This window comes from Pseudomonas sp. NPDC090752, from assembly GCF_055584805.1.
The window spans coordinates 399,387-451,738 of record NZ_JBVJLI010000003.1; the positions used below are offsets into that span (position 1 = coordinate 399,387).

General features: G+C 62.8%; 49 protein-coding genes (1 of these 49 only partly in view). 30 read left to right on the plus strand and 19 right to left on the minus strand.

Going from position 1 to position 52,352, the window contains the following annotated elements:
• The 7 genes from prfB to ACZ6YA_RS07040 form a co-directional block, all read left to right on the plus strand.
• Positions 1-960, plus strand: a protein-coding gene (gene prfB / locus ACZ6YA_RS07010) for a peptide chain release factor 2 (RefSeq protein ID WP_465896405.1); it begins 136 nt to the left of the window's first position. Within the gene, positions 1-960 belong to an annotated coding region that runs on past the window's edge; the region does not span the whole gene.
• A gap of 93 nt (positions 961-1,053) precedes the next feature.
• Entirely contained in the window at positions 1,054-2,556 is a 1,503-nt protein-coding gene (gene lysS / locus ACZ6YA_RS07015; protein WP_465896406.1) for a lysine--tRNA ligase, read from the plus strand.
• A gap of 208 nt (positions 2,557-2,764) precedes the next feature.
• Positions 2,765-3,469, plus strand: a complete 705-nt coding sequence (locus ACZ6YA_RS07020; protein ID WP_465896407.1) for a TetR/AcrR family transcriptional regulator — start codon at positions 2,765-2,767, stop codon at positions 3,467-3,469.
• Positions 3,470-3,498: 29 nt separating this feature from the next.
• The gene (locus ACZ6YA_RS07025) at positions 3,499-4,047 is read left to right on the plus strand and encodes a hypothetical protein (RefSeq protein WP_465896408.1); all 549 of its coding nucleotides are present in this window, start codon (positions 3,499-3,501) and stop codon (positions 4,045-4,047) included.
• A 122-nt stretch (positions 4,048-4,169) separates the two neighbouring features.
• The gene (locus ACZ6YA_RS07030) at positions 4,170-5,447 is read left to right on the plus strand and encodes a flavohemoglobin expression-modulating QEGLA motif protein (protein WP_400802968.1); all 1,278 of its coding nucleotides are present in this window, start codon (positions 4,170-4,172) and stop codon (positions 5,445-5,447) included.
• The gene (locus tag ACZ6YA_RS07035; RefSeq protein WP_465896409.1) at positions 5,419-6,342 is read left to right on the plus strand and encodes an alpha/beta hydrolase; all 924 of its coding nucleotides are present in this window, start codon (positions 5,419-5,421) and stop codon (positions 6,340-6,342) included. Before ACZ6YA_RS07030 ends, ACZ6YA_RS07035 begins: the two co-directional genes overlap by 29 nt.
• On the plus strand, positions 6,339-6,665 hold the full coding sequence (locus ACZ6YA_RS07040; protein ID WP_125857655.1) for a hypothetical protein: 327 nt from the start codon (positions 6,339-6,341) through the stop codon (positions 6,663-6,665). Before ACZ6YA_RS07035 ends, ACZ6YA_RS07040 begins: the two co-directional genes overlap by 4 nt.
• Positions 6,666-6,824: 159 nt before the next feature.
• Here ACZ6YA_RS07040 and lptF read toward each other — a convergent pair whose 3' ends face one another.
• The 3 genes from lptF to ACZ6YA_RS07055 form a co-directional block, all read right to left on the minus strand.
• The gene (gene lptF / locus ACZ6YA_RS07045) at positions 6,825-7,616 is read right to left on the minus strand and encodes a lipotoxin F family OmpA-related lipoprotein LptF (protein WP_403130707.1); all 792 of its coding nucleotides are present in this window, start codon (positions 7,614-7,616) and stop codon (positions 6,825-6,827) included.
• Between the two features lie 50 nt (positions 7,617-7,666).
• On the minus strand, positions 7,667-8,080 hold the full coding sequence (locus ACZ6YA_RS07050) for a DUF4398 domain-containing protein (protein WP_400802979.1): 414 nt from the start codon (positions 8,078-8,080) through the stop codon (positions 7,667-7,669).
• A 267-nt stretch (positions 8,081-8,347) separates the two neighbouring features.
• Positions 8,348-8,692 (minus strand): pilin assembly protein, encoded by a 345-nt coding sequence (locus ACZ6YA_RS07055; RefSeq protein WP_465896410.1) that lies wholly within the window; start codon positions 8,690-8,692, stop codon positions 8,348-8,350.
• 169 nt (positions 8,693-8,861) lie between these two features.
• On the opposite strand from ACZ6YA_RS07055, the gene ppc reads away from it, so the two are divergent.
• From ppc to ACZ6YA_RS07090, 7 genes are all read left to right on the plus strand, one after another.
• Positions 8,862-11,489, plus strand: a complete 2,628-nt coding sequence (ppc, locus tag ACZ6YA_RS07060; protein WP_465896411.1) for a phosphoenolpyruvate carboxylase — start codon at positions 8,862-8,864, stop codon at positions 11,487-11,489.
• 257 nt (positions 11,490-11,746) lie between these two features.
• Positions 11,747-12,397: an adenylate kinase gene (gene adk / locus ACZ6YA_RS07065; RefSeq protein ID WP_234227330.1), complete on the plus strand. Its 651-nt coding sequence runs from the start codon at positions 11,747-11,749 to the stop codon at positions 12,395-12,397.
• An 87-nt stretch (positions 12,398-12,484) separates the two neighbouring features.
• Positions 12,485-13,159, plus strand: coding sequence for a tRNA (adenosine(37)-N6)-threonylcarbamoyltransferase complex dimerization subunit type 1 TsaB (gene tsaB / locus ACZ6YA_RS07070; RefSeq protein ID WP_465896412.1), 675 nt, complete (start codon positions 12,485-12,487; stop codon positions 13,157-13,159).
• A 129-nt stretch (positions 13,160-13,288) separates the two neighbouring features.
• On the plus strand, positions 13,289-13,576 hold the full coding sequence (locus ACZ6YA_RS07075) for a hypothetical protein (RefSeq protein ID WP_465896413.1): 288 nt from the start codon (positions 13,289-13,291) through the stop codon (positions 13,574-13,576).
• Between the two features lie 3 nt (positions 13,577-13,579).
• Positions 13,580-14,449, plus strand: a complete 870-nt coding sequence (locus ACZ6YA_RS07080) for a DUF72 domain-containing protein (protein WP_465896414.1) — start codon at positions 13,580-13,582, stop codon at positions 14,447-14,449.
• 30 nt (positions 14,450-14,479) lie between these two features.
• Complete coding sequence (locus ACZ6YA_RS07085) at positions 14,480-15,310, plus strand: isocitrate lyase/PEP mutase family protein (RefSeq protein ID WP_465896415.1); 831 nt, start codon at positions 14,480-14,482, stop codon at positions 15,308-15,310.
• 6 nt (positions 15,311-15,316) lie between these two features.
• Entirely contained in the window at positions 15,317-16,003 is a 687-nt protein-coding gene (locus ACZ6YA_RS07090; RefSeq protein ID WP_465896416.1) for an extensin-like domain-containing protein, read from the plus strand.
• A 2-nt stretch (positions 16,004-16,005) separates the two neighbouring features.
• Here ACZ6YA_RS07090 and ACZ6YA_RS07095 read toward each other — a convergent pair whose 3' ends face one another.
• Complete coding sequence (locus ACZ6YA_RS07095) at positions 16,006-16,626, minus strand: energy transducer TonB (RefSeq protein WP_465896417.1); 621 nt, start codon at positions 16,624-16,626, stop codon at positions 16,006-16,008.
• A gap of 107 nt (positions 16,627-16,733) precedes the next feature.
• Between ACZ6YA_RS07095 and ACZ6YA_RS07100 the strand changes: the two genes are divergently transcribed.
• Complete coding sequence (locus tag ACZ6YA_RS07100) at positions 16,734-17,516, plus strand: class I SAM-dependent methyltransferase (RefSeq protein ID WP_465896418.1); 783 nt, start codon at positions 16,734-16,736, stop codon at positions 17,514-17,516.
• A 114-nt stretch (positions 17,517-17,630) separates the two neighbouring features.
• On the opposite strand, the gene ACZ6YA_RS07105 is transcribed toward ACZ6YA_RS07100, so the two are convergent.
• The gene (locus ACZ6YA_RS07105; protein ID WP_465896459.1) at positions 17,631-18,272 is read right to left on the minus strand and encodes a TetR/AcrR family transcriptional regulator; all 642 of its coding nucleotides are present in this window, start codon (positions 18,270-18,272) and stop codon (positions 17,631-17,633) included.
• Positions 18,273-18,441: 169 nt separating this feature from the next.
• Here ACZ6YA_RS07105 and ACZ6YA_RS07110 point away from each other — a divergent pair, with 169 nt between their 5' ends.
• Together ACZ6YA_RS07110 and ACZ6YA_RS07115 are read left to right on the plus strand one after the other, a co-directional pair.
• On the plus strand, positions 18,442-19,542 hold the full coding sequence (locus tag ACZ6YA_RS07110) for an efflux RND transporter periplasmic adaptor subunit (RefSeq protein WP_465896419.1): 1,101 nt from the start codon (positions 18,442-18,444) through the stop codon (positions 19,540-19,542).
• A gap of 6 nt (positions 19,543-19,548) precedes the next feature.
• Positions 19,549-22,614 carry an efflux RND transporter permease subunit gene (locus ACZ6YA_RS07115; protein WP_465896420.1) on the plus strand — a complete coding sequence of 1,022 codons (3,066 nt, stop codon included), beginning with the start codon at positions 19,549-19,551 and terminating at the stop codon, positions 22,612-22,614.
• A gap of 36 nt (positions 22,615-22,650) precedes the next feature.
• Here ACZ6YA_RS07115 and ACZ6YA_RS07120 read toward each other — a convergent pair whose 3' ends face one another.
• From ACZ6YA_RS07120 to plsB, 3 genes are all read right to left on the minus strand, one after another.
• The gene (locus ACZ6YA_RS07120) at positions 22,651-23,340 is read right to left on the minus strand and encodes a DUF4197 domain-containing protein (protein ID WP_465896421.1); all 690 of its coding nucleotides are present in this window, start codon (positions 23,338-23,340) and stop codon (positions 22,651-22,653) included.
• Positions 23,341-23,373: 33 nt separating this feature from the next.
• A complete protein-coding gene (locus ACZ6YA_RS07125; protein WP_465896422.1) occupies positions 23,374-23,772 on the minus strand; it encodes a YbaY family lipoprotein in 399 nt (132 codons plus the stop codon).
• Positions 23,773-23,847: 75 nt separating this feature from the next.
• Positions 23,848-26,334, minus strand: a complete 2,487-nt coding sequence (plsB, locus tag ACZ6YA_RS07130; RefSeq protein WP_465896423.1) for a glycerol-3-phosphate 1-O-acyltransferase PlsB — start codon at positions 26,332-26,334, stop codon at positions 23,848-23,850.
• A 231-nt stretch (positions 26,335-26,565) separates the two neighbouring features.
• Here plsB and ACZ6YA_RS07135 point away from each other — a divergent pair, with 231 nt between their 5' ends.
• Complete coding sequence (locus ACZ6YA_RS07135; RefSeq protein ID WP_465896424.1) at positions 26,566-26,775, plus strand: cold-shock protein; 210 nt, start codon at positions 26,566-26,568, stop codon at positions 26,773-26,775.
• Positions 26,776-26,840: 65 nt separating this feature from the next.
• On the opposite strand, the gene ACZ6YA_RS07140 is transcribed toward ACZ6YA_RS07135, so the two are convergent.
• The 4 genes from ACZ6YA_RS07140 to ACZ6YA_RS07155 form a co-directional block, all read right to left on the minus strand.
• On the minus strand, positions 26,841-27,218 hold the full coding sequence (locus ACZ6YA_RS07140) for a hypothetical protein (protein WP_465896425.1): 378 nt from the start codon (positions 27,216-27,218) through the stop codon (positions 26,841-26,843).
• A 17-nt stretch (positions 27,219-27,235) separates the two neighbouring features.
• Positions 27,236-28,048, minus strand: coding sequence for a putative RNA methyltransferase (locus tag ACZ6YA_RS07145; protein ID WP_465896426.1), 813 nt, complete (start codon positions 28,046-28,048; stop codon positions 27,236-27,238).
• Positions 28,048-29,199 carry a succinyl-diaminopimelate desuccinylase gene (dapE, locus tag ACZ6YA_RS07150; RefSeq protein WP_465896427.1) on the minus strand — a complete coding sequence of 384 codons (1,152 nt, stop codon included), beginning with the start codon at positions 29,197-29,199 and terminating at the stop codon, positions 28,048-28,050. Before dapE ends, ACZ6YA_RS07145 begins: the two co-directional genes overlap by 1 nt.
• Before the next feature lie 85 nt (positions 29,200-29,284).
• The gene (locus ACZ6YA_RS07155) at positions 29,285-31,876 is read right to left on the minus strand and encodes a glycosyltransferase (protein ID WP_465896428.1); all 2,592 of its coding nucleotides are present in this window, start codon (positions 31,874-31,876) and stop codon (positions 29,285-29,287) included.
• Between the two features lie 118 nt (positions 31,877-31,994).
• Between ACZ6YA_RS07155 and tcdA the strand changes: the two genes are divergently transcribed.
• Positions 31,995-32,804 (plus strand): tRNA cyclic N6-threonylcarbamoyladenosine(37) synthase TcdA, encoded by an 810-nt coding sequence (gene tcdA, locus ACZ6YA_RS07160; protein ID WP_465896429.1) that lies wholly within the window; start codon positions 31,995-31,997, stop codon positions 32,802-32,804.
• A 119-nt stretch (positions 32,805-32,923) separates the two neighbouring features.
• On the opposite strand, the gene ACZ6YA_RS07165 is transcribed toward tcdA, so the two are convergent.
• The 4 genes from ACZ6YA_RS07165 to ACZ6YA_RS07180 all read right to left on the minus strand — a co-directional run bounded on the left by ACZ6YA_RS07165 (position 32,924) and on the right by ACZ6YA_RS07180 (position 36,032).
• Positions 32,924-33,334, minus strand: coding sequence for a SufE family protein (locus ACZ6YA_RS07165; RefSeq protein ID WP_465896430.1), 411 nt, complete (start codon positions 33,332-33,334; stop codon positions 32,924-32,926).
• A complete protein-coding gene (locus ACZ6YA_RS07170; RefSeq protein ID WP_465896431.1) occupies positions 33,331-34,536 on the minus strand; it encodes a cysteine desulfurase in 1,206 nt (401 codons plus the stop codon). The genes ACZ6YA_RS07165 and ACZ6YA_RS07170 overlap by 4 nt, the downstream gene beginning before the upstream one ends.
• An 82-nt stretch (positions 34,537-34,618) precedes the next feature.
• Positions 34,619-35,653, minus strand: a complete 1,035-nt coding sequence (gene dapD / locus ACZ6YA_RS07175; RefSeq protein WP_465896432.1) for a 2,3,4,5-tetrahydropyridine-2,6-dicarboxylate N-succinyltransferase — start codon at positions 35,651-35,653, stop codon at positions 34,619-34,621.
• A 31-nt stretch (positions 35,654-35,684) separates the two neighbouring features.
• Complete coding sequence (locus tag ACZ6YA_RS07180) at positions 35,685-36,032, minus strand: ArsC family reductase (RefSeq protein WP_181318750.1); 348 nt, start codon at positions 36,030-36,032, stop codon at positions 35,685-35,687.
• Positions 36,033-36,277: 245 nt separating this feature from the next.
• Between ACZ6YA_RS07180 and ACZ6YA_RS07185 the strand changes: the two genes are divergently transcribed.
• The gene (locus ACZ6YA_RS07185) at positions 36,278-37,243 is read left to right on the plus strand and encodes an FkbM family methyltransferase (protein WP_465896433.1); all 966 of its coding nucleotides are present in this window, start codon (positions 36,278-36,280) and stop codon (positions 37,241-37,243) included.
• Positions 37,244-37,498: 255 nt separating this feature from the next.
• A complete protein-coding gene (locus ACZ6YA_RS07190; RefSeq protein WP_465896434.1) occupies positions 37,499-39,145 on the plus strand; it encodes a Na+/H+ antiporter in 1,647 nt (548 codons plus the stop codon).
• A 61-nt stretch (positions 39,146-39,206) separates the two neighbouring features.
• On the opposite strand, the gene dapC is transcribed toward ACZ6YA_RS07190, so the two are convergent.
• From dapC to map, 3 genes are read right to left on the minus strand one after another with little or no spacing between them, the layout of a single operon-like run.
• On the minus strand, positions 39,207-40,403 hold the full coding sequence (dapC, locus tag ACZ6YA_RS07195) for a succinyldiaminopimelate transaminase (RefSeq protein ID WP_465896435.1): 1,197 nt from the start codon (positions 40,401-40,403) through the stop codon (positions 39,207-39,209).
• A gap of 30 nt (positions 40,404-40,433) precedes the next feature.
• Positions 40,434-43,136 (minus strand): [protein-PII] uridylyltransferase, encoded by a 2,703-nt coding sequence (locus ACZ6YA_RS07200; protein ID WP_465896436.1) that lies wholly within the window; start codon positions 43,134-43,136, stop codon positions 40,434-40,436.
• A gap of 36 nt (positions 43,137-43,172) precedes the next feature.
• Positions 43,173-43,955, minus strand: a complete 783-nt coding sequence (gene map, locus ACZ6YA_RS07205; protein ID WP_465896437.1) for a type I methionyl aminopeptidase — start codon at positions 43,953-43,955, stop codon at positions 43,173-43,175.
• 344 nt (positions 43,956-44,299) lie between these two features.
• Between map and rpsB the strand changes: the two genes are divergently transcribed.
• The 9 genes from rpsB to ACZ6YA_RS07250 all read left to right on the plus strand — a co-directional run.
• Positions 44,300-45,037: a 30S ribosomal protein S2 gene (gene rpsB / locus ACZ6YA_RS07210; RefSeq protein ID WP_027595792.1), complete on the plus strand. Its 738-nt coding sequence runs from the start codon at positions 44,300-44,302 to the stop codon at positions 45,035-45,037.
• A gap of 185 nt (positions 45,038-45,222) precedes the next feature.
• Positions 45,223-46,086, plus strand: a complete 864-nt coding sequence (gene tsf / locus ACZ6YA_RS07215; RefSeq protein ID WP_465896438.1) for a translation elongation factor Ts — start codon at positions 45,223-45,225, stop codon at positions 46,084-46,086.
• Positions 46,087-46,263: 177 nt separating this feature from the next.
• On the plus strand, positions 46,264-47,007 hold the full coding sequence (pyrH, locus tag ACZ6YA_RS07220) for a UMP kinase (RefSeq protein ID WP_200140814.1): 744 nt from the start codon (positions 46,264-46,266) through the stop codon (positions 47,005-47,007).
• Positions 47,004-47,561: a ribosome recycling factor gene (gene frr, locus ACZ6YA_RS07225; RefSeq protein ID WP_465896439.1), complete on the plus strand. Its 558-nt coding sequence runs from the start codon at positions 47,004-47,006 to the stop codon at positions 47,559-47,561. The genes pyrH and frr overlap by 4 nt, the downstream gene beginning before the upstream one ends.
• Before the next feature lie 15 nt (positions 47,562-47,576).
• On the plus strand, positions 47,577-48,332 hold the full coding sequence (gene uppS, locus ACZ6YA_RS07230) for a polyprenyl diphosphate synthase (RefSeq protein WP_465896440.1): 756 nt from the start codon (positions 47,577-47,579) through the stop codon (positions 48,330-48,332).
• Positions 48,332-49,147: a phosphatidate cytidylyltransferase gene (locus ACZ6YA_RS07235; protein ID WP_465896441.1), complete on the plus strand. Its 816-nt coding sequence runs from the start codon at positions 48,332-48,334 to the stop codon at positions 49,145-49,147. Before uppS ends, ACZ6YA_RS07235 begins: the two co-directional genes overlap by 1 nt.
• Entirely contained in the window at positions 49,144-50,334 is a 1,191-nt protein-coding gene (gene ispC / locus ACZ6YA_RS07240) for a 1-deoxy-D-xylulose-5-phosphate reductoisomerase (protein WP_465896442.1), read from the plus strand. The genes ACZ6YA_RS07235 and ispC overlap by 4 nt, the downstream gene beginning before the upstream one ends.
• 61 nt (positions 50,335-50,395) lie before the next feature.
• On the plus strand, positions 50,396-51,748 hold the full coding sequence (gene rseP, locus ACZ6YA_RS07245) for an RIP metalloprotease RseP (protein WP_465896443.1): 1,353 nt from the start codon (positions 50,396-50,398) through the stop codon (positions 51,746-51,748).
• A 71-nt stretch (positions 51,749-51,819) separates the two neighbouring features.
• Positions 51,820-52,352, plus strand: a 533-nt coding sequence (locus ACZ6YA_RS07250; protein ID WP_465896444.1) for a POTRA domain-containing protein, incomplete at its 3' end; no start/stop codon positions are given.

The following is a 52,352-nucleotide window of genomic DNA, read 5'->3' on the forward strand; positions in this document are numbered from 1 at the left end:
TGGAACAAACCCGAGTATGCCCAGGCCCTGGGCCGCGAGCGTGCCATGCTGGTGCAGGTCGTCGAGACCCTGGACAAGATGTCCGGCGGCCTGGGCGACTGCAAGGACCTGCTCGACATGGCCGTCGAGGAGGATGACGAAGGCGCCGTGAGCGACGTCGTAGCCGAGCTGGAAGGCCTGGAAGAAAAACTGGCCCAGCTTGAGTTCCGTCGCATGTTCAGCGGCGAGATGGACCCGAACAACGCCTACCTGGACATCCAGGCCGGCTCCGGCGGTACCGAAGCACAGGACTGGGCCAACATCCTGCTGCGCATGTACCTGCGCTGGGCCGACAAGCGCGGTTTCGACGCCACCATCATCGAGCTGTCCGAAGGCGAAGTCGCCGGCATCAAGGGCGCCACCGTGCACATCAAGGGCGAGTACGCCTTTGGTTGGCTGCGTACCGAAATCGGCGTGCACCGCCTGGTGCGCAAGAGCCCGTTCGACTCTGGCGCCCGCCGCCACACCTCCTTCTCGGCAGTGTTCGTGTCGCCTGAGATCGACGACAAGGTCGAGATCGATATCAATCCGTCCGACCTGCGCATCGACACCTACCGCTCCTCCGGTGCCGGTGGCCAGCACGTCAACACCACCGACTCCGCGGTGCGTATCACCCACGTGCCGACCAACACCGTGGTGGCTTGCCAGAACGAACGCTCGCAGCACGCCAACAAGGACACCGCCATGAAAATGCTGCGGGCCAAGTTGTACGAGCTGGAAATGCAAAAGCGCAACGCCGCTTCCCAGGCGCTGGAAGACAGCAAGTCGGACATCGGCTGGGGCCACCAGATCCGCTCCTACGTGCTGGACGACTCGCGTATCAAGGACCTGCGTACCGGCGTCGAGCGCAGCGACTGCAACAAGGTGCTGGACGGCGACATCGACCAGTACCTGGAAGCGAGCCTCAAGCAGGGGCTGTAAGCCGCACACCACCGCCGCGATGCCTGGCCGCCTGCCGGCATCGCGTGCCCTGCCCGAAAAGGGCAACGAATACCTGATGGAAAGAATGACGACATGAGCGACCTCAAGACCGAATCGCAAGACCTGCAACAGGAAGAAAACACCCTGATCGCCCTGCGCAAGGAAAAGCTTGCCGCCGAGCGCGAGAAGGGTCAGGCCTTCCCCAACGACTTCCGCCGCGACAGCTACTGCAACGACCTGCAGAAACAGTACGCGGACAAGACCAAGGAAGAGCTGGAAGCAGCAGCGATCCCGGTCAAGGTCGCCGGTCGCATCATGCTCAACCGTGGCTCGTTCATGGTTATCCAGGACATGACCGGGCGCATCCAGGTCTACGTCAACCGCAAGACCCTGCCGGAAGAAACCCTGGCGGCGGTCAAGACCTGGGACCTGGGCGACATCATCGCCGCCGAAGGCACCCTGGCCCGTTCCGGCAAGGGCGACCTGTACGTTGAAATGACCAACGTGCGCCTGCTGACCAAGTCGCTGCGCCCACTGCCGGACAAGCACCATGGCCTGACCGACACCGAGCAGCGGTACCGCCAGCGCTACGTCGACCTGATGGTCAACGAAGAAACCCGCCACACCTTCCGTGTGCGTTCGCAGGTGATCTCGCACATCCGCAAGTTCCTCATCGAGCGCGACTTCCTCGAAGTCGAAACGCCGATGCTGCAGACCATCCCCGGCGGTGCTGCGGCCAAGCCGTTCGAAACCCACCACAACGCCCTGGACATGGCCATGTTCCTGCGCATTGCTCCGGAGCTGTACCTCAAGCGGCTCGTTGTGGGTGGCTTCGAGAAAGTCTTCGAGATCAACCGCAACTTCCGTAACGAAGGCGTTTCGACCCGGCACAATCCCGAGTTCACCATGCTCGAGTTCTACCAGGCCTACGCCGATTACAAAGACAACATGGACCTCACCGAAGAGCTGTTCCGCGAGCTGGCGCAGCTGGTACTGGGCAGCACCGACGTGCCGTACGGCGACAAGGTATTCCACTTCGGCGAGCCGTTCGTGCGCCTGTCGGTGTTCGACTCGATCCTCAAGTACAACCCCGAGCTGACTGCCGCCGACCTGCAGGACGTCGACAAGGCTCGCGCCATTGCCAAGCAAGCCGGTGCCAAGGTGCTCGGCCATGAAGGCCTGGGCAAATTGCAGGTGATGATTTTCGAAGAGCTGGTGGAGCACAAGCTGGAGCAGCCGCACTTCATCACCGAGTACCCGTTCGAAGTCTCGCCGCTGGCCCGTCGCAACGACGACAACCCGGCCGTGACCGACCGCTTCGAGCTGTTCATCGGTGGCCGCGAGATCGCCAACGCCTACTCCGAGCTCAATGATGCCGAAGACCAGGCCGAGCGCTTCCTGGCCCAGGTGGCCGAGAAGGACGCCGGTGACGACGAAGCCATGCACTACGATGCCGACTTCGTCCGCGCCCTGGAGTACGGCATGCCGCCGACTGCCGGTGAAGGGATTGGCATCGACCGACTGGTGATGCTGCTGACCAACTCGCCGTCGATTCGCGACGTGATCCTGTTCCCGCACATGCGTCCACAGGCCTGAGTGAATTGAACAAGCCGCCTTACGAGGCGGCTTTTTCTTGCCTGTACACTCGTATTGGCTTTACTGGCCTCTTCGCGGGGCAAGCCCGCTCCCACAGGTACACCACAGTTTTTGAACGCTGTGATGTACCTGTGGGAGCGGGCTTGCCCCGCGAAGAGGCCGGCACTGACGAAGCACTTTTCATGAGGTAATCAAAGTGACCCCCGCCATGCCTCACCAAGGCGCCGCCGGCATCGCCACCGCCGTCGCCGAAAGCGTGCAATACCAGGGTCGCAAGACCGCCCGCCAAGGCAGCGAACAACGCCGCCAGCTGATCCTCGACGCCGCCATGCGCATCGTCGTGCGTGATGGCGTACGCGGCGTGCGCCACCGCGCAGTGGCTGCCGAGGCCGGAGTGCCTCTTTCGGCCACCACCTACTACTTCAAGGATATCGAGGACCTGCTCACCGATACCTTCGCCCAGTACGTCGAGCGCAGCGCCGCCTACATGGCCAAACTCTGGGCCAACACCGAAGTGGTGCTGCGCCAGCTGCTCGCCCAGGGTGATGGCAGCGTGGAATCGCGGGCGCGCCTGGCCGACGAAGTGGCGCGCATGACCGCTGACTATGTTTCCCGGCAGTTATCGAATCGCCGCGACTTCCTGATGGCCGAGCAGGCCTTCCGCCAGGAAGCGTTGCTCTGTCCGCGACTGGCCGAATTGGTACGCGCCCATGAACAGATTCTGCTGCACGGCACCCGCCAGTTGTTGCAGGTAGTCGGTTCGCAGCAGCCGGAACAGGACGCCCAGATGTTGACGGCGATTATCGAGCAGATGGAATATCAGGGCCTGCTCAAGGATGCCGATGCGCAAGCCGATGGGCAGATGCTCGCTATGCTTAGCCGTTACCTGCATTTGGTGCTGGCATCGGCCTGAGCTGAGAACGAACCTTCAAGGAGAACCTGATGAAAGCCTGGCGTGTGGTGTTGTTGACGTTGTCATTCCTGCTGCTGGGCGGTTGTCTGGTGACCTTCCATGAGCCGCTGCCGAGCAACCAGGCGGCGCCCAAGGCCCTGCTCGGCAAGTGGAGCAGCAAGGATGCCTGGGGCGAGCCGCTGAAGCTTGCGATCAGCCGCAGTGGCGCCGATGCCTACAAGGCCGTGGCCACGGCCAAGGGCAAGAAGCCTGAAGAGTACGTGTTTACCGTGTCGCGCCACGGCAACCGTTGGTACCTTTCGGCCGGCGTGCCCAAACGCCTGGGCGGCAATTTCCTGATTGGCGGCTTCGACATCGTCGATGGCAAGGAGCTGGTGCTCTACAACCTCGACGTCGAGCAGGTGCAACAGGCGGTCGAGAAGAAGGAGCTGAGCGGGCACAGCACTGAAGTGCCGGAAGACAATGGTGAGGGCGTGCTGATCGACAGCCCGTCGGCGCGGGTGCTGGCCTACCTGGATGACCCGGCCAACTCCGACCTGTTCGTCGAGGTGGCGCGCTTCCAGCGTTCCGGCAAATGACCATGTCGGCCTCTTCGCGGGGCAAGCCCGCTCCCACAGGTACACCGCAGGGCTAAAGAGCTGAGGTGTACCTGTGGGAGCGGGCTTGCCCCGCGAAGAGGCCCTCAAGCAAGGAGTCCCCGGTGGACGAGTACCAGCAGACCATACGCACGCTGTCCGACCGCATCGTCGCGGCGCAGACCCCAATCCGCGTGCTCGACGCGGTGAAGTGGGACGACAGCATCCGCCAAGGCTTTCTCAAGGCCAAGGGCAAGGAGCCCCCTGCGGTCGACCGCGCCTATTACCAGTCGCGCCCATTGTCGTTCGACTCCAGCGCGGTCAAGGCCGAGTTCCAGAGCATCGAGCGTGACATCACCCGTCAACTGGGCCAGTTCAACCCGGTCGGGCAGATCATGCGACGGATGTGCAAGGAGTACCGCATGGTGGTGCGCATGCTCGAAGCGCGCGGCACCGAAGACTTCGGGCTGATCTCCCAGGAACTGTACGGCGCAGCGTCCGATGCCTTCCACGCCGGTGACCCGACCCTGGCCGACCTTGGCCTGATGCTGTCGGATTACCTGAACAATATCGATGGCCGCGGCGACCTCAAGGACGAGCCGAAAAACCTCACCGCCAAGGAGGCCGTAGACATCCTCCAGCGCCGCTTGAACAAAGTGTTCGGCGAGGCCGAGGAAACCATCCGCGTTTTCGAGTCCGACGGTATCGTCGCAGACGCGGCGGCGGGCGCCGACTACATCAAGGTGCGCGCCGATGCCATGTTCAACAGCCGCGATGTGCGCGCGCTGGAGGTGCATGAAGGGCTGGTACATGTGGGCACCACGCTCAACGGCCTCAACCAGCCGATCTGCACCTTCCTGGCCAAGGGGCCGCCCTCGTCGACGGTGACCCAGGAAGGCCTGGCGATCCTCATGGAGGTGATCGCTTTCGCCTCTTACCCGAGTCGCCTGCGCAAGCTCACCAACCGCACCCGCGCCATCCACATGGTCGAAGAGGGTGCCGATTTCCTGCAGGTGTTCGAGTTCTTCCGCGCCCAGGGCTTCGAAATGGCGCAGAGCTACAGCAATGCCAGCCGGGTGTTCCGTGGCTCGGTGCCCAATGGCCTGCCGTTTACCAAGGACTTGTCCTACCTCAAGGGCTTCATCATGGTTTACAACTACATTCAGTTGGCCGTGAAGAAGGGCAAGCTCGAACAGATTCCGTTGCTGTTCTGTGGCAAGACCACTCTGGAAGACATGCGTACCTTGCGTCAGTTGGTCGAAGAGGGCCTGGTGGAACCGCCTAAATACCTTCCGGAGCAGTTCCGCGACCTCAACGCACTGTCGGCCTGGATGTGCTTCTCCAACTTCCTCAACCACCTGAGCCTCGATCGTATTGAAGCCGATTACGCGAACATTCTCTGAGCGCTGCCGTTGGCTGGCACTGGGCTTGATGTTGCTGGGGCTTGGCGGGTGCAGCAGCTTGCTGTTCTACCCGGAGCCGGGCCAACCGTTCACGCCGGAGCGAGCCAAACTGCAATACCGCGATGTCACCCTCACCAGCGCAGACGGCATCCGCCTGCATGGCTGGTGGCTGCCAGCCAAGGCGGGTATGGCGGTCAAGGGCACAGTGCTGCACTTGCATGGCAACGGCGGCAACCTGGCCGGGCACCTTGGCGGCAGCTACTGGCTGCCGGAGCAGGGCTATCAAGTGCTGATGATCGACTACCGGGGCTATGGCCTGTCCGAGGGCAAGCCCGGTTTGCCGGAGGTCTACGAAGACATCGCGGCCGCCATGGCGTGGCTCGACCAGGCCCCTGAGGTCAAGGGAAAACCCTTGGTGTTGCTGGGGCAAAGCCTTGGCGGGGCGATGGCCATCCACTATCTGGCGGACCACCCCGAGCAGCGCCAGCGTTTCAGTGCCCTGGTGTTCGATGGCGTGCCGGCCAGCTACCGCGAGGTCGGGCGTTTCGCCTTGAGCACTTCATGGATGACCTGGCCGTTGCAGGTGCCGTTGTCCTGGCTAGTGCCTGACGGCGACAGCGCGATTCGTTCGGTCGAGCGCTTGAACAGCCCGCCGAAGCTGTTCTTCCACAGTATCGACGACAACCTGGTGCCGATGAACAACGGTATCCGCCTGTACCAGCACGCACCGCCTCCGCGGGTGCTGCAACTGACTCGTGGCGGCCATGTGCAGACTTTCGCCGACCCGGTGTGGCGCCAGGTGATGCTGCGTTTCCTCGATGACCCCAACCGCTTCAACGGCCTGCGCCGGCTGGCTGAAATACCCAACTACCCTGACGAGAAGAACAAGCAATGAGTGAAGAACGCAACGCCATCCCGCTGATCCTGACCGGTGTCGGCAGCATCATCGTGACGGTGGGGGCTCTCTGGTATTACGGCTACCTGCATTTCGCGAAACCGGAGGATGCGCTGCTGCTGCAGGACTTCACCATGCTCAAGACCATTCCGGGTGAGGATTACAAGGTTTCCCTGGACCCTGCGCCGCAGGTGGCGCAGTGCCTGGATGGCGTGCTGGTGTTGTTCGACACCCAGCAGAAGGGGCTGACCGGGGTGCTGGTGGACAACCGCAAGCGCGCGGTGCGCTGCATGGGCGAGGAGACGCCGCAGCAGGTGCAGTGAGCAGAGACTTCCTTTGGCTGTACCGGCCTCTTCGCGGGGCAAGCCCGCTCCCACAGGTACCCCAACTTGTGGGAGCGGGCTTGCCCCGCGAAGAGGCCAGAACTGACAAACAAAAAAACCCCGCCATTACGGCGGGGTTCTTGTTCCAGTCAATGAGCCTTACTGACTAACCTGGCTCACCGAACGCGGCGCCACCGGCTGGTTGTCGTTGGAGATGGTCACCTCCACCCGGCGGTTCTGCGCGCGACCCGAGTTGCTGGAGTTCTCAGCCACCGGGTACTCCTTGCCATAACCCTGGGCAACGATACGCGCCGGGTCAACGCCAGCGCGGACCAGCGCCATGCGCACGGCACCGGCGCGGCGCTCGGACAGGGTCTGGTTGTAGTTGGCCGAGCCAACGCTGTCGGTATAGCCCTCGACGATCACCTTGCGCTCAGGGTTTTCCTGAAGGAACTGGGCCAGCTTGGTGACGTTGGGCAAGGCGCTGCTCTTGAGCTCGGCCTTGTTGAAGTCGAACAGAACGTCGCCGAAGGTCACCAGCGTTCCGCGGTCAGTCTGCTTGGCGTTGAGGCTGTCCTGCAGCTTGGCGATCTGCGCGTCGCGGGCATCCAGTTTGGCCTGGGCGCGATTGGCAGCCGCGTTTTTCAGCTCGGCTTCGGCGGTGCGCAGGGCAATGGTCTGCTTGGCCACTTCGACGCGCTGGTTGGTCAGGTACGCCAACTGGTCGACCTGCTTGCTGTCTTCACGCTCCATGTAGGCCTTGTCGGCCTTGTTCAGCCAGTCCTGGGCGTCCTTGGTCTCAAGGGCCGCGACCTTGCTCGCCTGCGGATCGCTCTGCAGCGCGGAGAAGTTGGTGCGGGCCGACTCCAGGTTGGCATTCGGGTCGTGCGAGCAGGCAGCGAGACCGACGCTCAGGGCCAGCAGGGCGGGAATCATGACGTAGTTGCGCATAGTGTTCATCCTTTGATCGAGTGCGAAGGCTAAGGCGGGCAGGGCAAGGCTCACTGAGCGCTGCGCAGGCCTTCCTCACGTACGTCCTGAACGCCCTGACGGGCATCCTGCACGGCCTTCTGGGCCTTGGCCGCCTGGGCCTTACGTTCGGCGAGGCGAGCGTCCCATTCGGCCTGTTGGGCCAGGCGCTTGGCGTCGTCGTACTTTTTATCGTGCATGGCGATTTCGGCCTGCTTGAACTTGTCCTGCGCCGCTTTCATTTCAACGGCGGCAAACTCGGTGCCGCCAGCGCTGACGGCGGAATTCACGGCGGACTGGGTGACGGCGTATTGCTCGGTGGGCGGGTTGCCCGCACAGCCGGCCAGGACCAGGCTACTGCCCAGGGCCAGCGCGGCCAGCTTGAACCCGCGCAGGTGAGTGGATGTGAGTTTCGAAGTGCGGGTCTTCATGGTGGTCAGTTCCATTGGATCACTCCTGATAACGACGATGTCCGTAGCAGTCCATCGCTCAATCCCTGGCATCGCCTCGCGTTACAGCTCAACGGTGCACCACGGCAGGTGTGCAGGGTTTTAGCGTGATGGCTATTGGCTCGGACTCTGGCGTTTTTTCAATAGTTCAGAAAAAAATGCCAAGTATTTCTGACTGATTGGTCAGTGGTTATCGTGTGGAACTTCCACGCAATGACGCGGTATTCCGGGCTGGCATGCAGCCCGGAACAGGAGGGCAAGGTGTCAGTTGCCAGTGTCGTCGCCGACGTGGCTGAGGGTCTGCAGGTGGCGCCGCGACAGGCTCAGAAAGCGCGGGGTAGAGCCGATGTCTTCGTACAGTGGGTCACCTTCCTCATCCGTGGAAATGACCTTGTGGCCCTGCACGTAAGGGAAGCTGGCCCCCAGCTCTTCAAGCGCCGCTGCGACCAGTTCGCCGAGCAGTTCCTCGGCGGTGCGCTTGGGGTACATGTCGATAAGCGCCGCCAGGCGCGCCTCGGACTCGAGGTCCAGGTGCAAGGTGTGGCCGGTCGGGCTCAGGGTGCCGGCGGCGTTCTGTTCCCAGTGCTGGGCGAGTTCGCGGATTTTCATGATGACCTCTGTCAACGCCTCGGAAGGCTGCATTGCATCGGACTGCAGTGATCTAACTTTAGTTTGCTTTGCCCTTCGCGGCTTGCCATCGCGTGCTGGCTGTGGGCACTCTTGGGCCAGTGCTGTTTCCTGGAGAGTGCGCGGGCGAGCCGCGCCGGAGAGAGGGCCAATGACCGATATCGATGTGCGCTTGCGTGAAGATGTCCATGTGTTGGGGGAGTTGCTCGGCGATACCATTCGCCAGCAGCACGGCGAGGCGTTCCTGCAGAAGATCGAGGACATCCGCCACAGCGCCAAGGCCGACCGCCGCAGTGCCGGCGAGCAGTTGAGCTCGACCCTGGCGGACCTCGCCGAGGAAGACCTGCTGCCGGTGGCGCGGGCGTTCAACCAGTTCCTCAACCTGGCAAACATGGCAGAGCAGTATCAGCTGATCCGCCGTCGCGATGACGAGCAGCCAGAACCCTTGGAGGCCCGGGTGTTGCCCGAATTGCTGGTTCGCCTGAAGCAGGCCGGGCACAAGGACGAGGCGCTGGCCCGGCAATTGGCCAAGCTCGATATCCAGCTGGTACTCACGGCGCACCCGACCGAGGTGGCACGCCGCACGCTGATCCAGAAGTACGATGCCATTGCCGGCCAGCTGGCCGCCCAGGACCATCGCGACCTGACGCCTGCAGAACGACAGGCCGTGCGCGAGCGCTTGCGCCGTCTGATCGCTGAAGCCTGGCACACCGAAGAAATCCGCCGCACCCGGCCAACGCCGGTTGACGAAGCCAAGTGGGGCTTCGCCGTGATCGAACATTCCCTCTGGCACGCCATCCCCAGTCACCTGCGCAAGGTCGACAAGGCGTTGTTCGAGGCCACTGGCCTGCACCTGCCACTGGAAGCCGCGCCGATTCGCTTCGCCTCGTGGATGGGCGGTGACCGTGACGGCAATCCCAATGTCACGGCTGCTGTGACCCGTGAAGTGCTGCTGCTGGCGCGCTGGATGGCCGCCGACCTGTTCCTGCGTGATATCGATGCGTTGGCTGCGGAGCTGTCCATGCAGCAGGCCAGCAGCGCCGTGCGCGAACGAGTGGGCGAGAGCGCCGAGCCCTACCGTGCCGTACTCAAGCAATTGCGTGACCGCTTGCGGGCGACGCGCAGCTGGGCCCAGGCATCGCTGGCCAGTACCCAGCCTGCCAGCGCCGAAGTGCTGGTGGAGAACCGTGATCTCATCGCCCCGCTGGAGCTGTGCTATCAGTCCCTGCATGAATGCGGCATGGGGGTGATTGCCGATGGCCCGCTGCTCGACACCTTGCGCCGTGCAGTGACCTTCGGCCTGTTCCTCGGGCGCCTGGACGTTCGCCAGGATGCCGCCCGGCACTGCGACGCGTTGGCGGAGATTACTGATTACCTTGGCCTTGGCAGCTATGCCGAGTGGGACGAAGACAAACGCATCGAATTCCTCCAGGCCGAACTGAAAAACCGTCGGCCATTGCTGCCGGGGCACTTCAAACCCCAGGCCGACACCGCCGAAGTGCTCGCCACCTGCCGTGAGGTCGCCGCAGCGCCAGGGGCATCGCTGGGTTCCTATGTCATCTCCATGGCTGGCGCTGCGTCCGACGTGCTGGCAGTACAGCTGCTGCTCAAGGAAGCTGGCCTTACCCGACCCATGCGTGTGGTGCCTTTGTTCGAGACCCTGGCCGACCTGGATAATGCCGGGCCGGTGATGGAGCGGCTGCTGGGCCTGCCGGGCTATCGCTCGGGCTTGCGCGGGCCGCAGGAAGTGATGATCGGCTACTCCGACTCGGCCAAGGACGCCGGCACCACGGCGGCGGCCTGGGCCCAGTATCGCGCGCAGGAAAACCTGGTGCGCATCTGCCATGAACATCAGGTCGAACTGCTGCTGTTCCATGGCCGCGGTGGTACTGTCGGCCGAGGCGGTGGCCCGGCCCACGCGGCGATCCTGTCGCAGCCCCCCGGCTCGGTGGCAGGGCGTTTCCGTACTACCGAGCAGGGCGAGATGATCCGCTTCAAATTCGGTTTGCCGGGCATCGCCGAGCAAAACCTCAACCTTTACCTTGCGGCAGTGCTGGAGGCCACCTTGCTGCCACCGCCGCCACCGGAGCCAGCCTGGCGTGCGTTGATGGACCAGCTGGCCGCCGATGGCGTCAAGGCCTACCGCAACGTGGTGCGGGAAAACCCCGATTTCGTCGAGTACTTCCGCCAGTCCACTCCCGAGCAGGAACTGGGGCGCCTGCCGTTGGGCAGCCGTCCGGCCAAGCGTCGCGCTGGGGGCATTGAAAGCCTGCGGGCGATCCCGTGGATCTTCGGCTGGACTCAGACGCGCCTGATGCTGCCAGCCTGGCTGGGGTGGGAAACCGCCCTCGGTAATGCCCTGGCGCGCGGTCAGGGCGAGCTGCTGGCGCGGATGCGCGAGCAGTGGCCGTTCTTCCGCACCCGCATCGACATGCTGGAGATGGTCCTGGCCAAGGCCGATGCGCAAATCTCCGAGGCCTACGACGAACGTCTGGTGCAACCGCATCTGCTTCCTTTAGGTGCGCACCTGCGCGACCTATTGTCGCAGTCGTGCCAGGTGGTACTGGGCCTGACCGGGCAGCCGGTGCTACTGGCGCACAGCCCGGAAACCCTGGAATTCATCAGCCTGCGCAACACCTACCTGGACCCGCTGCATCGTCTCCAGGCCGAGCTGCTGGCGCGTTCGCGCAGCCGCGAAGCCGCTCTGGACAGCCCATTGGAGCAGGCATTGCTGGTGACCGTGGCAGGCATTGCCGCAGGACTGCGAAACACCGGCTGAAGCCAGGCCACGCTGCCCGCGCCCAGGGGCAGCGAGTTGGCCAGGGCAGGGTAGGGAGGGTGGTTGCGCCGGGCGCAACTACCTCCAGCCAAGGTTACCAATGGCACATTCCTGTAACTTTGGGGCGCTTGTCTGGCTGACGGGCGCTGTGTATCTTGAGCAGCCTTCTGACCGATTTATGGTCATACCCGATTTTCCGGACTTGGCCCAGGTTGCCGAATCCATTGAATTTCATAAAAAAATTTGAGGAGCACGAGATGCGCGTAATTCTGCTGGGAGCTCCCGGGGCCGGTAAAGGTACTCAGGCAAAGTTCATCACCGAGAAGTTCGGTATTCCACAGATCTCCACCGGTGACATGCTGCGTGCCGCTGTCAAAGCCGGCACCCCACTGGGCCTGGAGCTCAAGAAAGTCATGGATGCCGGCCAGCTGGTATCCGACGAGCTGATCATCAGCCTGGTCAAGGAACGCATCGCCCAACCAGACTGCGCCAACGGTTGCCTGTTCGACGGTTTCCCACGCACCATCCCGCAGGCTGAAGCCATGGTCACTGCCGGTGTCGATATCGATGCTGTGGTCGAGATCGCCGTCGACGACGAAGAGATCGTTGGCCGCATGGCGGGCCGCCGCGTGCACCTGGCCTCGGGCCGCACCTACCACATTCAGTACAACCCGCCGAAAGTGGAAGGCAAAGACGACGTTACCGGCGAAGACTTGATCCAGCGCGACGACGACAAGGAAGAAACCGTGCGTCATCGCCTGTCGGTCTATCACACCCAGACCAAGCCGCTGGTGGACTTCTACCAGAAGCTGTCGGCCGCCAACGCTGGCAAACCGAAGTACAGCCACATCGAAGGCGTAGGTTCGGTAGATGCCATCACCGCCAAGGTGCTGGCAGCCCTGAGCTGATCCATCACCGTGTGTCACAACGGCCCGCTTGCGGGCCGTTGTCGTTTATACTGCCGCTCTTTTCACTTGCTCCTGGATACCCGTTCGATGACCACCCTGCTGGCCCTGGATACCGCCACCGAAGCCTGTTCCGTCGCGCTGCTGCATGATGGCAAGGTAACCAGCCATTACGAGGTGATCCCACGCATGCACGCGCAGAAGCTGCTGCCGATGATCAAGCAGTTGCTGGGCGATTCCGGCGTCGCCCTCAATGCCCTCGATGCCATCGCCTTCGGCCGTGGCCCGGGTGCCTTCACCGGTGTACGAATTGCCATTGGCGTGGTGCAAGGCTTGGCGTTCGCTCTGGAGCGCCCGGTGCTGCCGGTGTCCAACCTGGCCGCGCTGGCTCAGGGCGCACTGCGCGAGCATGGCGCCGAGCAGGTGGCAGCGGCCATCGATGCGCGCATGGACGAGGTGTACTGGGGTTGCTACAAGGCGGTGGCAGGCGAGATGCGCCTGCAAGGCCAGGAAGCCGTACTACCACCAGAACGCGTGGCGTTGCCTGATGGCAGCAGCGGCGACTGGTATGGCGCCGGTACCGGCTGGAGCTACGCCGAGCGCCTAGCGGTGCAGGCCACTGCCAGCAATCCGGCGGCGCTGCCGAACGCGCTGGACATTCTCAGCCTGGCCAGCTTCGCCTGGAAGCGCGGCGAGGCAATCGTCGCCGAACAGGCGCAACCGGTTTACTTGCGCGATAATGTAGCTACGCCCAAAGCCCGCTGACGGCTGTTCGTCGGTTATCGCGGCTGTCGATAAAACCTTTGGTGCAAACTGTGGTCTGGTTATCACTTGCGCATTAGCGATGGAACACTGATGCTGCTAAATTGCCATCATTGGTCCTGAGTGCTCATCATGCGTATCGACGGTTTCTCATCGCAGTCCTACCCGGTCAAGCGCACACCGCGCAAAGCGGCGGTGCGCGATGAAAGCGTCGACGATGCCGAGCTGATCGAAGAGGGCGAGGTCGCGCAAGAAGCGGCGCCACGCCGTCGTCCTGGTGGCCTCCCGGCACGCCCACAGGACATGGTCTTCCCCCGCGCCCGTGATCGGCGCACCGCAACCGCGCTGGCCAGCTACCTCAGCACTGCCGGTTTCACCGATTGGGACATGGAAGTACTGGGGCTCGACCTGTACATTTGATGGATGAGTCCATCACCCCTGCCTTATTTTCTCGGATGCCCGTCATGGAGTGAAAACGCCTGGCGCGATTACCTGTACCCCGCTGATGCCGTAACCCGCGACTACCTGGGCCTGTACAGCCAGGTGTTCAACGCGGTCGAGGGCAATACCACTTTCTATGCGCGCCCCGCGCCCAGCACCGTCACGCGTTGGGCCCAGGTGATGCCTGCGCACTTTCGCTTCACCGCCAAATTCCCCCGTGACGTCAGCCATGAGGGCGATCTGCGCGAGCGTTTCGAAGCGGCGTGCGACTTCTCCCGGTTGCTGGCGCCTCTTGGTCAGCGCGTCTCGCCCTACTGGCTGCAATTGCCGGCCCAGTTTGGCCCGGCACGCTTGGCGGAACTGGGCCAGTTTCTCGATGAGATTGGGGTGCCGGTGGCCGTGGAAGTGCGCAACCAGGCGTTCTTCGCCAAGGGTGAGGAAGAGCGCCTGCTCAACCGACTGCTGCGTGAACGCGGCGTGGAGCGCATCTGCCTGGACCCGCGCGCGCTGTTCAGCTGCACCTCGCGTGATGCTGCGGTGCTCGACGCCCAAGTCAAGAAACCCAAGGTGCCGCCGCGCCCCGCAGCCTTCAGCCAGCACCCGCAGGTGCGGTTTATCGGCCATCCGGTACTGGAGGCCAACGAACCTTTTCTCGCGCCCTGGGTGGAGAAGGTCGCCAGCTGGATCGAGGAAGGCCGTAGCCCGTATATCTTCTTGCATACCTCGGATAACCGCTTGGCCGCCGCCCTGGCCCAGCGCTTTCATCAGCGGCTGATGGTGCGCCTTCCAGGCCTGGCCGCTTTGCCGGAATTGCCGCGCGCCCCTGAGGTCGAACAACTGGGACTACTCTGACCCTTCCCCGACCAGCCGGAGGTTGTGACCATGGATGTACAAACCCTGCGTGCCGAAGCCTTCAAGGCGCTGCACGAGCGCGATGGCGCCTTCGTCATCCCCAACCCCTGGGATGCCGGCTCCGCCAAGCTGCTCGCCAGCCTGGGCTTCGAGGCGCTGGCCACCACCAGTGCGGGCCTGGCATTCAGTCTCGGGCGCCCAGATGCTGAAGCGGCCTTGAGCCTGGACGAAACGTTGGACAACGCCGGCGTGATCGTCGATGCCACGGCCTTGCCGGTGGCCGCCGACCTGGAAAATGGTTTCGGCGATTTGCCGGAGGACTGCGCACAGACGATCTTGCGTGCCGCCGAGGCGGGCCTGGTTGGCGGCTCCATCGAAGACGCCAGCGGCCGCAGCGATGCGCCCATCTACGACATCGAACTGGCCGTGGCGCGGGTGCGTGCGGCGGTACAGGCTGCACGCAGCCTGCCATTCCCTTTCATGCTGTGTGCCCGCGCGGAAAACCTGCTGCATGGGCGCCTGGATCTGGATGACACCATCTTGCGCCTGCAGGCCTTCGCCGAAGCCGGTGCCGATGTGCTTTACGCACCTGGCCTGCGCAGCGTTGACGAGATCCGCGCGGTGGTTCAGGCGGTGGCGCCTAAACCGGTGAATGTGCTGATGGGGCTGGCCGGCGTGCCGTTGAGCGTCAATCAGCTGCAGGACCTGGGCGTGCGCCGCATCAGCGTAGGCTCGTCGCTGGCCCGTGCGGCGTTGGGAGCGTTTCAGCGGGCAGCGCTGGAAATTCGCGATCAGGGCACGTTCAGCTATGGCGAGCAGGCCCTGCCGTTCGCCCAGCTCAACGACCTGTTCCGCCGCTGAGGCCGCGTGCGCGCACTGGCGCTGCTGTTCGGCCTGCTGGCCCTGGCAGGTTTGCTCTGGCAATTGGGCTGGCGCTTGCCGGATGCCTGGAACCCTTGGGCCGCGCTGGATGTGCGCCAGCCTCCAAATCTGCTGACCCCCTACAAACTGTCGCGCCTGCGTGATGACCCGAATTTGTGTCGCAAGGCCCTGGAGGCCAGCCAATTGCGTTTCAAGGCACAAGCCGACAGCCCAGCGTCGGCCAAGTGTCCGTTGCACAACGTGTGGCGCATCGAACAGGGGGATGCGCGCTTGAGCAGTAGCTTCCTGGCCAGCTGCCCGTTGGCGGTTGCTTATGCGCTGTTTGAAAACCACGGCCTGCAGTCGGCGGCGCGGCGCGTGTTCGGTCAGTCCGTGACGCAAGTCGAGCACTTGGGCAGCTTCGCCTGCCGCAACGTCTATAACCGCAAGCAAGGCCGGCTCAGCCAGCACGCGACGGCCAATGCCCTGGATATCAGCGGCTTTCGGCTGCAAGATGGCCAGCGCATCGTGCTGGCCCGGGACTGGCAGGCAGGCGGGCAGAAGGCGGCATTCTTGCGCGAGGTGCAGCAAGCTGCGTGCGAAAGTTTCAATACGGTGCTGGGCCCGGATTACAATGCGGCGCACCACAATCACTTTCATCTGGACATGGGGCGCTGGCAGATTTGCCGTTGACCTCAGGCGTGGACGCGGACGTTGTTCAGCACCACCGGGCGTGCCCAGTGCAGGTCGAATTCCAAGTCGTTCTGCTGTTTGGCCAGGGTCGGTTCATCGAACGGCTCCGGCGCAGGGTCGAGCAGGTTCATTTCGAACTCAGCGATGGGCAGGTGCAGTGGGCGCGGAGAAGGACCTGGGCCTGGCTCGCCGGCAGGCTGGCCCTGGCTCATGACCACCGGTCGCAGCCAGGTGTTGCTGATATCAAGCTGACGCTGTTGCTGGATCATCTCGGCAGCGCTGAAAGGCTCCGGAGCTGGCTCCAGCAGGTTGGCTTCGAGCTCGGCCTTGGGCAGGAACAACGGCTCGGGCGGTGCGATGATGGTGTCTTGTACGGGGCAGGCGCGCTGGGCGTCGATCAATGCCAGTGCCCTGGCCCCGCCAATCGGCTCGCCACTGTCCTGGTCGTACTGCACCAGCGCCTGGCTGACGCTGTCTGGCTCTCCCGCTTGTTGCTCGGCCATGGCGCGGGCAAAGAAATCCTGCCACAGGTGGCTGACGCCCCCGAGTGCCTGGGTATTCTGCCGACCGAAGTTGCCGACGGGCGACAGGTAGGTCAAGCCGATGGGAAGAGTATCTGTCATGGCAGTCGCGCGCGTTGTGCTCTGGCAGAATAGCGGGATATTGCCTGTATCGGCCGCGGTCGGTGATTCATTAAGGGCGTCATCAATTTTTTCGAGTGCGGGACGTGATGGAAGAGCAAGAACTGGGCACAGGGCTGAGGGTCGAGGCGCTGGCGCCGGAATACGCGGGGCAAGCGGCCGCATGGGCCGAGCGCCTGGGGTTGCCGCTGATCGATGAGGGGGCCGGCTTTGCCGTGCAGATCGGCGCCGACGGCCTGCAGATTCAACAGTTGGGGCCGCAGGCGCCGGGGCCGGTGCGGGTCGATTTCGTCGAGGGTCAGGCGGCGCATCGGCGCCAGTTTGGCGGTGGCAATGGGCAGATGATCGCCAAGGCAGTCGGTATCGCTCAAGGCGTGCGGCCCCAGGTGCTGGATGCCACGGCAGGCTTGGGCAAGGACGCGTTCGTGCTGGCCAGCCTGGGTTGCCAGATGACCCTGATCGAGCGTCAGCCGCTGATTGCGGCGTTGCTCGAAGATGGGCTGACGCGGGCCAGCGTCGATCACGAAGTGGGGCCAATCGTCGCTCGCATGCGCTTGCTCACTGGCAATGCTATCGAACGCATGCGCGCCTGGGAGGGCGAGCCGCCACAGGTGATTTACCTCGACCCGATGTTCCCGCACCGCGACAAGAGTGCACTGGTGAAGAAGGAGATGCGGGTGTTCCGGCCGTTGGTCGGCGATGACCTGGATGCGCCGGCGTTGCTGGAAGCGGCCCTGGCGCTGGCCAGCCACCGGGTGGTGGTGAAGCGGCCGCGCAAGGCGCCGATTATCGAGGGGCCGAAGCCTAGCCATAGCCTGGAAGGCAAGTCGAGCCGGTATGACATTTATCCGAAGAAGGCCTTGAAGGCTTGATGTTGCCAGTGCGTGCCTCTTCGCGGGGCAAGCCCGCTCCCACAGGGTGGGCTCACCACTCGTCTGTGGGAGCGGGCTTGCCCCGCGAAGAGGCCGGTACATTCAGCCAACATCTCAGGGTTTGAATGCCCGTATAAATAGCTCCACCACCTCGCGCACATGCGCCTCTGCCTCTTCGCCTTCAAGCGGCCCCGCACACCCCAGCAACAACCGATAATCCGGCGCCCCTTTGACCAGGCAGAAGAAATGCTCGGCCGCCCGCAGCGGATTGTCGATGCGCAGCAACCCGCGTTCGGCTACTCCGCGCAACAGCGCTTCCATCCCTGCCAAGACGCGCTTCGGGCCAGCCTCGTAGAAGAACTCGCCAAAGCCCGGATCCTGGCTGCCCAGCGCCATGATCAAGCGGCTCAACTTGACCGCTTCATCACTGCTGATCAGTGCCTGAAAGCCCCGGGCGATATTCAGCAGCACGTCTTCGACAGGCGCGCCCTCCGGGTACTCGAACATTAGGTCCGGCAATTGGTTCTGGCAGGTCGCCATGACCGCCGAGCCGAACAGCGTCTGCTTGTCGGTAAAGTGGCTGTACACCGTGAGTTTTGAAACACCTGCCGCCGCAGCGACCGCATCCATGCTGGTGTTGGCATAGCCAAGGCTGAGGAACAGCGTCTTGGCCGCTTCGAGGATCGCCTCGCGCTTGGCCAGGTCCTTGGGGCGACCTGGGCCGATGGGTGCGTCGTTGGGCATTGGAGTCCGCATCTGGGTGAGGGGGCGCACATCTTACCGGGTCGGCGACTTTCCGGCGTCAGAGAATGCCCCATGGCTAATGTTGATTTTCTTTCCGACGCTGGCTTCCCGGCTTCGGTTCCCTGACTTAATATACTCGCCAGTATAAATATTCGATGCGCTCGTCGCGAAAGGATTCATCATGTTGCGTCATGCCTTGTCCCTCGCCTTGCCTGCTGCTGCCGTGCTGTTTCTGGCAGCCTGCGGCCAGGAAGCCACTGCCCCGGCGGCACCGCGTCCGGCGCTGGTGGTCCAGCCGCAGCCAGCCGCAGCAGCTGCCGACAGCTACCCAGGCGAGGTGCGTGCGCGCCTGGAGCCGGAGCTTGCGTTCCGTATCGCTGGCAAGGTCAGCAAGCGCCTGGTCGAGGAGGGGCAGCGGGTGAAGGCCGAGCAGCCGCTGGCCGAGCTCGACCCGCAGGACGTGCGCCTGCAACTGGAAGCCAACCGCGCGCAGTTGGCCGCCGCCGAGGCCAACCTGGCGCTGGTGCGCGCCGAGCGTGACCGCTACCAGAAGCTGCTCGATCGACAGATGGTCAGCCACTCCCTCTACGACAATGCGGAAAACCTCTACCGCGCCGGCCTGGCGCGCCTGAAACAGGCCAAGGCCGAGTTCGACGTGGCCGGCAACCAGGCAGAATACGCCGTGCTGCGAGCGCCCCAGGCCGGGGTCATTGCCAAGCGTCAGGTCGAGGTCGGACAGGTGGTGGCTGCCGGGCAGACGGTGTTCACCCTTGCCGCCGACGGCGAGCGGGAGGTGGTCATCGGCCTGCCAGAGCAGCAGTTCGCCCGCTTCGCCGTGGGCCAGGAGGTCAGCGTCGAGCTGTGGTCGCAGGGCAACGAGCGCTTCCCAGGGCGCATCCGTGAGCTGTCGCCGGCGGCCGACCCGCGCTCGCGCACCTTCGCCGCACGCATCGCCTTCACATCGGCCAAGGTGCCTGCAGACCTTGGCCAGAGCGCACGCGTCTTCATCGCCCACGATGGGCTCATCCCATTGGCGGTGCCGCTGTCGGCCGTTACTGCCGAGAACGGCCAGGCGTATGTCTGGCGGGTTAACCCGGAGCGTCGCCTTGAGCGTGTCACGGTGCGCTTGGGGGCTTATGGCACGGACAGTGTGCCGGTGCTGGAAGGGTTGAACCCTGGCGATTGGGTGGTCGCCGCTGGCGGCCATGTGCTGCGCGAAGGGCAGGAGGTGCGACCTGTGGATCGCACCAACCGTGTGGTGAACCTGACGGCCAAGGAGTAAGTCCCGATGGGTTTCAACCTTTCCGCCTGGGCGCTGCGCAATCGCCAGATCGTACTGTTCCTGATGATCCTGCTGGCTGCCATTGGCGCCATGTCCTACACCAAGCTCGGCCAGAGCGAAGACCCGCCGTTCACCTTCAAGGCCATGGTCATTCGGACCCTGTGGCCGGGCGCCACGGCCGAGGAAGTGTCGCGCCAGGTCACCGAACGCATCGAGAAGAAGCTGATGGAAACTGGCGAGTACGAGAAGATCGTCTCGTTCTCACGGCCCGGCGAATCGCAGGTGACCTTCATGGCCCGCGACTCGCTGCATTCCAAGGACATTCCCGAGCTGTGGTACCAGATCCGCAAGAAGGTCGCGGATATTCGCCACACCTTGCCCCCGGAAATCCAGGGTCCGTTCTTCAATGACGAGTTTGGCACCACCTTCGGCAATATTTATGCGCTGAGCGGCGCCGGTTTCGACTACGCGGTGCTCAAGGATTACGCCGACCGTATCCAGATCCAGTTGCAGCGGGTCAAGGACGTGGGCAAGGTCGAGCTGATCGGCCTGCAGGACGAAAAAATCTGGATCGAACTGTCCAACCTCAAGTTGGCCACCCTCGGCGTGCCGCTGCAGGCTGTGCAGCAAGCCCTGCGTGAGCAGAATGCGGTGAGCACCGCCGGCTTCTTCGAAACCCCCAGCGAGCGGTTGCAGCTGAGGGTCAGCGGGCAGTTCGACAGCGTCGAGCAGATTCGCCAGTTCCCCATCCGCGTCGGTGATCGCACCTTCCGCATCGGTGATGTCGCCGACGTGCACCGGGGTTTCAACGACCCGCCTGCGCCGCGCATGCGCTTCATGGGCGAGGACGCGATTGGCCTGGCCGTTTCGATGAAGGAGGGCGGTGACATCCTGGTGCTGGGCAAGGCCCTGGAGGGCGAGTTCGAGCGCTTGGCGCGCAACCTGCCGGCCGGCATGGAACTGCGCAAGGTGTCCGACCAGCCGGCGGCGGTCAAGGCGGGTGTCGGCGAATTCGTCCAGGTGCTGGTCGAGGCGCTGATCATCGTGCTGCTGGTGAGCTTCTTCTCGCTGGGCCTGCGCACCGGCCTGGTGGTGGCCCTGGCCATTCCGCTGGTGCTGGCCATGACGTTTGCTGCCATGCATTACTTCGGCATCGGCCTGCACAAGATTTCGCTCGGTGCGCTGGTGTTGGCCCTGGGCCTGCTGGTGGACGACGCGATCATTGCCGTGGAAATGATGGCGATCAAGATGGAGCAGGGCTATGACCGGCTCAAGGCAGCCAGCTATGCCTGGACCAGCACGGCGTTCCCGATGCTCACCGGTACCTTGATCACTGCGGCCGGCTTCCTGCCGATTGCCACGGCGGCGTCGAGCACCGGCGAATACACCCGTTCGATCTTCCAGGTGGTGACCATCGCGCTGCTGACCTCGTGGGTCGCGGCGGTGGTGTTCGTCCCTTATCTGGGCGAGCGCCTGCTGCCGGATCTGGCCAAGTTGCATGCCAAGCGCCACGGCAGCGAAGGGCAGGCGCCAGACCCATATGCCACGCCCTTCTACCAGCGTGTGCGGCGCATGGTGGGGTGGTGCGTACGGCGGCGCAAGACGGTCATCCTGCTGACCATTGCCGCCTTCATCGGCAGCATCCTGTTGTTCCGCTTTGTGCCCCAACAGTTCTTCCCGGCCTCTGGGCGCCCGGAGCTGATGGTCGACCTGAAGCTGGCCGAAGGGGCATCGCTGGCGAACACCGCCGAGCGGGTCAAACAACTGGAAGCGCTGCTCAAGCAGCAAGAAGGCATCGACAACTATGTGGCCTATGTCGGCACCGGTTCGCCACGTTTCTATCTGCCCCTGGACCAACAACTGCCCGCTGCCAGCTTTGCCCAGTTCGTCGTGTTGGCCAAGTCGATGGAGGACCGCGAGCGCTTGCGCAACTGGCTGATTACCACCGTCGATCAGCAGTTCCCTGACCTGCGCGCACGCGTCACTCGCCTGGAGAACGGCCCGCCCGTGGGCTATCCCGTGCAGTTCAGGGTAACCGGCGAGCATATCGAAAAGGCTCGCGCCCTGGCCCGCGAAGTGGCGGACAAGGTGCGTGAAAACCCGCACGTGGTGAACGTCCACCTGGACTGGGAAGAGCCAAGCAAGGCGGTGTTCCTGACCATTGACCAGGACCGTGCCCGCGCCCTTGGCGTCAGCACCGCGCACTTGGCCAGCTTCCTGCAAAGCTCGCTGACTGGCACCACGGTCAGCCAATACCGCGAAGACAACGAGCTGATCGAGATTCTCCTGCGCGGTACGCAGAAGGAGCGCGGCGAGCTGGGTAGCCTCGGCAGCCTGGCGCTGCCCACCGACAACGGCCAGAGTGTGCCGCTGTCACAGGTGGCGACGCTGGAATACGGCTTCGAGGAAGGCATCATCTGGCACCGTAACCGGCTGCCGACGGTAACCGTGCGCGCCGACATCTACGACAAGCAGCAACCTGCGACCCTGGTGCGGCAGATCGAGCCGACCCTGAGTGAAATCAAAGCCAGGCTGCCGGATGGCTACCTGCTGGAAGTGGGCGGTACCGTCGAGGATTCCGAGCGCGGGCAGAAATCGGTGAATGCCGGTATGCCGTTGTTCATCGTAGTGGTACTGAGCTTGCTGATGATCCAGTTGCGCAGTTTCTCGCGCACGGTGATGGTGTTCCTCACTGCACCTCTGGGACTGATCGGCGTAACGCTGTTCCTGCTGGTGTTCCGCCAGCCATTCGGCTTCGTTGCCATGCTCGGCACCATTGCCCTGGCGGGGATGATCATGCGCAACTCGGTGATTCTGGTGGACCAGATCGAGCAGGACATCGCCTCGGGGCTGGACCGTTGGCAGGCGATCATCGAAGCCACGGTGCGGCGTTTCCGGCCGATCGTGCTGACGGCGCTGGCGGCGGTGCTGGCGATGATTCCGCTGTCGCGTAGCGTGTTCTATGGGCCGATGGCGGTGGCGATCATGGGCGGGTTGATCGTGGCCACGGTGTTGACCTTGTTGTTCCTGCCGGCGTTGTATGCGGCGTGGTTCAGGGTCAAGAAAGGCTGAAAGCAGTAGGGGAGGGCATTGCCCTCCCCATTGCCATCAGAGGGCTCCGAACACCTTCTTGGCCAGGCTGGTAGCAGCTTGGGCCGGGTTCTGGCGAATGCCCTGCTCTTGCTTGGCGATCATTTCAAATAAGCCATCCAGGGCTTTTTCGGTTACATAGCTCTCGACATTGGCGCTTTTCGCGTCACCCAAGCCAAGCGCTGATGCCTGGCCGGCAAAGCTGTTGTACTGCTGAACCACGCCCACCTTGTCGGTCGCCGCCTTGACGATCGGCAGGAACTTGGCGCGGATCTGCTCGCGGCTGCTCTTGTTCAGGTACTGAGTGGCCGAATCATCGCCCCCGCTGAGAATGCCCTTGGCATCGGTCACGCTCATGTTCTTCACCGCATCCACCAAGATCGCCTGGGCTTGCGGTACCGCCGCCTCGGCCGCCTTGTTCATGCTGTCTTCCAAGGCCGTGACCTGGTCACCTTTGCCGAACATTTTCATGGCCTTGGCGGCCTTGCCGAGGTTGCCTGGCAGTTCGATGCGCACGTCCGGGTTGTTGCTGAAACCGCCCGGTGTGCTCAGTTGCTTGACGGCGACCTGTGCACCTTGGGTGAGGGCGTCTTTCAAACCGCCGGTGGCGTCTTTCTGGGTCAAGTCGCCCAGCGACAGGGCCAGGGCGCTGGCGGACAGCAGCAGGCCGGCGCACAGGGTGGTGAAGCGCAGGGAGGAGCGAATCATGAAGCGTTCCTTTTCAACAGAAGTGGGCGTATCTCAGCGTACGGGATCGACTTTGATCCGTACGGGCTGCGTATCGCTGCCATCGAGCTTGATGCCGTGGTGTTCGGTGTTGATGAACAGCAGCTTGCCGTCTAGTTCGATGCGTGCGCTGACCGCGTAGCGGTGGCCGGGTTTGACCTGAGCGGGGTCGTAGGTGAGGTGGAACGGCAGCGGTACATTGCCTTTGACTGGGCCGGCCTGGCGCGCCAGAGTCACGGCAGGGGCGTCCATCAGCGACACATCTTGCAGTTCGACGCTCAGGGTGGCGGCGGGCGGCAGGGCGATGCGCTGCAAGTAGAAGACTTCGCCATCCAGGCTTGCCTGGGTCGATGGGGTGTGGCTTGAACAGGCTGCGAGCAGGGATGCGCAACACAGCATTACGAGCTTTTTCATGGAATCTCCGTTGTCCGTGGGGTTGGCTTGTGACCAACCCCACGACTTTAGCGGATTTTCCCCGACGATGAAGCCTTAAAGGGTTGCCGTTGCCAGTGAGTCCTCGCGGTGCAGCGCGACTTGGCGGATCGACAGCCGCAGCTCGGCCGACAGCACGCGCTTGGCCACACCCTCGGCGAGTTCGCCCAGCTTGTCGTGGTAGCCGAGCTTGCCATTGCTGTCCGGACGCAGCACGCCCTGCTCGATCAAGGTCTGAATGAAGTGGCGGAACAGGGTCTTGTCGAAGAACTCCGGGGCGTTGAGGCCATGCAGGATCGACAAGCGCTGCGCCATCATCACGCAAAGGTCTTCCAACGCTTCGGCGCTCAAGGTGTTCTGGCCACTGTTGAGCAGCAGTGAGGTGGCCATGTAGAAGCGCTGCAGGGTTTGAGTGATGGTGCGGGCGAGCAGGGTCAACAAGACGAACTGGCGCGAGCTCGGTGCCGGGCGAATGTAAGTGTGGCCTTCCTGGCGCAGCAGGCCCTGTTCGACCAGCGCCGTCAGCCACTGATCGATGACCTCGTCCAGTTGCTCGGGTGCCCAGCGCAGGAACAACTCGGCCTGCAGGTAGGGATACAGCGCATGCACATACTGGCCGAGCAGTTCACGGCTCATCCGCGAGCTGCTGTGGAAGAAGCTCGCCAGCAACGCCGGCAAGGCAAAGATGTGCAGCACATTGTTGCGGTAGTAGGTCATCAATACCGCGTTGGCCTCATCCAGATAGAGAATGCGGCCGAGGGCATCTTTCTGTTCGGCCAGCAGGTCCATGCCCCTGACGTGTTCGATGAGGCTCCGGCCGTCACCGTCCGGCAAGGTGGTGTGTTCGGAGTAAGGGACCTTGCGCAGCAACGCCAGGTACAGGTCGAGCACGCGGGTCAGGGCGCTTTCGTCGAGCGCCAGCCGGCTGGTGGACAGCAGCGCCAGGGCCACCAGATTGACCGGGTTGACCGCCGCCGCCTCGTTGAGGTGACGGGCCACGGTTTCGCCCAGGCGCGTGGTGGTCTCATTTAGCCAGGCTGGGCGGAATTGCGGGCCAAGTGCCTGCTCGCGCCAACCGGGTTGCTGCTGGTCGAGGAAGCCCGCCAGGCGGATTGGCTCGCCAAAGTTGACGTAAACCTGGCCGAAGCGCTGCTTCAGCGCGCCGATGACCTTGAAGATGTCGAAGATCGACTCTTTCTTCTTGCTGGCCCCGCGCAGTTCACCCAGGTAGGTGCGGCCTTCCAATACCCGCTCGTAGCCGATGTATACCGGCACGAAGACGATCGGCGTGCGCGATGAGCGCAGGAAACTGCGCAGGGTGATCGCCAGCATCCCGGTGCGCGGCTGCAGCATGCGCCCTGTACGCGAGCGCCCGCCCTCGACAAAGTATTCGACCGGGAAGCCCTTGGTGAACAAGGTGTGCAGGTATTCGTTGAACACCGCAGTGTACAGCGGGTTGCCCTTGAACGTACGGCGCATGAAGAAGGCGCCGCCGCGGCGCAGCAGGCCGCCGATCACCGGCATGTTGAGGTTGATGCCGGCGGCGATGTGCGGCGGCGTCAGGCCATTGCGGAACAGCAGGTAGGACAGCAGCAGGTAGTCGATGTGGCTGCGGTGGCAGGGCACGTAGATCACTTCGTGGCCTGGCGCGATGCCCTGCACCTGCTCGATGTGGTTGACCTTGATACCGTCGTAGATCTTGTTCCAGAACCAGCTGAGCACCACTTCGAGGAAGCGGATGGCGGTGTAGGTGTAGTCCGAGGCGATCTCATTGCCATAGCGCAGCGCTTGCGCCTCGGCCTTGGCCACCGGGATGTTCTCCCGTTGCGCTTCGTCGCTGATGGCTTGGCGCACCATCGGCGCATGCACCAGGCCTTTGACCAGGTTGCGTCGATGCGAGATGTCCGGGCCGATCACGGCGGTCTTGAGGTTGCGAAAGTGCACGCGCATCAGGCGCTGGGCCATGCGCACGGTACGTTCGTGGCCTTTGTTGTGCTGCACCAGTTCGCGTACGTGGATCGGTGCGGAAAATTGCACACGCGTCTTGCGCCCGAGGATCAGGATGGTCAACAGCCGGCGCAGGCGCCCGGTAACCGCCCAGCTGTCGGCGAACAGCAGCTTCCACGGGCTGGATTCGCTGGCCGGGGTCTGGCCCCAGAACACGCTGACCGGAATGATCTGCGCGTCTTCCTCGGGGTGCTGGTTGACCGCCCCGATCACCCGCTCCAGGGTCGGTGGGGCGCCGCGCTTGTCGTGGCGGCCAAGCCAGTCTGGCTCCGGGGTGAGGTAGAAGAAGCCGGCAGGTTCGTGCAGTGAGCCGACAGCCACCGGTAGCACCGGGCGTGGCAGCCCCGCTTTGGTGCACTCGTGGTCGAGCACGGCCAGGTCGGTGAGCGATGGCGAAGGCAGGGCGTAGAACACCGGGCGGCTGCGGTCGAGCTGCAGGCGCATGGCCGACTGGTTGATGGTCTCGGAGCGCACCCACAGGTACAACAGGCGACGCAGAGCGCCGAAGATCAGGCGGCGCAGGGGAGAACGGGTCATGGGGTGAGTGCCCTGGGTATGATTTTTAGTGAGTGTGCAATCAGTTAGTCTGCCGTATCTGCGTAAGTTCAGCAAAAACCTGCAAATGGCGCGGTGGTCATGAAAAATCTTTGTTCTGTGTCATATACTCGGCCTGCCACTTGCAGGATATTTCGGTAAGCGGCGTCGGCACAGGGAGGAAACCCTGTGTCTGCAAGGCGATCTTCACAATAAAAATCCGGAGTAGTTCAGATGTCGTCTCGTGAGACTGGGAATGTAAAGTGGTTCAACGATGCCAAGGGCTTTGGCTTCATTCAACGCGAAGGTGGTGCGGATGTATTCGTCCACTATCGGGCGATCCGCGGTGAGGGGCATCGTACCCTGGTCGAAGGGCAGCAGGTCGAGTACTCCTGCGTGCAGGGCCAGAAAGGCCTGCAAGCTGAGGACGTAGTAGGGCTCTGAGCCTCGTCTGATACGCCTCAAGCTGCAAGTTGACCGTGTGACTTGCAGCCTGATGCGACCCATTTTCAGCTGGTGCGCCAGGTGATCTCCTCTTCACCGTCGGCGCTGATGCGGACCCAGCGGTCGGCATCTTCCTCGCCCTGTTCCTCGACCCAACCACCCGGCGCGCAGCGCACTTCCACGCCCAGTGCGGCGAACGCGGCGCGGGCGCAGGCGATGTCATCGTCCCATGGAGTCTGGTCACTTTCCAGGAACAGACTGTTCCATTTTCCTACAGCCTTGGGTAACCAAGTGACCGGAATGTTACCGGCATGGCATTTGAAGGTCTGGCCTTTCTGCTGCCATTCGCTGCACGGACCGATTGCTTCGTTCAGCCACTGGGCAATCTGCTTGTGGTCGACGTCGGCGTCCTTCAGGTAAATCTCGATATCAGGTTGGCGCATAAGGGCTCCGTGTGTGCTCAGTCTTGGCGCACGAAATAGTCATAACGCATGGAAACCGTGACCTCGAACGGCTCAGGCTGGTCGATCACCTGCGCACGCTTCTCGGCGCTGGCACGCCAGCCGTGCGGGGTCATCGCCAGCAGGTCGGCGCGGGCCTTGGGGGCGGCCAGGCTCAAGCGGAACTCGAGGGTTTCGCCGTGGGCGTGGACCATGCCCTCAGGAACCAGGGCTAGGTGCTTGTCGTCGGCGTAAGGGCGTACTTCATCGTAGAGCACTTCGCGCAGTTCCATCAGGTGACCGCTGGTCGGGCCGACCCGCATCAATCCGCCGCCTGGGCTGAGCAGGCGCTTGGCCTCGGCCCAGTCCAGCGGGCTGAACACGCTGGCGATGAACTGGCAGCTAGCGTCGGCCAGCGGTACGCGGGCCATGCTGGCGACCATCCAGGTGACTGCAGGATCACGGCGACAGGCGCGCTTGACGGCTTCGCGGGAGATATCCAGGGCGTAGCCGTCAGCCTGTGGCAGAGCCTGGGCCAGTTGCGCGGTGTAGTAACCTTCGCCGCAACCGATGTCGAGCCAGGCGCCGGGCTGGCGCTCGGCGGCCAGTTCCGCCAGGCGGCGGGCCACCGGGGCGTAGTGACCGGCGTCGAGGAAGTCGCGACGTGCTTCGACCATGGCCTGGTTGTCGCCTGGGTCGCGGCTGTTCTTGTGCTGCACCGGCAGCAAGTTCAGGTAACCCTGGCGAGCACGGTCGAAGCGGTGGCCGGCTGGGCACACCACGCCGTTGTCGAGCCGCGTCAGGGCCGCCTGGCAGATAGGGCAGGCGAGCATCAGGCGAGCAACCGGACCAGGGTCTGGTAGTAGATCTCGGTCAGCAGGTCGAGGTCGCTGGCCAGGATGCGTTCGTCGACTTGGTGAATGGTCGCATTGACCGGGCCCAGCTCGACCACTTGCGTACCCATGGTGGCAATGAAGCGGCCGTCCGAGGTGCCACCGCTGGTGGACGCTTGGGTTTCGCGGCCGGTAACGCCCATGATGCTCGCCGACACGGCATCCAGCAATTCACCCGGTTCGGTCAGGAACGGCAGGCCCGACAGCGCCCAATCGATCGACCAGTCCAGCGCGTGCTTGTCGAGGATGGCCGACACCCGTGCCTGCAGCCCTTCGACCGTCGACTCGGTGGAGAAACGGAAGTTGAACAGCGCGGTCAGGTCGCCCGGTACCACGTTGGTGGCGCCGGTGCCGGAATTGAGGTTGGAGATCTGGAAGCTGGTCGGTGGGAAGAACGCGTTGCCTTCGTCCCAGTGCTCGGCGGCCAGCTCCGCCAATGCGGGCGCAGCCAGGTGGATCGGGTTGCGCGCCAGGTGCGGGTAGGCCACGTGGCCCTGTTTGCCGCGCACGGTCAGCTTGGCGCCGAGCGAGCCGCGGCGGCCGTTCTTGACCACGTCACCGAGCAACGTGGTGCTCGACGGTTCGCCGACGATGCACCAGTCCAGGCGCTCGTTGCGTGCGACCAGGCGCTCGACCACCGCCTTGGTGCCATGATGGGCCGGGCCTTCTTCGTCGCTGGTGATCAGGAAGGCGACCTTGCCGCGGTGGTTCGGATAATCCTGCACGAAGCGCTCGCTGGCCACCACCATGCAGGCCAGGCTGCCTTTCATGTCGGCAGCGCCACGGCCGCAGAGCATGCCATCAGCGTCGATCAGCGCTTCGAACGGCTCATGCTGCCACTGTTGCACCGGGCCGGTGGGGACCACGTCGGTGTGGCCGGCGAAGCACAGCACCGGGCCTTCCTGGCTGCCATGGGTGGCCCAGAAGTTGTCGACGTCCTCGATGCGCATCGGTTCGAGCTGGAAGCCCACGGCGCCCAGGCGATTCATCATCTGCGCCTGGCAGTCGGCGTCGACGGGGGTGACCGAGGGGCGACGGATCAGGTCGCAGGCCAGTTGAAGGGTAGGCGAGAGCTCGGCTGGGGCCGTCATGGGGAACTCCGGGGCAAGGCAAGGCGGAAAAACGAGGGGCGTTATCTTATATCAAAGCAAGGGGCCGCGCAGCGGCCCCTGCCGATCAGGTCGCCTGGGCTTCAACCACGCGGTCACTTGGCTTGGGCAGGGAAGACAGAAACGCCATCACCAATGCCGCCAGGTACGGCAACGACTGCACCAGCAGCATGGCCACCCAGAAGCGCATGTCCGAGCTTGGCAGCCCTTGTACCAGGTAGATCCCGGCCGCTGCGCCCCACAACAGCAGCATGATGAACAGCTCTTCCCGTGCTTCGGAAATCGCCACCAGCAGCCCATGGCTGTCGGCATTCTTCGGTGTGCGGAAGAACGGCATGCTGCTGGTGAAGAACCCATAGAGCACCGCCTTGGCGATGGTGTGCGACAGCGCCAGCCCCGCCAACGCAGCAGCGAAGGCATCCTTGAGGTTGACCCCCACCGCCCGGCGGTAGAGGAAGATGATCTTGCCGACCTTGAAGAAGAACAGCGCCAGCGGCGGGATGGCGAAGATCATCAGCGGCGGGTCGACCCGGTGGGGCACGATGATCATCGCCGCCGACCACAGCAGTGCGCCGACGGTGAAAAAGATGTTCATGCCATCGGCGACCCACGGCAGCCAGCCGGCCAGGAAGTGATAGCGCTGGCCACGGGTCAGCTCGCTGCCCTTGCCGCGCAGCAACGCGGCGGCGTGGTGCTTGATGATCTGGATCGCGCCGTAGGCCCAGCGGAAACGTTGCTTCTTGAAGTCGATGAAGGTGTCGGGCATCAGGCCCTTGCCGTAGCTGTTGTGGGCGTAGGCGGCCGACAGGCCTTTTTCGAAGACGCGCAGGCCCAGCTCGGCATCCTCGCAGATGCACCATTCGGCCCAGCCCAGCTCTTCCAGAACCGTGCGTCGGGTCATGGTCATGGTGCCGTGCTGGATGATCGCGTCGCGGTCGTTGCGGGTGACCATGCCGATATGGAAGAAGCCCTTGTACTCGCTGTAGCAGAGCTTTTTAAAGGCGCTTTCATGCTGGTCGCGGTAGTCCTGTGGCGACTGCACCACGGCGATTTTCGGGTCGGCGAAGTGCGGCACCATGTGCTTGAGCCAGTTGCGGTCGACGCAGTAGTCCGAGTCGATGACTGCGATCACTTCGGCATCCTTGGCGGTGTGCGGCAGCAGGTAGTTCAGCGCACCGCCCTTGAAACCGGCCAATGGCGCCACATGGAAGAACTTGAAGCGCTCGCCGAGTTTCTCGCAGTGGGCCTTGAGCGGTTCCCACACGGCCGGGTCCTTGGTGTTGTTGTCGATTACCAGCACTTCGTAATCGGGGTAGTCCAGTGCGGCGAGGGCATCGAGGGTCTGTTTGACCATCTCCGGCGGCTCGTTGTAGCACGGCACATGCACCGAGACCTTGGGTCGGTAGGCGCTGTCGCCTTGTACCGGAAGGAATTCGCGGCGACGCTTGTGTATCCACACGGCCTCGGCCAGTTCGTGGGCTTCGGTCAGCAGCACGATGAATACACCGAGTGCACCGAGCGCCAGCAGCACGCCAACGGTCAGGCTGAACCAGGTGCTGTATTGCTGGCTGTAGTCGTAGGCGATCCACACCAGCACCGACCCGCACAGGAAAGTAATGAACGTCAGGAACGTGCGGCCGCGCTGGCGCAGGGCTGAACCGTCGATGAACAGCACCATCAGGGCAATCATCGCCAGCACCACCGAGGCCACCGCCAGGGCACGCCACTGCGGAATCGCCACCACGGGGCCTTCGAAGTTGAACTTCTGCTGGCGCTCGGCGTTGTACACGCCCCAATAGGCGCCAACCGAGCCTTCATCACTGGCCTTCCACGGCTGATCATAGGCTTCGATGACGAAGTAGTTGTAGCCGCGCCGGTTGAGGGTATTGACCAGGGTCCGCAGGTAGATGGCCTGGTCCGCCTGGGTGGCGTCGGCGCCACCGCGCATGCGGCCATTGCTCGGCCAGCCGACTTCCGAGAGCAGCAGGGGTTTGCGTGGGAATTGCTGTTTCAGCTCACGTGCGCGATCAAGTACGAACTCGACCGAATCCTTCATGGGCACGAATTCCCAATAGGGCAAGATGTGCGCGGCAATCAGGTCGACATGCTTGGCTATTTCCGGGTTTTCCTTCCAGATATGCCATTGCTCACTGGTGGTCACGGGCACCTTGACCGCTGCGCGTACCCGGTCCAGGTACTTGATCAGGTTCTCGGGCGTGACCTCCTCACGGAACAACGCCTCGTTGCCGACCACCACCCGTACCACGCTGCGCGAGGTGTTGGCCAACTGGATGGCGGTGGCGATTTCACGTTCGTTGCGCTCCAGGTCCGGGCTGATCCAGATTCCCAGCGTCACCCGCAGGCCAAATTCTTCGGCCAGGCGCGGGATGTCCGCCTGAGTGCCTTCCACGGTGTAGATGCGCACGCTATCGGTCAGTTTGCTCAGCTGCTCCAGGTCCTGACGCATCTCGTCATCGCTGGGGTATTGCCCTTTCTGTGGACTTTCGCCCAGGCGAAACGGCGAATAGGAGAAGCCTGAAATCTGCTCGGGCCACGCGGGGGCGGACACCGGGCGGTTGATCAGCGCCCAGAACCCGGTGAACAAGGCAGCGATGGCCAGAACCACCACCAGGTTCAAGCCGAATTTTCGTGAAGACATGGTCGTCCAAATCTGAAAAGCGATAGGACATTAAAGCAGGGTTCGTAGTCTCTTTCCTAACGATGGAGGCCGTGAGCCCACTGGCCTATAATGCGTGCCGGTTTTTTGAGGTATGAGCATGAGCACAGAAGATCCACGCTTCGCCGGCGTTGCCCGGCTGTATGGCGACCAGGGGCTGCAACGCCTGAGCCAGGCCCATGTGGCAGTCGTCGGCATCGGCGGGGTCGGCTCGTGGGCCGCCGAGGCGCTGGCCCGCAGTGGCGTGGGCGAGATCACCCTGTTCGATCTGGACGACGTCTGTGTCAGCAACACCAACCGCCAGGCCCATGCCCTCGAAGGTCAGGTAGGGCGGCCCAAGGTCGAGGTGATGGCCGAGCGCTTGCGGGCGATCAACCCGGCGTGCACGGTGCACGCGGTGGCTGATTTCGTCACCCGCGAGACCATGGCCGAGTACATCACCGAAGCGATGGATGCGGTGATCGACTGTATCGACAGTGTGATGGCCAAGGCCGCGCTGATTGCCTGGTGCAAGCGCCGCAAGATTGCCGTGGTCACCACCGGCGGCGCGGGCGGGCAGATCGACCCGACGCAGATCCAGGTCGGCGACCTCAACAAGACCTTCAACGACCCGTTGGCGTCCCGCGTGCGCTCGACCTTGCGCCGCGATTACAACTTCTCGCGCAACGTCAGCCGCAACTATGGCGTGGCGTGTGTGTTCTCCAGCGAACAGCTGCGCTACCCCAAAGGCGATGGCAGCGTGTGCCTGCAGAAGAGCTTCGTCGGTGAGGGCGTGCGCCTGGACTGCTCGGGAGGTTTTGGCGCGGTGATGATGGTCACCGCAACCTTCGGCATGGTGGCCGCCAGCAAGGCGGTAGAAAAACTGGTGGCCGGCGCACGGCGGCCGTCGGAGCGGGTCAAGCCTGAGTAAGGCGTGGAACTTGCGGTGATCGCTTCGCGGGCAAGCCCGATCCCACAAGGACTGCGCAGCCCTTCAGATCAGCGCGGACTCTGTGGGAGCGGGCTTGCCCGCGAAGCATTCAGCGCTGTTCAACTGGCTGAAACCAGCTCCGCCATCCGCTGCAACACCGCATGCAACCCGTTGCTGCGCGATGGCGACAACTGCCGCTCCAGCCCCAGCCGGGTAAACCACTCGCGCACATCCAGCTGCGCCAGTTGGTTGCTGTCGAGCCCTTGCACCCGCAGCAGCAACAACGCCAGCAGCCCGCGCAATAACCGCGCATCGCTGCCGGCCTTGAACTGCCATTGACCCTCTTGCTGCTCAGCAACCAGCCACACCAGGCTTTCACAGCCGTGGACGCGGTTGCCTTCGGATTTTTCCGCATCGCTCAGCGGCTCCAGGCGATCGCCCATCTGCATCAGCAGCCGCGCACGCTGTTCCCAGCCGCGGGCCTGCTCGAAACGTTCCAGGGCTTCCTGGGCGGAAGAGGGCAGGCTCACCGCAGCAGCTCCAGACCCTGGTCGAGTGCCTCGAAGAAACGCTGCAGGTCCTCGCTGTCGTTGTACAGACCAAGCGACACCCGAATAGCGCCCTCCAATCCCAGCCCTTTGAGCAACGGCATGGCGCAGTGGTGGCCTGCACGCACGGCAATGCCTTGCTCGGTCAAAAGGTGAGCGATGTCGGCGTTGTGCACGCCGTCGATCACGAAGCTGGCCAGGGCCGCCTGCGGGGTACCGAGAACCCGCACGCCTTCCCGGTCGGCCAACCCACGAAGCAGGTGCTGATGCAGGCTTGATTCATGGCTTTCGACGGCCATGGCATCGAGGCTGGCCAGATAATCGAGGGTCGCACCCAGGCCGATCACCCCGGCGATCGGTGGTGTGCCTGCCTCGAACCCAAGCGGGGCGGGGCGGAAGCTGGCACTCTGGTAGTCAGCCAATTGCACCATCTCACCGCCAAACTGCCAGTGACGCAGCAGCGCCAGCGCCTGCGGGCGACCATAAAGCACGCCGACCCCTTCCGGGCCGTACAACTTGTGGCTGGAGAACACGTAGAAGTCACAATCCAACTGCTGCACATCGTGACGACCATGCACCACCCCTTGGGCACCATCGACCACGGTCAGTGCGCCTTGGGCGCGGGCATGGGCCAGCAAGGCCGGCAGTGGTTGCCAGGTACCGAGCACATTGGACAACTGGCTGACGGCCAGCACCCGTGTGCGCGGGCCGATCAGCTGCAGGGCCTGGTTGAGGTCGATGCTGCCAAGCGCGTTCACGGGCAGCACCACCAGGCGCACGTTGCGCCGCTGTGCCAGTTGCTGCCAGGGCAGCAGGTTGGCGTGGTGCTCCAGGGCGCTGACAGCAATTTCGTCCCCGGCCTCGAAGCGATGTTCCAGACCATAGGCCAGCAGGTTCAGTGCCGAGGTAGCGCCGTGAGTAAAGATGATTTGCCGCGACTCGGCAGCATTGAGCCAGGCGGCAACCTTGTCGCGGCTGGCTTCGAACGCCTGAGTCGCCAGCGCGCCGGGCAGGTGCTGGGCACGGTGCACATTGGCCGCACCGTGGCCGTAGTAATGGCTCAGGGCATCGAGTAGGGCCTGGGGTTTCTGGGTGGTCGCGGCGCTATCCAGGTACGTCTGGTGCTGCCGTTGCAGAGCGGCGATGGCGGGGAAATCGGCACGCCAGGGGGAGGGCTGGAACATGATCACGGGGCCTGGAATGAAAATCGGGTCTGGCGTGAGTGCGCCAGACCCGATCTTAACACTTCGAACCCGTGGGGGGTTTTCAGTTGTGGGCGTGCAGCGCCTCGTTCAACTCGATCGCCGATTTGTGCGTCTTGCACTCGACGGCGCCGTTCAGCGAGTTGCGGCGGAACAGCAGGTCGGTCTGGCCGGCCAGGTCACGGGCCTTGACCACTTTCACCAGCTCGTTGTTTTCGTCGAGCAGGTTCACCTTGGTGCCAGCGGTGATGTACAGGCCGGCTTCGACGGTGTTGCGGTCGCCCAGTGGGATGCCGATACCGGCGTTGGCACCGATCAGGCAGCCTTCGCCAACCTTGATCACGATATTGCCGCCGCCGGACAGGGTACCCATGGTCGAGCAACCGCCGCCCAGGTCCGAGCCCTTGCCGACGAAGACGCCCGCCGAGACGCGGCCTTCGATCATGCCAGGGCCTTCGGTGCCGGCGTTAAAGTTGACGAAGCCTTCGTGCATGATGGTGGTGCCTTCGCCGATGTAGGCGCCCAGGCGCACACGGGCGGTGTCGGCGATACGCACGCCGGCCGGGACCACGTAGTCGGTCATTTTCGGGAATTTGTCCACCGAGAACACTTCCAGCAGCTCGCCCTTCAGGCGCGCTTCCAGCTGCAGCTCGGCCAACTCGGCCAGGTCGACCGCGCCCTGATTGGTCCAGGCGACGTTCGGCAGCAGCGGGAAGATACCGGCCAGGCTCAGGCCGTGCGGCTTGACCAGACGGTGCGACAGCAGGTGCAGCTTGAGGTAGGCCTCTGGCGTCGAGCTCAAGGCTGTGTCTTCGGCCAGCAGGGTGGCGACCAGCGGCTTGTGGCTTTCGGCCAGGCGGGTCAGCAGGGCGGCCTGGGCGGCATCGACGCCTTTCAGGGCTTCGGCCAGTTGCGCGGCCTGGCCATTGCTGAAGCTGATGGCCTGGTTGCCGCCTTCATAACCGAGGATCGGCGCAACGGCGGCGACCAGCTCGGCGCTCGGTTTGAGCAGCGGTTGTGCGTAGAACACTTCCAGCCAGGTGCCCTGGCGGTTCTGGGAGCCGACACCGAAGGCCAGGCTGAACAGGGTATTGGACATGTGATTACCTCGTGCGAAATAGGGTAGGGGCTCAGGCCAGCGCGGCGGCGTACAGGTCTGGCTTGAAGCCGACCAGGGTGCGCGCGCCAAGGTCGAGCACAGGGCGCTTGATCATCGACGGCTGGGCCAGCATCAATTCGACGGCTTTGGCCTGGTCGAGGTCGGCCTTGCTGGCGTCGTCGAGCTTGCGGAACGTGGTGCCGGCACGGTTGAGGATGACTTCCCAGCCGTGTTCGTCGCACCAGCGGTTCAGGCTGTCACGGTCGATGCCTTGGGTCTTGTAGTCGTGGAATTCGTAGGCGATGGCTTTGTCTTCGAGCCAGGTACGCGCCTTTTTCATGGTGTCGCAGGCTTTGATGCCGTAGAGCGTGTGGGTCATTGTGTGCATTGAGGCCACAGGCTGCCTCAATCTCTCCATGTTCAATTGTCAGTCGCGGGATTATGCGGGAACGATGGGTTGAGCGCCACGGGTGTGCTTGCCTTGAAGTTTGCAATGCCTATGAGATCGAGCTTCGGTTACCTGGGTCAAGCGGTGCCCGGACAGACGCTGTGCGCGTTCGGCTAGCGTGGACTAAGCTCAACGACCGTCGATCCATAAAACGAAAATGACTTCGAGAGAGACGCATGCCAATTACCGATATCACCCCGTTTCGACAATTGACCCGCGCCTACACCGCGCTGCTCAATATCAATCATGCGGTCGTGAACTTTCAGACCTTGCAGCGTGATGCAATCCGCGAAGGTATGGTTGGCGTTGAGAATGCCCTCGTGGCTGTTCAGGGCGCAATTTCCGAGGCCGCCCGGCCTGCTGCCCCACCCGCCGAGTTGCCTTTGCGCGATATCGTTTTGCATGACCGGCTGGGCCTGACTCTTTTGCTCGACAACTCCTCGCTTGTGGATCGCTGCGTGATTGAGTCGGGTACATGGGAGCCTGAGCAACTGGCCTACATCGCGCAGCTGACGGAGCTGTTTCGCAAATTCGACAACCCCCTGTTTCTGGATATTGGTTCGTATTGGGGGTTGTATTCGTTCCTTGCCATGAAGTCAGGGGTCTTTGCCGAGCAGTTTGCGTTCGAGGCCGATCGGCATAATTTCTCGCAACTTCAAGCCAACCTGTTTCTAAACAAGGCGGGTGGCAGGATCACAGCGATCAACAATGCCGTTTCTGAGGCTCACGCCGTTTTGAAGTTCCGCGACAGCACCACACACCCTGAAGGTAACCGCGCGGGCGCGAGCGTTATCGGCTGGGAGGAAGGTTTTGAAGGCTATGAGGTCGACGCGATCCCGATCGATTCGGTCATTAAGCATACGGGGCGTCACATTCTGATGAAACTCGATGTGGAGGGGCACGAGGCGCAGGTGTTGCGTGGCATGAGGCAAACCGTACTGAACAACAAAGTGGTGCTGCAGGTTGAGGTCTTCGAGCAGCACGTTGATCAGGTCATGGTGGAAGTCGAGAAACTAGGGCTTCGCACGATTCACGCCATCTACCCTGACCGGTACCTGACAAACATGACCGACGCTGAATTGGGGCTTGTGTCACCTGCGGTCATGAGTACCCAGGATGCCGAAGTAGCTGCCGCGGTTTGAAACAATTTGCAGGTTGCCCGGTTGATTGTATTGAAGGGGGCAATGCCGGGTTTGGCTCTGTCTGACCCATTTGCGCTAATACGCTCCCTCCCTCCCTTCATGCCTGCCCTTGGCAGTATCATTGTGTTACATATTCGTGCGCCAGGCTCGACTATTGTGCAGGAGCCCCAGATCGCTACTCACCGCTAACATATTGTTTCAATGGCGATGATTTCGCCCGCTGTCGATTTTGATTCACAAAGGAAGCCTTCACGGATGCAGTCCGCCTATACCGTCCTTATCTTGCTGACCTTGGTCAGCGTGTCGAAACTGGTCGGGCGGATAGTGCCGCTGCCTTTGCCACTGGTACAAATCGCCGCGGGTGCGCTGCTGGCCTGGCCAACGCTGGGCCTTCACGTGGCCCTGGATCCTGAACTATTCCTCTTCCTGTTCCTGCCGCCGCTGCTGTTCGCCGATGGCTGGCGTATCCCCAAACGCGAACTGTGGCGCATTCGCGGTCCGGTTGTGGCTCTTGCCGTGGGGCTGGTACTGTTCACCGTTGTCGGTGCCGGGTACTTCATCCACTGGCTGCTGCCGAGTATTCCGCTGCCGGTGGCCTTCGCCCTCGCCGCTGTGTTGTCGCCAACTGACGCCGTGGCGGTCTCGGCCATCGCTCAGGAACGCCTGCCCACCCCGCTGATGCACATGCTCCAGGGCGAGGCGCTGATGAACGACGCGACTGGCCTGGTAACCTTCAAATTCGCCTTGGTCGCGGCCATCACGGGCGCATTTTCACTGGCTGATGCCAGCTTCAGTTTTGTCCTGGTTGCCCTCGGCGGCTTGACGGTGGGCGTTGCCCTGAGCTGGCTGATCGGCCGGCTGCGCACCTGGATGATTGCCCGCGGCTGGGATGATCCAGCTACCCATGTGGTGTTCATGTTACTGCTACCGTTCGCCGCTTATGTCTTGGCTGAACGCCTGGGCGTGTCGGGCATTCTCTCGGCGGTGGCGGCCGGGATGATGCAGAGCTGGCTTGATCTGCTGCCGCGTCAGACCAGTACCCGGTTGCTGAACCGCAGCGTGTGGTCGCTCCTGGAGTTCGCGTTCAACGGCCTGATCTTCCTGCTTCTGGGACTGCAGCTGCCAGACATCATCAAGGCCGTGGTCAGCCACGAGGCGACCGTCTGGCCAACCTTGGCCTGGCGCTGCCTGGATGTGCTGGCGATCTTCGCTGCATTGATCCTGCTGCGTTTCGTTTGGGTTCAAAGCATCTGGCGGGCGATCGGTGTGGTACGTCGCTGGCGCGGCAAGCCGGCGCTGGTGCTGATGCCCACCGCTCGTTCCTGTTGGCTGCTGACATTGGGTGGGGTACGCGGCGCTGTGACGCTGGCGGGTGTGATGTCGGTGCCATTGCTGATCGGTGCGGGTCAGGCGTTCCCTGAGCGTGACTTGCTGATATTCATCGCCGCAGGGGTGATTCTGTTGTCGTTGATCAGTGCCTGTATCGCGTTGCCAATCTTGTTGCGGGGGATCACCAAGAGCCCGGACGAGCGGCTGCATCAGGAGGTCCAGGATGCCTGGCGGCGTACGGTCGAGGCCGCGATCCATGCATTGGAGGCCGAGGAGGTAATCGATGCCAGTGCGCCACAAGATGCGGCACAGGCGACCATGGCTACCGAACTCAAGGCCAGGTTGATGGCGGAGTATCGGGATGAGCTGGATAGTTTCAATGACACGGCCGAAGCCAGGGCCCTGGCTGAACAGATGGACTTGCTCGAGCGCCGCTTGCGCTTGCGTGCGCTGCGGGCGCAGCGGCTGGAGCTGTACAACCTTCATCGCCAGCATGAAGTGGGTGATGAGGTGGTGCGGCAGGTGTTGGGGGAGTTGGATATGAGTGAGGCGAATCTGGGGGCGGTCAAATAAGTCGGCGGTGTTGCCTTCGCAGCACCGCCCGCTAATGGGCCGCAGAGCGGCCCCAGGACAATCAGCGGTTTTGCAGGAATGCGCGAATCCGCTCCGCCGCCTCGATGCATTCGGCCAATGGCGCAACCAGCGCCATGCGCACCCGGCCGGCGCCAGGGTTCACACCCTCCACTTCACGCGACAGGTACGACCCCGGCACCACGGTCACGTGCTGGGCTTCGAACAGGTCGCGGGTGAACGCGGCATCATCGCCCGGCACCTTGGCCCACAGGTAGAAGCTGCCATCCGGCCGCTGCACATCCATCACCGGCTGCAGGATATCCAACACGGCATCGTACTTGGCGCGGTACTGGTCGCGGTTCTCGCGCACATGCGCTTCGTCCTGCCAGGCGGCGATGCTGGCCAGCTGAGTTTGTACCGGCATGGCGCAGCCGTGGTAGGTGCGGTAGAGCAGGAACGGCTTGATGATGCTGGCGTCACCTGCGACAAAGCCCGAACGCAGCCCCGGCAAGTTGGAACGCTTGGACAGGCTGTGGAACACCACGCAGCGCTTGAAGTCACTGCGGCCAAGCTCCGCGCAGGCGGTGAGCAGGCCGGGTGGTGGCGCATCTTCGTCGAAATACAGCTCGCTGTAGCACTCGTCGGCGGCGATCACGAAATCGTGCTCGTCGGCCAGTGCGATCAGCTTTTTGAGGGTGTCCATCGGCACCAGTGCGCCGGTCGGGTTGCCCGGCGAGCACAGGAACAGGATCTGGCAACGCTGCCAGACTTCAGCGGGTACGGCATCGAAGTCAGGGTTGAAACCATTGTCTTCCAGACACGGCAGGTAATGCGGCGTGGCACCGGCGAGCAGGGCAGCACCTTCGTAGATCTGGTAGAACGGGTTGGGGCTGACCACCAGGCCGTCGTCCGCGCGGTTGACCACGGCCTGGGTGAAGGCGAACAGTGCTTCCCGGGTGCCGTTGACCGGCAGGATGTGGCGGTCGGCATCCAGCCAGCCAGTGGGCACGCCGAAGCGGCGTTCACACCATTGGCCGATGGCCTGGCGCAAGGCCGGCAGGCCGATGGTGCTCGGGTAGACCGCCAGCTTGTCGAGGTTGTCGGCCATGGCCTGGGCGACGAACGCCGGCGATTCGTGCTTCGGTTCGCCGATCGACAAGGCGATGGCGCGCTTGTCCGCCGCAGGCTTCACGCTGCCCAGCAGGGCGCGGAGTTTCTCGAACGGGTAAGGCTGCAGCTGGGTCAAGGCATGGTTCATCGGCGCAAGGTCTCGTCAATCGTCTAATCGTTAAAAGGTCACGCGGGTGGGGCTGGCGTCGCTGGCCTGGCCGGCCTGCAGCTGTTGCACGATGGCTTCCTGCAGGCGGCTGCACAGTTGCGGGTCGGACAGCGGCTGGTTGTCGGCATCGGTGATGAAGAACACGTCTTCCACGCGCTCGCCGAGGGTGGCGATCTTGGCGTTCTGCAGCGACAGGTCGAACTCCAGGAAAATTCGCCCGAGACGCGCCAGCAGGCCGGGGCGGTCGGGGGCAGTGATTTCGAGGATGGTTACCGGGCGCTGGGCATCGTTGAGGATGGTCACCTGCGGCGGGAAGTCGAAGTGCTTGAGCTGGCGCGGCACCCGACGTTGGATGATGGTCGGATAGTCCTCGGGGTTTCGCAGCGCTTCGGTGAGGCCATCGCGAATCTGTTTGACCCGCTGTGGGTTGTCGCCAATAGAGCCGCCGTCGTTGTCGAGCACGATGTAGGTGTCGAGGGTGAACTGGCTGCTCGAGGTGATGATCCGCGCGTCATGGATGTTCAGGTTGAGCTGCGACATGGCTGCCACGGTCACGGCAAAGAAGTCATGCTGATCGGGGGCATAGATGAAGATCTGCGTGCCGCCTTCGAACTCGCGCTGAGTGGTTTCCTTGATCAGCACCAACGGCCCGCCGTCGGCTGGCTGCTGAAGGATGGCGTCAGTGTGCCACGCCACGTCGGCCGCGTTGTGCTTGAGGAAGTAATCGTCGCCCAGCTGCGACCAGAGTTGTTCGACGTCGTCCGGGTCGGTGCCTTCGCGGACCAGGATGTCCAGCGCCGCGCTCTGCGTCTGGCGGATCTGCTCTTCGCGGTCCAGTGGGTTTTCCAGGCCCCGGCGCAGGGCGCGTTTGGTCTCGGTGTAGAGCTGGCGCAACAGGCTGGCGCGCCAGGAGTTCCAAAGACTGGGGTTGGTGGCGTTGATGTCGGCCACGGTCAGCACGTAGAGGTAATCCAGGCGCGTCTCGTCGCCCACGTGCAGGGCGAAGTCATTGATCACCTGCGGGTCGGACAGGTCCTTGCGCTGGGCGGTGGTCGACATTACCAGATGGTTGAGCACCAGCCAGACGATCAAGCGGCTGTCCCAGGCCGGCAGCTGGTGGCGTTCGCAGAACCGCTGCGCGTCCACCGCGCCGAGCTCGGAATGGTCGCCCTGGCGGCCTTTGCCGATGTCGTGATAAAGCCCGGCCAGGTAGATCAGCTCGGGCTTGGGCAAGCGGCCCATGAGTTTGCTGGCCAGCGGGAATTTTTCGGAAACCGGCGTGTACTGCAGTTTGCGCAGGTGCTTGATCAGGTTGAGGGTGTGCGCATCGACCGTATAAATGTGGAACAGGTCATGCTGCATCTGCCCGACGATCAGGCCGAACTCCGGCAAATAGCGGCCGAGGATGCCATAGCGATTCATCCGCCGCAGGTTGCGGTGGATACCGATTTCGCACTTGAACAGCTCGATGAACAGGCTGGTGTTGCGGATATCGTTGCGGAAGGTGTCGTCGATCAGGTGCCGGTGCTCGCGCAGCAGGCGCACGGTGTCGGCACGCACACCCTTGATTTCCGGGTGTTGGGCCATCAGCACGAAAATCTCCAGCATGGCGAACGGCGTGCGTTTGAACACATGCGGGCTGACTGCTTCGATATAACCGTCGTGCAGGCGGAAGCGCGCGTTCAGCGGCTGGGTGGTGCCGCTGTCGTCGTCGGCGAGGATCACTTCCTCGAAGTGCTGGATGATCAGGTCGCACAGCTGGCTGATGCTCATCACCACCCGATAGTACTGCTGCATGAACTGTTCGATGGCGCGCTTGGGATTTTCATCGCTGTAGCCCAGCAAAGTGGCGATGCTGCGCTGGTGGTCGAACAGCAGGCGGTCCTCGGCGCGGCCGGCGAGCATGTGCAGGGCGTAGCGTACCTTCCACAGGAAATCCTGGGAGGACGCCAACAGTTCGTTCTCGCTTTCCAGCAGGAAACCCTCGCCGGCGAGGGCATGCAGGTTCAGGGTGCCGTACTGGCGGCGGGCCACCCAGAGCACTGTCTGGATGTCGCGCAGGCCACCGGGCGAACCTTTGACATTGGGTTCGAGGTTGTATTCGGTGTCGTTGTACTTGTGGTGCCGGGCCTTGAGCTCGGCGCGCTTGGCCAGGAAGAACTCCTTGCTCGGCCACATGTGCGCGGTGCTGATCACCTCCAGCATGCGCTGGCGCAAGGCCTCGGGGCCGGCGACGGTGCGGCTTTCCATCATGTTGGTGATGACCGTCAGGTCGGCGCGCGCTTGTTCGGCGCATTCGTCGACCGTGCGTACGCTCTGACCCACTTCCAGGCCAATGTCCCACAACAGGGTCAGAAAGCGCTCGATCGCATCGCGGTACTGCTCGTGCTCGGCGGCACCGAGTAGAATCAGCAGGTCGATATCTGAATGCGGGTGCAGCTCACCGCGCCCATAACCACCGCATGCGACCAGGGCGATGCCACTGCTGTCGCCCCAGTCGAACTGCTTCCACGCCTGCTGCAGGATGTTGTCGACCAGCCAGGCGCGGTCCTCGATCAAGCGACGGATTTCACGGCCATCGCGAAAACGCTTGTCGAGCACCTCGCCCGCCTGGCGGATGGCTTTCTTGAAGGCAGGGATGGGGCTCGCCTTGAGGGCCAATTCCGCCTGGAACTGACCGGGGTCGAACAGCTCGGGGTCCACCTGGGGCATGCATCGCGTTCCTGTCTTGGAGGCCTTGGCGTGAAATCAGGCCGAGGTGCGCGGGATGGTGTCGTCCTTGCGCAGGGTGAAGATCTCGTAGCCGGTGGCGGTCACTACCAGGGTGTGTTCCCACTGGGCCGAGAGCTTGCGGTCCTTGGTGATAGCGGTCCAGCCGTCGCCCAGTACCTTGGTGTCGGCTTTGCCCTGGTTGATCATCGGCTCGATGGTAAAGGTCATGCCTTCTTTGAGTTCCATACCGGTACCGGCACGGCCGTAGTGGAGGATCTGCGGCTCTTCGTGGAAGACCTTGCCGATACCGTGGCCGCAGAACTCACGGACTACGGAGAAGCCGTTCTTTTCGGCGTGCTTCTGGATCACTTCACCGATGTCGCCCAGGCGGCAGCCCGGCTTGACCAGTTCGATGGCCTTGTACATGCATTCCTGGGTGATTTTCGACAGGCGTTCGGCCCATGCTGGCACGCTGCCGACATGGAACATGCGGCTGGTGTCGCCGTGGTAGCCGTCCTTGATAACGGTGACGTCGATGTTCAGCGTGTCGCCGTCTTTGAGCGGCTTCTCGTTGGGAATGCCATGGCAGACCACATGGTTGATCGAGGTGCAGATCGACTTCGGGTAGCCTTTGTAGTTGAGGGGGGCCGGAATGGCCTGCTGGACATTGACGATGTAATCGTGGCAAAGACGATCAAGCTCTTCGGTGGTGACACCGGGCTTGACGTGCTCTTCGATCATTTCCAGCACTTCGGCGGCCAGGCGGCCGGCGATGCGCATCTTCTCGATGTCTTCTGCGGTCTTGATGGTAACGGTCATTACAGGCTCTCTACGGCGCCGCAGGCGGCGCTAACAAACGGGAAAGGCCGGATTCTAGCAGAGCAGGGCGGCATTCTGTCGGGATAAAGCCGGACATGCTGCTGTCTATAGAAGGCATTTTGGCCTGTTTGACAGGGTGCTGCAAAAGCCGCTGACGGACGTGTGCTCAACCGGGTTCCGTTCGTTCGCGGTCTGTGGTATAAAATGCGCCGCTTTCGGGGACGACCCCGTAAGCCTAAACCCACACACGTGTCGACACGATGACCTGGGTGCCGCGAGTCCTAGGATTCGTGGTTGGTCATTGGGATACGTGGAGGCCCAACCCGACTTATCAAGGAACTATCATGTCCCAAGTCAACATGCGCGATATGCTGAAGGCCGGTGTGCACTTCGGCCACCAGACCCGTTACTGGAACCCGAAAATGGGCAAGTACATTTTCGGCGCGCGTAACAAGATCCACATCATCAACCTGGAAAAAACCCTGCCAATGTTCAACGAAGCTCTGGCTTTCGTAGAGCGTCTGGCTCAGGGCAAGAACAAGATCATGTTCGTCGGCACCAAGCGTTCCGCCGGCAAGATCGTCGCCGAGCAAGCTGCTCGTGCCGGTTCGCCATACGTTGACCACCGCTGGTTGGGCGGCATGCTGACCAACTACAAAACCATCCGTGCTTCGATCAAGCGTCTGCGCGACCTGGAAACCCAGGCCGAAGATGGCACCTTTGCCAAGCTGACCAAGAAAGAAGCCCTGATGCGTTCGCGCGATCTGGAAAAGCTGGACCGCAGCCTGGGTGGTATCAAGGACATGGGCGGCCTGCCTGATGCCCTGTTCGTGATCGACGTTGACCACGAGCGCATTGCTATCACCGAAGCCAACAAGCTGGGCATCCCGGTTATCGGCGTTGTCGATACCAACAGCAGCCCGGAAGGTGTTGATTACATCATCCCAGGCAACGACGACGCCATCCGCGCCATCGAGCTGTACATGACTTCGATGGCCGACGCCATCATCCGCGGCCGCAACAACGTTGCCGGCGGCACCGAAGTCTACGCTGAAGAAGCGGCTGCACCTGCTGCTGAGTAATAGGCGCTAGCGTCTACTTGGCACGCAAAAAGGGGGCTTTGCCCCCTTTTTGCCACCTTGAAATCCTGCTGTCAGCAACGGCCCCGCATCATGGGTCAGCTGAGATAACCACAGCGGATTCGCAGAATTGAACGCCCGTGATGAGCGGGTGGAATGGTTGAAAAACTTTCCAAGAGGATTTTGAAATGGCAGCAATTACTGCAGCGCTGGTCAAAGAACTGCGCGAGCGTACCGGCGAAGGCATGATGGATTGCAAAAAGGCCCTGGAAAAGGCCGGCGGCGACATCGAAAAAGCCATTGACGACATGCGTGCCTCGGGCGCCATCAAGGCCGCCAAAAAGGCTGGCAACGTCGCTGCTGAAGGCGCTATCGCGGTCAAGACCGACGGTCAATCCGCCGTTCTGCTGGAAGTGAACTCGCAGACCGACTTCCTGGCCCTGCAAGACGACTTCAAGAACTTCGTGGCCGAAAGCCTCGAAGAAGCCTTCGCTCAGAAGCTGACCGACGCTGCCCCGCTGATCGCCTCGCGTGAAGCTGCTCGTGAAGCCTTGGTCGCCAAGTGCGGCGAGAACGTCAACATCCGCCGCCTGGCGCGCGTTGAAGGTGATGTTGTCGGTGCTTACCTGCACGGTAACAAGATCGGTGCCGTCGTTGTCCTGAAAGGCGGTGACGTCGAGCTGGCCAAGAACATCGCCATGCACGTTGCAGCGTCGAACCCAGAGTTCCTGGATGCTTCGGAAATCTCCGCTGAAGCCATCGAGCGCGAGAAGAACGTATTCCTGCAGCTCAATGCCGACAAGATCGCTGGCAAGCCGGAAAACATCGTTGAGAACATGATCAACGGCCGTATCACCAAGTTCAAGGCCGAAGCTTCGCTGAAAGAGCAAGCCTTCGTCATGAACCCAGAAGTCAAAGTCGGCGAACTGGCCAAGAAAGCCGGTGCTGAAATCGTTTCCTTCACCTACTTCAAAGTAGGCGAGGGCATCGAGAAGCCGGTCGACGACTTCGCTGCTGAAGTTGCCGCTCAGGTAGCTGCTGCCAAGCAGTAAGACAGCCTCGTCTGTCGCCCCAAAGAGGCTGCCCGCTCACGCGCGCAGCCTCTTTGTCAAAGCGGGAGCGGCTTTCGACGCCGTTGCTCGCTGACGCAGTCGCTGCGTCACGTTAGAGTTACACGCAGGCTCAAGAGGCCCGCCAGAATTTTACAAACGCCGCAGGAGAGATTCGCAATGGCTCAGCAGGGCAGTGGTCATCAGGCTCGCTATAAACGCATTCTACTCAAACTTAGCGGCGAGGCCCTGATGGGCTCGGAAGAGTTCGGGATCGACCCTAAGGTCCTGGATCGCATGGCACTGGAAGTCGGCCAGCTGGTCGGCATTGGTGTTCAGGTAGGCTTGGTGATTGGCGGTGGCAACCTGTTCCGTGGTGCGGCGCTCAGCGCAGCCGGCATGGATCGCGTCACTGGCGACCATATGGGCATGCTGGCGACCGTGATGAATGCGCTCGCCATGCGCGACGCGCTGGAGCGGGCGAACATTACCGCCATCGTCATGTCGGCCATTTCCATGGTAGGTGTGACCGATCACTATGATCGTCGCAAAGCCATGCGCCACCTGAATGCCAAGGAAGTCGTAATCTTCGCTGCCGGTACCGGCAACCCGTTCTTCACCACCGATTCCGCCGCTTGCCTGCGCGCCATCGAAATCGATGCCGACGTAGTATTGAAAGCAACCAAGGTCGATGGTGTATACACTGCAGATCCATTCAAGGACCCGCATGCCGAGAAGTTCGATCATCTGTCCTACGATGAAGTGCTGGATCGCAAGCTGGGCGTGATGGACCTGACGGCAATTTGTCTGTGCCGCGACCACAAGATGCCGCTGCGCGTCTTCAATATGAACAAGCCCGGCGCCCTGCTCAACATCGTGCATGGCGGCGCGGAAGGAACTCTGATCGAGGAAGTTCAGAAATGATCAACGACATCAAGAAAGACACTCAGGAACGCATGGGTAAATCCATCGAGGCCCTGGGCCGCCACCTGGCAGCCATTCGCACCGGTCGTGCTCACCCGAGCATTCTGGACAGCGTCAAGGTCTCGGCCTGGGGTAGCGACATGCCGCTGAACCAGGTCGCCGCCATCACCGTCGAAGATGCGCGTACCCTGAAAATTGTCGCCCACGACAAGAACCTGAGCGCAGCCATCGAGAAGGCGATCCTGACTTCCGATCTGGGACTGAACCCGTCCAGCGCCGGCACCACCATTCGCGTGCCGATGCCAGCCCTGACCGAAGAAACCCGCAAGGGCTATACCAAGCAGGCTAGCGGCGTTGCCGAAGACGCCAAGGTTGCCGTGCGCAACGTGCGTCGTGATGCCCTGGCCGACCTGAAGAAGCTGACCAAGGACAAGGAAATCAGCGAAGACGAAGAGCGTCGCGCCGCTGACGAGATCCAGAAGCTGACCGACAAGTTCGTCGCTGAAATCGACGCTGCTTACAAAGCCAAGGAAAAGGACCTGTTGGCCGTCTAAGGCCGAGGTTTTTTAATGGAAAAGACCAAGCTGGCGGCACCCTCTTCGGTGCCGCGTCACGTCGCGATCATCATGGATGGCAATAATCGCTGGGCGAAGAAGCGCCTGCTGCCCGGCGTTGCCGGGCACAAGGCCGGCGTCGATGCCGTGCGTGCGGTGATTGAAGTCTGCGCCAAGTCCGGGGTCGAAGTACTGACCCTGTTCGCCTTCTCCAGCGAGAATTGGCAGCGTCCGGCCGAAGAGGTCGGAGCGTTGATGGAACTGTTCTTCTCGGCACTACGTCGCGAGGCCAAGCGCCTTAACGAGAACAACATCAGCCTGCGCATCATTGGTGACCGTTCGCGTTTCCACCCAGATCTACAGGCCGCTATGCGTGAGGCCGAGGCACTGACTGCCGGCAATAATCGCTTCATTCTACAGATCGCCGCCAACTATGGTGGTCAGTGGGATATTGCCCAGGCAGCGCAACGGCTGGCACGTGAAGTACAGGCCGGCCACCTGCGCCCCGATGACATCACGCCAGGCCTGCTGCAGACTTGTCTGGCCACGGGCGAGCTGCCGTTGCCGGATCTGTGCATCCGCACGGGCGGCGAACACCGCATCAGCAACTTCCTGCTGTGGCAGTTGGCCTACGCCGAACTGTACTTCTCCGACCTGTATTGGCCGGATTTCAAACACGAGGCCATGCGCAATGCCCTGGCCGATTTCGCTTCGCGCCAGCGCCGCTTCGGTAAGACCAGCGAGCAGGTCGAGGCTGGAGCTCGTGCTTAATGCTTAAACAACGCATCATTACCGCGCTGATCCTGCTGCCGATCGCGCTGGGTGGTTTCTTCCTGCTCAATGGTGGGGATTTCGCCCTGTTCATCGGCTTCGTGGTCACGCTCGGTGCCTGGGAGTGGGCGCGTCTGGCTGGGCTGATGGCCCAGCCGCTGCGCATCGCCTACGCCGCTGTGGTCGCCGGGGCGCTGATGCTGCTCTACCTGATGCCCGATCTGGCGCCCTGGGTGCTCGGTGCTTCTGTGATCTGGTGGGGGCTGGCCACCTGGCTGGTGCTGACCTATCCGCGCAGCAGCGAGCTGTGGGCCAGCGCCGCCTGCCGCCTGTTGATCGGCCTGCTGATCTTGCTCCCGGCTTGGCAGGGCTTGGTGCTGCTCAAGCACTGGCCGCTGGGCAATTGGCTGATTCTCTCGGTCATGGTGCTGGTGTGGGCTGCCGACATTGGCGCCTACTTCTCCGGCCGTGCCTTTGGCAAACGCAAGCTGGCGCCGCAGGTCAGTCCGGGCAAAAGCTGGGAAGGCGTGTACGGCGGCCTGGTAGTCAGCCTGGTGATCACCCTGGTGGTCGGCATCAGCCGCGACTGGGGAGTCGTCCAGATTCTGCTGGGACTGGTGGGGGCCGCTCTGGTGGTCATGTCTTCGGTAATCGGTGACCTGACCGAGAGCATGTTCAAGCGCCGCTCCGGTATCAAGGACAGCAGTAACCTGCTTCCGGGGCATGGCGGGGTGCTCGACCGAATCGACAGCCTCACCGCAGCCATCCCGATCTTCGCCGTGCTGTTGTGGGCTGCCGAATGGGGTGTGATGTGAGTGCGTTGCAGCGCATCACCGTATTGGGCGCCACCGGCTCGATCGGCCTCAGCACGCTGGATGTGATCGCTCGCCATCCCGAGCGCTATCAGGTCTTCGCGTTGAGCGGTTACTCGCGTATCGACCAACTGCTGGCCCTGTGCGTGCTGCATCGCCCGGCCTATGCCGTGGTGCCCACTGGCGAAGCCGCCGTGCGCTTGCGTGCAGGCTTGGTCAGCGCTGGGTGCGCCACTGAAGTGCTGGAAGGGGAGGCGGGGCTCTGCGAGGTCGCGTCCGCCCCTGAAGTTGATGCAGTCATGGCCGCCATTGTTGGCGCTGCCGGCCTGCGCCCGACCTTGGCCGCTGTCGAGGCAGGCAAGAAGGTGTTGTTGGCCAACAAGGAGGCGCTGGTGATGTCCGGCGCGCTGTTCATGGAGGCCGTGCGGCGCAATGGTGCCGTGTTGCTGCCGATCGACAGCGAGCACAATGCGATCTTCCAGTGCCTGCCTGGCGACTATGAGCGAGGCTTGAGCCAGGTGGGGGTGCGTCGCATTCTGTTGACCGCCTCGGGTGGCCCGTTCCGTGAAACGCCGCAAGCAGCCCTTGCCGATGTCACGCCAGAGCAGGCCTGTGCCCATCCGAACTGGTCCATGGGTCGAAAGATTTCAGTGGACTCGGCGAGCATGATGAACAAGGGCCTGGAGTTGATCGAGGCTTGCTGGCTGTTCGATGCGGCGCCGGCCAAGGTCGAGGTGGTGGTGCATCCGCAGAGCGTGATCCATTCGCTGGTGGATTACGTTGACGGTTCGGTGTTGGCCCAGTTGGGCAACCCTGACATGCGCACGCCCATCGCCAATGCGCTGGCCTGGCCAGAGCGAATCGATTCCGGGGTCGCTCCCCTGGACCTGTTCGCCATCGCCCGTCTGGATTTCCAGGCGCCCGATGAAGTGCGCTTCCCGTGCTTGCGGCTGGCACGGCAGGTTGCCGAAGCTGGCAACAGTGCGCCGGCGGTGCTCAATGCGGCCAATGAGGTCGCGGTCGAGGCGTTTCTCGAGCGGCGTATCCGCTTCCCCGAGATCGCGGGTATGATCGAACAGGTGCTGGAGCAGGAACCTGTGGTCCCAGTACCATCGCTGGATGCGGTGTTTGCCGCCGACCAGCGCGCCCGGGAACTGTCACGTGAGTGGCTGAGGCGCCACGGCCGTTGATTGCCACCGGCCTTGAGTTTGTACGAAAAGTCGTTCCGCTGAACGTCATTCGGAGAAAGACATGACTGCGCTGTACATGATTATCGGCACCCTGGTGGCCCTGGGTGTACTGGTGACTTTCCACGAATTCGGGCACTTCTGGGTGGCCCGGCGTTGCGGCGTGAAGGTGCTGCGCTTTTCGGTGGGCTTCGGCCCAGGCCTGTTGCGTTGGCATGATCGCCACGGCACCGAGTTCGTGGTGGCGGCTATCCCCCTGGGCGGTTATGTCAAGATGCTCGACGAGCGCGAGGGCGAAGTGCCGCCAGCGTTGATCGAGCAGTCGTTCAATCGCAAGTCGGTGCGTCAGCGCATCGCCATCGTCGCCGCCGGGCCGATTGCCAACTTCCTGTTGGCCATCGTCTTCTTCTGGCTGCTGGCCATGCTGGGTACCCAGCAGATCCGCCCGGTGATCGGCGCGGTCGAGTCAGGCAGCCTGGCAGCCTCGGCTGGCTTGGTTGCTGGCCAGGAAATTGTATCCATCGATGGCAAGTCGACCAACGGTTGGTCGGCGGTCAATCTGCAACTGGTCCGCCGCCTGGGCGAGAGTGGCACCCTGCAGGTAGGTGTGCGCGATGAGGGCGCGACTGCCGAGCGTCAGCTGCAGGTCAAGCTCGATAGCTGGCTCAAAGGCGCGGACGAGCCCGATCCGATTCAATCGCTTGGCTTGCGCCCATGGCGCCCGGCCGTCGAGCCGGTGCTGGCCGAGATCGATCCAAAGGGGCCCGCCGCCGCTGCCGGGCTGAAGTCCGGTGACAAGCTGCTGGCCCTCGATGGCGTGGCGCTCAGCGACTGGCAACAGGTAGTAGACAGTGTGCGTGCCCGCCCTGAAGCCAAGGTCGTGGTCCGCGTCGAGCGTGATGGCGCAGCCCTGGAGGTGCCGGTCACCCTGGCCCGCAAGGGTGAGGGCAAGGCCGCCGGTGGTTACCTGGGTGCCGGCGTGAAAGGTGCCGAATGGCCCGCCAGCATGCTTCGCGAGGTCAGTTACGGGCCGCTCGATGCCGTGGGAGAGGGGCTTTCGCGCACCTGGACCATGAGTGTGCTGACCCTAGAATCGCTGAAGAAAATGCTGTTCGGTGAGCTCTCGGTAAAAAACTTGAGCGGACCGATAACCATTGCTAAAGTGGCGGGCGCTTCGGCCCAGTCCGGCGTGGGGGACTTCCTGAACTTCCTCGCCTACCTGAGCATAAGCCTGGGGGTTCTTAACCTGCTGCCCATTCCAGTATTGGATGGGGGGCATTTGCTGTTTTACCTGGTCGAGTGGGCGCGCGGTCGTCCGCTGTCTGATCGGGTTCAAGGTTGGGGGGTCCAGATCGGTATCAGTTTGGTCGTAGGGGTGATGTTGCTCGCCCTGATCAACGATCTGGGTCGACTATAAAAGCTTCGCATTGCGAACCTGCCGCTTTTTCGCGGCAGGTTGTTTATTGCCAGTTGGAATAAAAGGACTTCATGAAACGTCTGCTGCTAACTGCGGTCCTCTCCGCACTGATGATCGCTGAAGTTCACGCCGAGTCCTTCACCATCTCCGATATTCGTGTCAACGGCCTGCAGCGGGTATCCGCCGGCAGCGTGTTCGGCGCCTTGCCCCTGAACGTGGGCGACCAGGCCGATGACCGGCGCCTGGTGGATTCGACCCGTTCGCTGTTCAAGACGGGCTTCTTCCAGGATATCCAGCTGAGCCGCGACGGCAATGTCCTGATCATCAATGTGGTCGAGCGCCCGTCGGTGTCGAGCATCGAGATCGAAGGCAACAAGGCGATCAGCACCGAAGACCTGATGAAGGGCCTGAAACAGTCCGGCCTGGCCGAAGGCGAGATCTTCCAGCGCGCCACACTCGAAGGTGTGCGTAACGAGCTGCAGCGCCAGTACGTGGCCCAGGGCCGCTATTCGGCCGAGGTCGACGCCGAGGTGGTGCCGCAACCGCGCAACCGCGTGGCGTTGAAGATCAAGATCAACGAAGGCACCGTCGCTGCCATCCAGCA

Bases quoted from the DNA above. Each gene is read 5' to 3' on its own strand.
- lysS (WP_465896406.1), top strand. From the start codon at position 1,054: ATGAGCGACCTCAAGACCGAATCGCAAGACCTGCAACAGGAAGAAAAC.
- ACZ6YA_RS07020 (WP_465896407.1), top strand. From the start codon at position 2,765: ATGCCTCACCAAGGCGCCGCCGGCATCGCCACCGCCGTCGCCGAAAGC.
- ACZ6YA_RS07025 (WP_465896408.1), top strand. From the start codon at position 3,499: ATGAAAGCCTGGCGTGTGGTGTTGTTGACGTTGTCATTCCTGCTGCTG.
- ACZ6YA_RS07040 (WP_125857655.1), top strand. From the start codon at position 6,339: ATGAGTGAAGAACGCAACGCCATCCCGCTGATCCTGACCGGTGTCGGC.
- lptF (WP_403130707.1), bottom strand. From the start codon at position 7,616: ATGCGCAACTACGTCATGATTCCCGCCCTGCTGGCCCTGAGCGTCGGT.
- ACZ6YA_RS07050 (WP_400802979.1), bottom strand. From the start codon at position 8,080: ATGGAACTGACCACCATGAAGACCCGCACTTCGAAACTCACATCCACT.
- ACZ6YA_RS07055 (WP_465896410.1), bottom strand. From the start codon at position 8,692: ATGAAAATCCGCGAACTCGCCCAGCACTGGGAACAGAACGCCGCCGGC.
- ppc (WP_465896411.1), top strand. From the start codon at position 8,862: ATGACCGATATCGATGTGCGCTTGCGTGAAGATGTCCATGTGTTGGGG.
- adk (WP_234227330.1), top strand. From the start codon at position 11,747: ATGCGCGTAATTCTGCTGGGAGCTCCCGGGGCCGGTAAAGGTACTCAG.
- tsaB (WP_465896412.1), top strand. From the start codon at position 12,485: ATGACCACCCTGCTGGCCCTGGATACCGCCACCGAAGCCTGTTCCGTC.
- ACZ6YA_RS07075 (WP_465896413.1), top strand. From the start codon at position 13,289: ATGCGTATCGACGGTTTCTCATCGCAGTCCTACCCGGTCAAGCGCACA.
- ACZ6YA_RS07080 (WP_465896414.1), top strand. From the start codon at position 13,580: ATGAGTCCATCACCCCTGCCTTATTTTCTCGGATGCCCGTCATGGAGT.
- ACZ6YA_RS07085 (WP_465896415.1), top strand. From the start codon at position 14,480: ATGGATGTACAAACCCTGCGTGCCGAAGCCTTCAAGGCGCTGCACGAG.
- ACZ6YA_RS07095 (WP_465896417.1), bottom strand. From the start codon at position 16,626: ATGACAGATACTCTTCCCATCGGCTTGACCTACCTGTCGCCCGTCGGC.
- ACZ6YA_RS07100 (WP_465896418.1), top strand. From the start codon at position 16,734: ATGGAAGAGCAAGAACTGGGCACAGGGCTGAGGGTCGAGGCGCTGGCG.
- ACZ6YA_RS07105 (WP_465896459.1), bottom strand. From the start codon at position 18,272: ATGCGGACTCCAATGCCCAACGACGCACCCATCGGCCCAGGTCGCCCC.
- ACZ6YA_RS07110 (WP_465896419.1), top strand. From the start codon at position 18,442: ATGTTGCGTCATGCCTTGTCCCTCGCCTTGCCTGCTGCTGCCGTGCTG.
- ACZ6YA_RS07115 (WP_465896420.1), top strand. From the start codon at position 19,549: ATGGGTTTCAACCTTTCCGCCTGGGCGCTGCGCAATCGCCAGATCGTA.
- ACZ6YA_RS07120 (WP_465896421.1), bottom strand. From the start codon at position 23,340: ATGATTCGCTCCTCCCTGCGCTTCACCACCCTGTGCGCCGGCCTGCTG.
- ACZ6YA_RS07125 (WP_465896422.1), bottom strand. From the start codon at position 23,772: ATGAAAAAGCTCGTAATGCTGTGTTGCGCATCCCTGCTCGCAGCCTGT.
- plsB (WP_465896423.1), bottom strand. From the start codon at position 26,334: ATGACCCGTTCTCCCCTGCGCCGCCTGATCTTCGGCGCTCTGCGTCGC.
- ACZ6YA_RS07135 (WP_465896424.1), top strand. From the start codon at position 26,566: ATGTCGTCTCGTGAGACTGGGAATGTAAAGTGGTTCAACGATGCCAAG.
- ACZ6YA_RS07140 (WP_465896425.1), bottom strand. From the start codon at position 27,218: ATGCGCCAACCTGATATCGAGATTTACCTGAAGGACGCCGACGTCGAC.
- ACZ6YA_RS07145 (WP_465896426.1), bottom strand. From the start codon at position 28,048: ATGCTCGCCTGCCCTATCTGCCAGGCGGCCCTGACGCGGCTCGACAAC.
- dapE (WP_465896427.1), bottom strand. From the start codon at position 29,199: ATGACGGCCCCAGCCGAGCTCTCGCCTACCCTTCAACTGGCCTGCGAC.
- ACZ6YA_RS07155 (WP_465896428.1), bottom strand. From the start codon at position 31,876: ATGTCTTCACGAAAATTCGGCTTGAACCTGGTGGTGGTTCTGGCCATC.
- tcdA (WP_465896429.1), top strand. From the start codon at position 31,995: ATGAGCACAGAAGATCCACGCTTCGCCGGCGTTGCCCGGCTGTATGGC.
- ACZ6YA_RS07170 (WP_465896431.1), bottom strand. From the start codon at position 34,536: ATGTTCCAGCCCTCCCCCTGGCGTGCCGATTTCCCCGCCATCGCCGCT.
- dapD (WP_465896432.1), bottom strand. From the start codon at position 35,653: ATGTCCAATACCCTGTTCAGCCTGGCCTTCGGTGTCGGCTCCCAGAAC.
- ACZ6YA_RS07180 (WP_181318750.1), bottom strand. From the start codon at position 36,032: ATGACCCACACGCTCTACGGCATCAAAGCCTGCGACACCATGAAAAAG.
- ACZ6YA_RS07185 (WP_465896433.1), top strand. From the start codon at position 36,278: ATGCCAATTACCGATATCACCCCGTTTCGACAATTGACCCGCGCCTAC.
- ACZ6YA_RS07190 (WP_465896434.1), top strand. From the start codon at position 37,499: ATGCAGTCCGCCTATACCGTCCTTATCTTGCTGACCTTGGTCAGCGTG.
- dapC (WP_465896435.1), bottom strand. From the start codon at position 40,403: ATGAACCATGCCTTGACCCAGCTGCAGCCTTACCCGTTCGAGAAACTC.
- ACZ6YA_RS07200 (WP_465896436.1), bottom strand. From the start codon at position 43,136: ATGCCCCAGGTGGACCCCGAGCTGTTCGACCCCGGTCAGTTCCAGGCG.
- map (WP_465896437.1), bottom strand. From the start codon at position 43,955: ATGACCGTTACCATCAAGACCGCAGAAGACATCGAGAAGATGCGCATC.
- rpsB (WP_027595792.1), top strand. From the start codon at position 44,300: ATGTCCCAAGTCAACATGCGCGATATGCTGAAGGCCGGTGTGCACTTC.
- tsf (WP_465896438.1), top strand. From the start codon at position 45,223: ATGGCAGCAATTACTGCAGCGCTGGTCAAAGAACTGCGCGAGCGTACC.
- pyrH (WP_200140814.1), top strand. From the start codon at position 46,264: ATGGCTCAGCAGGGCAGTGGTCATCAGGCTCGCTATAAACGCATTCTA.
- frr (WP_465896439.1), top strand. From the start codon at position 47,004: ATGATCAACGACATCAAGAAAGACACTCAGGAACGCATGGGTAAATCC.
- uppS (WP_465896440.1), top strand. From the start codon at position 47,577: ATGGAAAAGACCAAGCTGGCGGCACCCTCTTCGGTGCCGCGTCACGTC.
- ACZ6YA_RS07235 (WP_465896441.1), top strand. From the start codon at position 48,332: ATGCTTAAACAACGCATCATTACCGCGCTGATCCTGCTGCCGATCGCG.
- rseP (WP_465896443.1), top strand. From the start codon at position 50,396: ATGACTGCGCTGTACATGATTATCGGCACCCTGGTGGCCCTGGGTGTA.